46 protein-coding genes and 2 pseudogenes (1 of these 48 running past the window's edge) are annotated in these 57,671 nt (G+C 52.6%); 15 read left to right on the top strand and 33 right to left on the bottom strand.

Features of this window, described 5'->3' with window-relative positions; all coding sequences use genetic code 11:
• The 20 genes from wcaM to ACLJR2_RS13650 form a co-directional block, all read right to left on the bottom strand.
• Positions 1-142 carry the 5' end (the start) of a colanic acid biosynthesis protein WcaM gene (wcaM, locus tag ACLJR2_RS13745; RefSeq protein ID WP_001111837.1) on the bottom strand. The gene continues 1,262 nt to the left of window position 1, outside the view, so 142 of the gene's 1,404 nt are visible here — the first part of the coding sequence; the start codon lies at positions 140-142; its stop codon lies off the left edge, out of view.
• Between the two features lie 10 nt (positions 143-152).
• Positions 153-1,373 (bottom strand): colanic acid biosynthesis glycosyltransferase WcaL, encoded by a 1,221-nt coding sequence (gene wcaL / locus ACLJR2_RS13740; RefSeq protein ID WP_000868519.1) that lies wholly within the window; start codon positions 1,371-1,373, stop codon positions 153-155.
• A complete protein-coding gene (gene wcaK / locus ACLJR2_RS13735) occupies positions 1,370-2,650 on the bottom strand; it encodes a colanic acid biosynthesis pyruvyl transferase WcaK (RefSeq protein WP_000770895.1) in 1,281 nt (426 codons plus the stop codon). Before wcaK ends, wcaL begins: the two co-directional genes overlap by 4 nt.
• A 21-nt stretch (positions 2,651-2,671) precedes the next feature.
• Positions 2,672-4,150, bottom strand: coding sequence for a colanic acid undecaprenyl disphosphate flippase WzxC (gene wzxC, locus ACLJR2_RS13730; RefSeq protein WP_000058680.1), 1,479 nt, complete (start codon positions 4,148-4,150; stop codon positions 2,672-2,674).
• A 101-nt stretch (positions 4,151-4,251) separates the two neighbouring features.
• Positions 4,252-5,646, bottom strand: coding sequence for an undecaprenyl-phosphate glucose phosphotransferase (wcaJ, locus tag ACLJR2_RS13725; RefSeq protein WP_000183163.1), 1,395 nt, complete (start codon positions 5,644-5,646; stop codon positions 4,252-4,254).
• A gap of 53 nt (positions 5,647-5,699) precedes the next feature.
• Entirely contained in the window at positions 5,700-7,070 is a 1,371-nt protein-coding gene (gene cpsG / locus ACLJR2_RS13720) for a colanic acid biosynthesis phosphomannomutase CpsG (protein WP_000164200.1), read from the bottom strand.
• A gap of 110 nt (positions 7,071-7,180) precedes the next feature.
• Positions 7,181-8,623, bottom strand: coding sequence for a mannose-1-phosphate guanyltransferase (gene cpsB / locus ACLJR2_RS13715; protein ID WP_000605946.1), 1,443 nt, complete (start codon positions 8,621-8,623; stop codon positions 7,181-7,183).
• The gene (gene wcaI / locus ACLJR2_RS13710; RefSeq protein WP_000699634.1) at positions 8,620-9,843 is read right to left on the bottom strand and encodes a colanic acid biosynthesis fucosyltransferase WcaI; all 1,224 of its coding nucleotides are present in this window, start codon (positions 9,841-9,843) and stop codon (positions 8,620-8,622) included. The genes cpsB and wcaI overlap by 4 nt, the downstream gene beginning before the upstream one ends.
• Complete coding sequence (locus ACLJR2_RS13705; RefSeq protein ID WP_001533808.1) at positions 9,840-10,313, bottom strand: GDP-mannose mannosyl hydrolase; 474 nt, start codon at positions 10,311-10,313, stop codon at positions 9,840-9,842. Before ACLJR2_RS13705 ends, wcaI begins: the two co-directional genes overlap by 4 nt.
• 2 nt (positions 10,314-10,315) lie before the next feature.
• The gene (locus tag ACLJR2_RS13700; protein ID WP_001041701.1) at positions 10,316-11,281 is read right to left on the bottom strand and encodes a GDP-L-fucose synthase family protein; all 966 of its coding nucleotides are present in this window, start codon (positions 11,279-11,281) and stop codon (positions 10,316-10,318) included.
• A gap of 2 nt (positions 11,282-11,283) precedes the next feature.
• The gene (gene gmd / locus ACLJR2_RS13695; protein WP_000048160.1) at positions 11,284-12,405 is read right to left on the bottom strand and encodes a GDP-mannose 4,6-dehydratase; all 1,122 of its coding nucleotides are present in this window, start codon (positions 12,403-12,405) and stop codon (positions 11,284-11,286) included.
• A 23-nt stretch (positions 12,406-12,428) separates the two neighbouring features.
• Complete coding sequence (wcaF, locus tag ACLJR2_RS13690) at positions 12,429-12,983, bottom strand: colanic acid biosynthesis acetyltransferase WcaF (RefSeq protein ID WP_001153595.1); 555 nt, start codon at positions 12,981-12,983, stop codon at positions 12,429-12,431.
• Between the two features lie 15 nt (positions 12,984-12,998).
• Entirely contained in the window at positions 12,999-13,745 is a 747-nt protein-coding gene (gene wcaE, locus ACLJR2_RS13685) for a colanic acid biosynthesis glycosyltransferase WcaE (RefSeq protein WP_000480132.1), read from the bottom strand.
• A 12-nt stretch (positions 13,746-13,757) separates the two neighbouring features.
• Positions 13,758-14,972 carry a colanic acid polymerase WcaD gene (gene wcaD / locus ACLJR2_RS13680; protein WP_000091393.1) on the bottom strand — a complete coding sequence of 405 codons (1,215 nt, stop codon included), beginning with the start codon at positions 14,970-14,972 and terminating at the stop codon, positions 13,758-13,760.
• Positions 14,947-16,164 (bottom strand): colanic acid biosynthesis glycosyltransferase WcaC, encoded by a 1,218-nt coding sequence (gene wcaC, locus ACLJR2_RS13675; RefSeq protein WP_001533688.1) that lies wholly within the window; start codon positions 16,162-16,164, stop codon positions 14,947-14,949. The genes wcaD and wcaC overlap by 26 nt, the downstream gene beginning before the upstream one ends.
• Positions 16,161-16,649 (bottom strand): colanic acid biosynthesis acetyltransferase WcaB, encoded by a 489-nt coding sequence (gene wcaB, locus ACLJR2_RS13670; RefSeq protein WP_000888725.1) that lies wholly within the window; start codon positions 16,647-16,649, stop codon positions 16,161-16,163. Before wcaB ends, wcaC begins: the two co-directional genes overlap by 4 nt.
• Positions 16,650-16,651: 2 nt before the next feature.
• Positions 16,652-17,494 carry a colanic acid biosynthesis glycosyltransferase WcaA gene (gene wcaA / locus ACLJR2_RS13665; protein ID WP_000205692.1) on the bottom strand — a complete coding sequence of 281 codons (843 nt, stop codon included), beginning with the start codon at positions 17,492-17,494 and terminating at the stop codon, positions 16,652-16,654.
• 86 nt (positions 17,495-17,580) lie between these two features.
• Positions 17,581-19,740, bottom strand: coding sequence for a tyrosine-protein kinase Wzc (wzc, locus tag ACLJR2_RS13660; RefSeq protein ID WP_000137221.1), 2,160 nt, complete (start codon positions 19,738-19,740; stop codon positions 17,581-17,583).
• On the bottom strand, positions 19,737-20,186 hold the full coding sequence (gene wzb, locus ACLJR2_RS13655) for a low molecular weight protein-tyrosine-phosphatase Wzb (protein ID WP_000482224.1): 450 nt from the start codon (positions 20,184-20,186) through the stop codon (positions 19,737-19,739). The genes wzc and wzb overlap by 4 nt, the downstream gene beginning before the upstream one ends.
• Before the next feature lie 5 nt (positions 20,187-20,191).
• Positions 20,192-21,331, bottom strand: coding sequence for a polysaccharide export protein (locus ACLJR2_RS13650; protein WP_000978077.1), 1,140 nt, complete (start codon positions 21,329-21,331; stop codon positions 20,192-20,194).
• A gap of 674 nt (positions 21,332-22,005) precedes the next feature.
• Between ACLJR2_RS13650 and ACLJR2_RS13645 the strand changes: the two genes are divergently transcribed.
• Positions 22,006-23,586 carry a TerC family protein gene (locus tag ACLJR2_RS13645; RefSeq protein WP_000454714.1) on the top strand — a complete coding sequence of 527 codons (1,581 nt, stop codon included), beginning with the start codon at positions 22,006-22,008 and terminating at the stop codon, positions 23,584-23,586.
• An 85-nt stretch (positions 23,587-23,671) separates the two neighbouring features.
• Here the strand turns inward: ACLJR2_RS13645 and asmA are convergent, their stop codons facing one another.
• From asmA to udk, 3 genes are all read right to left on the bottom strand, one after another.
• Positions 23,672-25,528, bottom strand: a complete 1,857-nt coding sequence (asmA, locus tag ACLJR2_RS13640; RefSeq protein ID WP_001252263.1) for an outer membrane assembly protein AsmA — start codon at positions 25,526-25,528, stop codon at positions 23,672-23,674.
• A 38-nt stretch (positions 25,529-25,566) separates the two neighbouring features.
• Complete coding sequence (dcd, locus tag ACLJR2_RS13635) at positions 25,567-26,148, bottom strand: dCTP deaminase (protein WP_001234783.1); 582 nt, start codon at positions 26,146-26,148, stop codon at positions 25,567-25,569.
• A gap of 90 nt (positions 26,149-26,238) precedes the next feature.
• Positions 26,239-26,880, bottom strand: coding sequence for a uridine kinase (gene udk, locus ACLJR2_RS13630; RefSeq protein ID WP_000132082.1), 642 nt, complete (start codon positions 26,878-26,880; stop codon positions 26,239-26,241).
• A gap of 330 nt (positions 26,881-27,210) precedes the next feature.
• On the opposite strand from udk, the gene ACLJR2_RS13625 reads away from it, so the two are divergent.
• Positions 27,211-30,201 (top strand): MASE1 domain-containing protein, encoded by a 2,991-nt coding sequence (locus ACLJR2_RS13625; protein ID WP_000042926.1) that lies wholly within the window; start codon positions 27,211-27,213, stop codon positions 30,199-30,201.
• Here the strand turns inward: ACLJR2_RS13625 and alkA are convergent.
• Entirely contained in the window at positions 30,169-31,038 is an 870-nt protein-coding gene (gene alkA / locus ACLJR2_RS13620) for a DNA-3-methyladenine glycosylase 2 (protein WP_000494713.1), read from the bottom strand. The two genes, ACLJR2_RS13625 and alkA, sit on opposite strands and share 33 nt — an antisense overlap.
• Before the next feature lie 133 nt (positions 31,039-31,171).
• Between alkA and yegD the strand changes: the two genes are divergently transcribed.
• On the top strand, positions 31,172-32,524 hold the full coding sequence (yegD, locus tag ACLJR2_RS13615) for a molecular chaperone (protein ID WP_000469629.1): 1,353 nt from the start codon (positions 31,172-31,174) through the stop codon (positions 32,522-32,524).
• Between the two features lie 98 nt (positions 32,525-32,622).
• On the opposite strand, the gene ibsA is transcribed toward yegD, so the two are convergent.
• Positions 32,623-32,682: a type I toxin-antitoxin system Ibs family toxin gene (gene ibsA, locus ACLJR2_RS13610; protein ID WP_001805500.1), complete on the bottom strand. Its 60-nt coding sequence runs from the start codon at positions 32,680-32,682 to the stop codon at positions 32,623-32,625.
• A 282-nt stretch (positions 32,683-32,964) separates the two neighbouring features.
• Here ibsA and mdtA point away from each other — a divergent pair, with 282 nt between their 5' ends.
• The 10 genes from mdtA (at position 32,965) to ACLJR2_RS13560 (ending at position 48,973) form a co-directional block, all read left to right on the top strand.
• Positions 32,965-34,206 (top strand): multidrug efflux RND transporter subunit MdtA, encoded by a 1,242-nt coding sequence (gene mdtA / locus ACLJR2_RS13605; protein WP_000678823.1) that lies wholly within the window; start codon positions 32,965-32,967, stop codon positions 34,204-34,206.
• Positions 34,206-37,328 carry a multidrug efflux RND transporter permease subunit MdtB gene (gene mdtB, locus ACLJR2_RS13600; protein ID WP_001533689.1) on the top strand — a complete coding sequence of 1,041 codons (3,123 nt, stop codon included), beginning with the start codon at positions 34,206-34,208 and terminating at the stop codon, positions 37,326-37,328. Before mdtA ends, mdtB begins: the two co-directional genes overlap by 1 nt.
• Complete coding sequence (gene mdtC / locus ACLJR2_RS13595; RefSeq protein ID WP_001533816.1) at positions 37,329-40,409, top strand: multidrug efflux RND transporter permease subunit MdtC; 3,081 nt, start codon at positions 37,329-37,331, stop codon at positions 40,407-40,409. It begins immediately after the preceding gene.
• Complete coding sequence (locus tag ACLJR2_RS13590) at positions 40,406-41,818, top strand: MFS transporter (protein WP_000137818.1); 1,413 nt, start codon at positions 40,406-40,408, stop codon at positions 41,816-41,818. Before mdtC ends, ACLJR2_RS13590 begins: the two co-directional genes overlap by 4 nt.
• The gene (gene baeS, locus ACLJR2_RS13585; RefSeq protein WP_000870073.1) at positions 41,818-43,221 is read left to right on the top strand and encodes a two-component system sensor histidine kinase BaeS; all 1,404 of its coding nucleotides are present in this window, start codon (positions 41,818-41,820) and stop codon (positions 43,219-43,221) included. The genes ACLJR2_RS13590 and baeS overlap by 1 nt, the downstream gene beginning before the upstream one ends.
• Complete coding sequence (baeR, locus tag ACLJR2_RS13580; protein ID WP_000137852.1) at positions 43,218-43,940, top strand: two-component system response regulator BaeR; 723 nt, start codon at positions 43,218-43,220, stop codon at positions 43,938-43,940. The genes baeS and baeR overlap by 4 nt, the downstream gene beginning before the upstream one ends.
• A 268-nt stretch (positions 43,941-44,208) precedes the next feature.
• A complete protein-coding gene (locus ACLJR2_RS13575) occupies positions 44,209-45,411 on the top strand; it encodes a hypothetical protein (RefSeq protein WP_000141078.1) in 1,203 nt (400 codons plus the stop codon).
• On the top strand, positions 45,411-46,127 hold the full coding sequence (locus tag ACLJR2_RS13570; RefSeq protein WP_000498586.1) for a DUF1266 domain-containing protein: 717 nt from the start codon (positions 45,411-45,413) through the stop codon (positions 46,125-46,127). Before ACLJR2_RS13575 ends, ACLJR2_RS13570 begins: the two co-directional genes overlap by 1 nt.
• A gap of 10 nt (positions 46,128-46,137) precedes the next feature.
• Entirely contained in the window at positions 46,138-48,249 is a 2,112-nt protein-coding gene (locus ACLJR2_RS13565) for a DUF4034 domain-containing protein (protein ID WP_000434238.1), read from the top strand.
• Between the two features lie 4 nt (positions 48,250-48,253).
• A complete protein-coding gene (locus ACLJR2_RS13560) occupies positions 48,254-48,973 on the top strand; it encodes a tetratricopeptide repeat protein (protein ID WP_000586680.1) in 720 nt (239 codons plus the stop codon).
• 130 nt (positions 48,974-49,103) lie between these two features.
• On the opposite strand, the gene ACLJR2_RS13555 is transcribed toward ACLJR2_RS13560, so the two are convergent.
• The 6 genes and pseudogenes from ACLJR2_RS13555 to ACLJR2_RS13530 form a co-directional block, all read right to left on the bottom strand.
• Positions 49,104-49,841 (bottom strand): hypothetical protein, encoded by a 738-nt coding sequence (locus tag ACLJR2_RS13555; protein ID WP_001122105.1) that lies wholly within the window; start codon positions 49,839-49,841, stop codon positions 49,104-49,106.
• A 38-nt stretch (positions 49,842-49,879) separates the two neighbouring features.
• A complete protein-coding gene (locus ACLJR2_RS13550) occupies positions 49,880-50,812 on the bottom strand; it encodes a hypothetical protein (RefSeq protein ID WP_000092680.1) in 933 nt (310 codons plus the stop codon).
• A gap of 195 nt (positions 50,813-51,007) precedes the next feature.
• Positions 51,008-51,294, bottom strand: a pseudogene (locus ACLJR2_RS13545) (ISAs1 family transposase); the annotation flags it as partial.
• Between the two features lie 390 nt (positions 51,295-51,684).
• On the bottom strand, positions 51,685-52,128 hold the full coding sequence (locus ACLJR2_RS13540; protein ID WP_000646714.1) for a hypothetical protein: 444 nt from the start codon (positions 52,126-52,128) through the stop codon (positions 51,685-51,687).
• A 552-nt stretch (positions 52,129-52,680) separates the two neighbouring features.
• Complete coding sequence (locus tag ACLJR2_RS13535; protein ID WP_000502178.1) at positions 52,681-53,100, bottom strand: hypothetical protein; 420 nt, start codon at positions 53,098-53,100, stop codon at positions 52,681-52,683.
• Positions 53,101-53,755: 655 nt separating this feature from the next.
• Complete coding sequence (locus ACLJR2_RS13530; RefSeq protein WP_000977172.1) at positions 53,756-54,373, bottom strand: hypothetical protein; 618 nt, start codon at positions 54,371-54,373, stop codon at positions 53,756-53,758.
• Positions 54,374-54,536: 163 nt separating this feature from the next.
• On the opposite strand from ACLJR2_RS13530, the gene yegQ reads away from it, so the two are divergent.
• Together yegQ and ACLJR2_RS13520 are read left to right on the top strand one after the other, a co-directional pair.
• The gene (yegQ, locus tag ACLJR2_RS13525) at positions 54,537-55,898 is read left to right on the top strand and encodes a tRNA 5-hydroxyuridine modification protein YegQ (protein ID WP_001517981.1); all 1,362 of its coding nucleotides are present in this window, start codon (positions 54,537-54,539) and stop codon (positions 55,896-55,898) included.
• 451 nt (positions 55,899-56,349) lie between these two features.
• Positions 56,350-56,529 (top strand): annotated as a pseudogene (locus ACLJR2_RS13520) (non-LEE encoded effector protein NleB); the annotation flags it as partial.
• Between the two features lie 9 nt (positions 56,530-56,538).
• Here the strand turns inward: ACLJR2_RS13520 and ACLJR2_RS13515 are convergent.
• Both ACLJR2_RS13515 and steD read right to left on the bottom strand, forming a co-directional pair.
• Positions 56,539-56,955 carry a CesT family type III secretion system chaperone gene (locus ACLJR2_RS13515; RefSeq protein WP_001540404.1) on the bottom strand — a complete coding sequence of 139 codons (417 nt, stop codon included), beginning with the start codon at positions 56,953-56,955 and terminating at the stop codon, positions 56,539-56,541.
• Positions 56,956-57,076: 121 nt separating this feature from the next.
• Positions 57,077-57,412: a type III secretion system effector SteD gene (gene steD / locus ACLJR2_RS13510; protein ID WP_001533113.1), complete on the bottom strand. Its 336-nt coding sequence runs from the start codon at positions 57,410-57,412 to the stop codon at positions 57,077-57,079.
• Between the last annotated feature and the right edge of the window lie 259 nt (positions 57,413-57,671).

Raw genomic sequence — 57,671 nt, 5'->3', positions numbered from 1 at the left:
CGTCATCCGCCGGATAATCCTTAATATCGACGGTCTCGCGAGGTTCACGCGCCTGTACCGGCAAGGCGCGCAGAAAAGGAAGAACAGCAAGCGCAGAACCTGCCGTCAGGAGGGTACGTCGGGAGAATTTAGTCGCGGGCATACCACCTCGTTTATATCGTTTGTAGCAGGCTGGCTAACTGGCGATTAATCGCCTGCTGATTAAAATCTTGCGCCACTTTTTCACGGGCGCGCGTGATCACCGACTCCAGCGTGTCGTGGTCAATCCGGCTGAACTCAGCGAGTCGGGCCGCCAGCGCCTGCGCATCGTTTTCCGGCACCAGCCAGCCGGATTTGCCGGCCTCCACCAGTTCCGGAATACCGCTATGCACGGTAGATACCACGGGAATCCCTACCGCCATCGCCTCCATCAGCGCTACCGGAATACCTTCCATATCGCCATCCGTACCGGTAATCGACGGCAGCAAAAAAACATCGGCGTCATCCAGCATCGCCTTCACTTCATGGCTCGGTTTAAACCCCGGCATCTCAATGACATCCTCTAGCTGATACTGCTCGATGAGCGTGCGCAGCCGACGTTCCCACGGGCCAATGCCCAGAATGCGGTAGCGAAACGCCACGCCCTGCGCTTTCAGTTGCCGACAGGCTTCAATCGCCACATGCAGGCCTTTTTTCTCAGTCAGGCGCGCGACGGAAATCATCTCCAGCGGCATCCCTGGCGCTTTCACCGGACGATGGGTAAAACGCGTCATGTCGACGCCCATGCGCGAAACGGCAATCTTTTCCGGCGGACAGCCCATACTTTTCAGGCGACCGGCCCACAGATCGCTGATGGGCAGCATCAGATCGCCACGACGAAACAACTGCTGATACTCCGGCGTGTAATGACTGAGCACTTCGCGGCTGGAAATATCAATCCCGTGGAAAATAGTCGCTATTTTGCCGCGAAGCACGCCCAGTTCGCGTAGTTTGGCCGCCGTCACGCCCGCCGGACCAAAGTGTGCGATAAACACATCCGCCACAAAAGGCTGGCTCACCTGCGCGCAAATCGCGGAAAGGATCAAATTGCGTGATTCATCGCCATAGCGGGTAAAATTGAGCGCTTTCCAGGTCGCCGCCCGATGCAGCCCCGGCAGCGTTTTACATGCCCGGTAGCGCAGTTTCGCCAGCCGTCCCTGGGGCTCATCCTGTAACCAGCGGGTTTTCGCCGCCAGGCCATACTTCTCCCAGGCGGCGTGAGTATGTTGGGTATCGCCTTTTTGTAACGCGACAATCTCCACCTCATGGCCCATATCAATAAACGCAGTAATCTGATTCAGCACAAAGGTTTCCGATGAGAGTGGAAATTTCAGCAGAAAAAAGCTGACTTTCATTGCGCCTCCCGAATTCTGTCGAGAACAGATTTGATCATCGTGAACCCTTTCGCCCGCTCCTCGGTGACGGCGTTAGCCACTTTTGCCTTTAGCGCAGGCAATTGATTGAGCGTATCGGCCACCACGCTTTGTAATGAACCGTTCAGCAAGTGACGGATATCAATAGCCAATTCCGCCAGGCCTAGCTGCTGCATAATCCCGGCGGATTTATGTTCATAATTAATGGCGATGGCGGGTGTGCCAAAATTCATGGAGATAATGGCGGAATGCAGGCGCGTCCCGATGGTCAGTACGCAGGAGGCGAGGATCTTTCCGATTTCCACGTCATTGAGTTCGTCCATCGCGATATGGAAATGCTCTGAGTCGTTTACATACTTCGCCATCCGTAACGCAACCATCCGGTCATCGCGGTTATAGCGATCGATACTGGTGCAGGTTGACAGCGCCAGTACCTGATAACCGTCCGCAATCAGGCGATTCACGACCTGGGCAAATGCCTGCTCATAGGCCTGCTGAGTGGTGCCCAGGCGTTTATCAAACGGCTCCAGATCGCGCAACGTAATCGCGACGGTTTTGCGGCGCGCGGTGACGTCCAGCCAGTGCTGGACAGCATAACTGGCGACAAACTCGTCGTGACGGCGTTCGACTAACCAGGCAGTATCCACCCCCTGCTCCACTTTCCGGGTATCGATCTGCGCGGCGGTCATTAGATCGCGGCTGACGGTTTCACGCAGGATCAGCGCACTGGTGCGTCCAAAAACATAATTGGCGAGCTGGTTAAAGTCAGGGTTCTGGAAAGGGCCGACGCTATGTCCCACCATATAAATTGGTTTGTTCGCCATAAACGCGCACAGCGGATATTCAAAGTGAGTCAAACCATATAAGTCGACATAGTTTGAACCACCCACCTGAATGACGGCGTCATACTGCGCAATAAATTGCGCGAATTCGGCAAATTCCGGCGCGATAGCAAAATTACGCAGCGATCCTTCCTGGGCGACTTTAGACAATAAAATTTTATGCTGAAAACGACGGCGTAATATTTTTTTCACCCGACCGTTAAGCCCTGCCGCCGCCTGCTGTTTCTGGCTTAACTGATACAGCGGGTCGGCAATAATCGGGCGCCCCTGCAACCAGGCGGAACTCACCGGGAAACGGCTCATCACATCCATCTCCGCCTCTGGCGCCTGTTGACGGATGGCATCAAGCAAACCGCGCATAATGGCGCTATCACCACGGTTGCCGCATGTGTGGTTGCCTAAAATTAATAATTTCATAAATAGCCTCTTATATCCCCGTCATCCGACATGTAATAACTTTTTCAGTTTTGCACTGCCAACAAGCTGATTTTTAATTTCCATCACCAGCGCATTGCGTGAAAAAATAATCATTAAAATAAAACTCAAAATACCGACCATAACCTGTAGTGCGAATACCCCCGACAACGGTAAATAACCGTCGACCAGCTTTCCTGCGCCGTAGCTGGTAATAAATGTTGGCAATGAGAGATAAAACGGTAGCCACAGGCTGAGAATATACTGACGATAGCTGGAGCCGAGTACTGGCTTAATCATCACGAAATAGCTCAGAATGGTGTTGATGATTTGCACCACCAGGAACCCCAGCGTCACGCCAATCGCCCCCGCCAAATGGCCGCCAATGAGAATTGCCGGGATAAACAGAAACGTTTTAAAGACGTTGAACTTAAAGCTGATATCCACGCGCGCTTTCGCCATCAGCAGCGAACCAATCGGGTTGCCGACCGAACGCAGCAGCCCCACCACGCACAGCAATTGCAGGATCGGGATAATACTGTTCCACTTCTCGCCAAACACTAACGGCACAAAATTGTTCGCCACTACCATCAGGCCCAACAGCGCGGGAAAATTGATAATTCCCACCACGGAAAGCAACTTATAGAAGTTGACGCGCAGCTTCTCGGTATCGTCCTGGATTTTGGCGAATGCCGGAAATAGCACGCGAGTAATGATGGGGTTAAGCTTCGCCGGCGGCACAACCGCCACGTTGTACGCGAGGTTATATCCCCCGGCGACGCTTGCGCCGAGAATTCTCGCCAGTACCAGCGTCGATAAATTCGTGTTGATGTAATTGACGATACTGTCCGCCGTCAGCCACGCGCCAAAACGCAGGTTCGTGGACACCGATGCCAGCGAAAAATGCAGCCCCGGACGGTAAATCTTGCGGCCAAAGTAACCAAACAGCAGCGTTCGCACCGCGCTGTTCACCAGATAGCCGAGAATCGCGGTTAACGCCAGCGGCCAGTAATGGGCGCTAATCACCGTAAAGGTGAACCCCGCCAGCACGGAGGTCGTTTCGATCATGCCGATCTTATTGAACTCCAGCTCTTTTTGCATCAGCGCGCGGAACTGCTGCCCGTGAGGGATCACGATAAACGCCAGCGACAACGTTTTGATTAACGGCGCAAGATCCGGATTATGCAAAACATGGGCAATCGCATCGCTCAGCCAAAAGACCACCGCAAATACCACAATCCCAAGCCCAACGTTTAGCCAGTAGAGCGTGGTCAGCTCCAGATGCCCAATCGTTTTACGCTGGATAATCGAGTTCGCGATGCCAAAGTCCGAGATCGTGTCGGCCAGCGCGATAATCACCAGCGAGACGGTCAACAGGCCAAACTGGTGGTTGTCGATGATCCGCGCCAGCACCGTCATCTGAATTAACCCCAGACCGATAATCACTATCGTGGCGATAGCCGACCATTTAGCGCCGCTGATCGTTTTTTGTCGTAAACTCATTCTTTTCTCCAGAACCTGCTCACAAGGCGTCATTGGCGCAGCCAGATTGAGCACTGCCCTGGTGCAATATGGCAAGTAAAATAGCCTTGTGGGTCAGGTTCTTAATACGCCGCTTTATTAACAAACCCTTTAAAAATCGTCAGAAAAACGATTTTGATATCGAACCAAATACTCCATTCGCGGATGTATTCCAGGTCGAACTCCACGCGTTTTTCCATTTTCTCCAGCGTATCGGTCTCACCGCGCCAGCCATTAATTTGCGCCCAGCCGGTGATGCCCGGCTTCATCTTGTGGCGTAGCATGTAACCTTCAATCAACTGACGATACTGTTCGTTATGCGCCACCGCGTGCGGGCGAGGACCGACGATGGACATCCCGCCGGTTAACACGTTGATAAACTGCGGTAATTCATCCAGCGAGGTACGACGCAAAAAGTTACCTACCCGGGTGACGCGCGGATCGTTTTGCGTCGCCTGGGTAACGACCTTATCGTTCTCCATCACCTTCATTGAGCGGAACTTCCAGACCTTGATCGGCTTGCCGTCCATCCCGTAGCGCGTCTGACGGAAAATCACCGGCCCGGGCGAGCTCAATTTGACCGCCAGCGCAATGCAGCACAGTACCGGTGAGATGAGCAGCAGAATCAGCGACGCCAGCACGATATCCTCTGCCCGTTTAAGCAGACGGTTAATCCCTGACAGCGGCGTGTCATACAGCGGAACGACCGGAACGCCGCTCATCTCCTCCACGCGCGAGTGGAGAATATTAAAGGTGAACACATCGGGAATAAGGATCACCGAGCAGGTGGTGTCGGCCAGCTCGCGCACCAGTTTTTTCACCATGGCGCCGTCGCTCATTGACATGGCGATATAAACATTGTGAATTCGCGAGGCTTTCGCATCGTCAATTAACTGCTCGAAGTTCCCGGCCCAGTCAGCAGAGACGCCGCCCGGTTTGGGATCGTGATAGACGCCCACCACCTCAAAACCCAGCCACGGCTCATTACGGAAGCTATCCAGCAACGCCTGGCCCGCAGGCAAATCTCCGGCGACGGCGACCCGGCGAGTGTTATAACCACGATTGCGTAGCCAGCCCGCGCCGAAACGAATAAATGAACGGCATAACACTAAGCCCAGGCTGGACAGCGCATACCAGGCCAGCCAGGTGGCGAGGCGGTTGTCAAAGTCATCATTAAACGCCACCAGACCGGCGCTGAAGATCAGGCTCAGCGTCCAGTTTTGCAGTAACAGCGTTAACTCTGTCGACATTTTGACGCCGCGCCAGGAGCGATAAAAATCGGTCATCCCGCCCAGCATTTGAAAAACAACCAGCGTAATCAGCGCCACCAACAGGTGCATGTACAGGAATGGCAGTCCACTGACTTCACAGATGAACCACAGCCCGCCAAACATGATGGTGATATCTGAAAAGCGTTGCACCATAGAGATTAACGATGCATTGGTTTTGGCTCGTTCGCGCTTTTTTAGATTTGTCATCGTTGTTCCTGTGATTGGCCCCTTACCCGCAGGCGGTAAGGGGAGATCTGACGTTACTGATTCAGCAGCGCCAGCAGAGTGCGTGTTCGCGCTTCCATCAGCGGTATATCGCCGCGTGATTCCACATTCAGGCGCACCACCGGTTCGGTGTTCGACGAGCGCAGGTTGAAACGCCAGTCCGGGAATGACATGCTGAGACCGTCCGTGCGATCCACCGCCTGCGCCTCTTCCGCGAAGTGCGCTTCCACCCGCGCAATGGCTGCCGCCGGCTCCGCCAGCCTGCTGTTGATTTCCCCGCTCGCCGGGAACGCCGCCATCCGGTCGCGGACCAGTTCACCCAGCGACTGCCCCTTCAGGCACACCAGCTCCGCCACCAGCAGCCACGGGATCATCCCGCTGTCGCAGTAGGCAAAATCACGGAAATAGTGATGCGCGCTCATTTCCCCACCATAAATGGCATCCTCCGTACGCATCCGCTCCTTGATAAAGGCGTGCCCGGTTTTTGACATCACCGGCGTCCCGCCCGCCGCCGTCACCACTGCCTCCGTGTTCCAGGTCAGGCGCGGGTCGTGGATAATCTTCGCCCCCGGGTGTTTTTCCAGAAACGCTTCCGCCAGCAGCCCGACGATGTAGTACCCCTCGATAAACTGCCCTTTCTCATCGAACAGGAAGCAGCGGTCGAAGTCGCCGTCAAAGGCGATACCCATGTCCGCCCCGTGTTCAATAACGGCGTTGCGGGTGTCGTCGCGACACTCCGGCAGCAACGGGTTGGGAATGCCGTTCGGGAAGGTGCCGTCCGGGGTGTTATGGATTTTGATGAACTCCACCGGCGCACCCAGCGCCTTCAGGCGCGCTTCGATGGCGTCAATGACCGGCCCCGCCGCGCCGTTGCCGGCGTTAAACACCAGCTTCAGCGGGGTGAGATTGTTAACACTGATATAGCCGAGCAGGTGGCCGATGTAGGCGTCGCGCAGGCTGATTTGTCTGTAGCTGCCGCGCGCGGCCTCGTTCACCGGCGGGAAGTCGCCCGCTTCCGCCAGACGCTGAACGTCGCGCAGACCGGTGTCGCCGCTTATCGGGCGGGCGCCCTCGCGCACCAGCTTCATACCGTTGTAGTCCATCGGATTATGGCTGGCGGTCACTTCAATACCGCCGTCCACGCCGAGGTGGAAGGTGGCGAAGTAAATCTCTTCGGTGCCGGACATACCGATATCCAGCACGTCGACGCCCGCGTCCTGTAACCCTTTCGCCAGCGCCAGCTTCAGCGCCTCGCTGGTCAGGCGCACGTCGCCGCCCAGCACGATGGTTTTCGGTTTTAAATATTCGCCGTAGGCGCGGCCAATCCGCCACGCGATATCTTCATTGAGCTCTTCGCCCAGCCTGCCGCGAATGTCGTAGGCCTTGAAACAGGTTAATTTTGTCATGTTCTTACCCTTCTTCAGGCAACAGTTAGCCCTGACCGTAAATGGCCAGCATCGTTATTGTTATTCATTGCCGGATGGCGCGTTGCGCTTACCGGGCACCGTTGCAGGCGTCAGACCCGCCCGTAACGGTCCTCGAACCGCACCACGTCGTCCTCTTCGAGATACGAGCCGGAACGAACTTCAATTAAATCGAGCGGTATTTTTCCCGGATTTTCCAGGCAGTGGGTCGCCCCCAGCGGAATATAGATGGACTCGTTTTCACCGAGCAGCTTAACCTCGCCGTTGATGGTGACTCTGGCGGTCCCCGCCACCACCACCCAGTGCTCGGCGCGGTGATGGTGCATCTGCACCGACAGTCCTTCCCCCGGCTTGACGGTAATACGCTTCACCTGATAGCGCTCGCCCGCGTCGATGGAGTCGTATTTGCCCCACGGACGGTAAACCTCGCGGTGCATGTGGTGCTCATGGCGTCCGTCGGCCTTGATCTTCTCCACCACCTTTTTCACGTCCTGCACCGCGTGGCGATCGGCAATCAGCACGGCGTCTTTGGTCTGCACCACCACCAGATCCTTCACGCCGACGGTGGTCACCAGACCGGATTCGGCGTAAACGTAGCTGTTTTCCGTTTTATGGCTGATGACGTCGCCGTGGTGGACGTTTCCCTCCGGGGTGTGGGCGCTGATTTCCCACAGCGAGGACCACGAGCCGACATCGCTCCAGCCCGCGTCCATTGGCATCACCACCGCGTCCGCCGTCCGCTCCATCACCGCGTAGTCAATGGACTCTTCCGGACAGGCGAGGAAGGCCTCTTCATCCACGCGAATGAAGTCAAGATCCGGATCGACGCCGCGCATCGCCTGTTCACAGGCGGCCAGAATATCGGGGCGGAACTTTTTCAGCTCTTCCAGATAGCGTCCGGCGCGGAACAGAAACATGCCGCTGTTCCAGTAGTAATCGCCGCTGGCGACGTAGGCCTGGGCGGTTTCCAGCCCCGGCTTCTCAACGAACTGCGCCACCTCAAAAGCCACCGCATCCGTCGCGCCCGGCACGACATCACCGCGCCGGATATAGCCATAGCCGGTTTCCGGCAGATCCGGCACGATACCGAAGGTCACCAGTTTGCCCGCGTCGGCATAGGGCATGGCGCCGCGCACCGCGTCGCGGAAGGCCTCTTCATTGGCGATTGCATGATCCGCCGCCAGTACCAGCATCAGCGGATCGCAGTCCGTATGCTGGCGCGTCGCCGCCAGCGCCGCCAACGCAATCGCCGGCGCGGTATTGCGCCCGGCGGGCTCAAGAATAATGTTCTCCGTCAGTTTATTGAGCTGGCGGAGCTGTTCAGCAACGATAAAACGGTGCTGTTCGTTGCAGATAACCACCGGGCTTTCGCACTCCACGCCGTTCAGACGGCAAATGGTGGTTTGCAGCATGGTGAGATCGCCTTTCAGGCACAGAAACTGTTTTGGATAAAGCACGCGAGAAAGCGGCCACAATCGGCTACCGGAGCCACCGGCCATCACAACCGGGTAAAGTTTTGTCTGACGCATTATCATCCCCGAATATCTGCAATAAATTGGCGTAGCACGTTCTCTTTATTGAGCGTGCGTTCGGCGTATTCACGTGCCGTCGTGTTGTTTTTCGGCATGGCGAGCGCCTGGCTAATCCCGTTGACCAGCGCGTCGGTCGACTCCGGCTCCACGCAAACGGCGATGCCCGGATAGCGCGCGCAAAGTTGTCCTAATTCGGTGTGCGGCTCAGCGGTAATCACCGCATTACCGCCGACCGCCAGAATGTTAGTCAGCTTGGAGGGCAGTACCGCATCCGCCGCGCCGCGCTTTTGCACCACCAGATGGCAGTCGCCCATTTTCAGCAGCGCGGGTAAGACGTCGTAAGGCTGCAGCGGGAGGAATTTAATATTTGGCAGGCCGCGTTCGCGGGCCATGTTCTCCAGCCGCGCCTTGCCGCCCCCCTGGCCGACAATCGCGAAAATCAGCGGTCGATCGCGTAATCGTTCCGCGGCGTCAATTACCTTTTCCAGCCCTTGTTTTTCGCCGATATTGCCGGAATAGAGCACAATTTTTTTGCCCTCTGGCAAGCCAAGCTGCTGACGCAAAGCCGTCACGTCAGCGTCATTAACGTCCTGAAAGCGCGCCACTTCCGACCAGTTCGGAAAAAAGAGGATTTTTTCCGCCGCGACGCCCTTTTCCCGCGCTTTATTCATCATGGAGCGAGAGATGGTCGAAACATTATCAACGTTACGCAGCGCGCTGCGTTCAAAGGCCGTCGCTAACCGCGCTACGCTGCCGCGCTTGCCTTTTCCCGCCATTCCTAAGCCGAGCATGGCGTCCACTTCGTAATCCTGAATATGCAGAACGGTACGCGCGCCGGAGAGTGTCGCCAGCAGGCGCATTCCCGGCGTACAAAAGAGCGTCGGTACAACGCCGATAATCCGATCCGGCTTCCAGCGACGCTGCGCCATCAGTGGGAAAAAACTGCTCAATGCAAAGCTCCCCAGATGAAGCAGTCGTTTTAGGGTGGAGGGCTGTTTCGGCACATACAGCGGGCAGCGCCAGACGGTAGCCTCGCCCTCTTCCCGGCGATAGCGCCAGGCGGAATAGCGCTCACCGACCTTCCACTGCGGGTAGTACGGCGGCGCAGTAATGACCCGCACCTCATGGCCTTCCTGCGCCATCCACGCCACCATTTCGCCGGTATATTTGCCGATACCGGTCAGTTCCGGTGAATAGTTAATGCCATAGACCAGGATCTTCATAGGCCCACCGCCGGCGCGTCAGGAGAGAAGTAGGCCCGACTGTTCTCATGAACATTATCGCTTGCCAGCAGCTGTTCCGGTGTCAGCCAGCGGTAACTGCCATGCTGGGTATCAGGCAGGCGTAAATCGCTCTCCGCCACGCGCAGACGAAAGCCGAGCACGATGTAGTGAGTTGAAAAATCCTCACCGGAAAAGTTGTCGTCATAGAAGTGCTGCCAGACGCCATAAAACGTCCCTGCCGCCAGCGGCAGACGCACGCCCAGTTCCGCCTGCGTCAGCCGTGCAAAGGCGGCCTCCAGCGTTTCGTCTTTGCACACCCGCCCCCCCGGCACAAACCAGTAGCCCTGCGCCGGACGGTTGAGACGCTGGCCCAGTAAAATTTCCCCCAGGCCGTTTTCCACGATGAAATCGAGGGAGATGAGGGGCGTCGCCCGCACCACGGCGGCGAAATCTTCCTGACGTAAAAACATTGTCACCCCCGGAACCGTTGCTGATTCTCAAGGAACCACTGGTAAGTACCGGCAAGCCCTGCCTCCAGTGAAATTTCGTGATACCAGCCAAGCTGATGCAGGCGCGTGACGTCGAGCAATTTACGCGGCGTGCCGTCCGGCTTCGCGGCGTCGAACACCACCCGGCCCTGGTAACCCACCACCTTTGCGATAGTCTGCGCCAGCTCGCGGATGGTGCAGTCCACGCCGGTGCCGACGTTAATGTGCGACAGCATCGGGGCGGTGTTCTCCTGCCACACTTCGCGCGCCAGCTCCATCACGTGAATACTGGCCGCCGCCATATCGTCAACGTGCAGAAATTCGCGCATCGGCGTGCCGCTGCCCCACACTACCACCTCCGGCGCGTGGCTCTGCGCGGCCTCATGAAAGCGGCGCAGCAGCGCCGGGATCACATGTGAATTGTCCGGATGGAAATTGTCATGCGGGCCGTACAGGTTGGTCGGCATCACCGAACGGTAGTCGCGACCGTACTGGCGGTTGTAGGACTCGCACAGTTTAATCCCGGCGATCTTGGCGATGGCATACGGCTCGTTGGTCGGCTCCAGCGTTCCCTGCAGCAGCTCGCTTTCCGCCATCGGCTGCCTTGCCAGTTTCGGATAGATACAGGACGAACCGAGAAACAGCAGTTTGTTCACGTTGTGCAGGTGCGCGGCGTGAATAATGTTGCTCTCTATCATCATGTTTTCATAGATAAAATCCGCCGGATACGTGTTGTTGGCGACAATGCCGCCCACTTTCGCCGCCGCCAGATAAACCTGGTCGATACCCGCCCCGGCAAAGAACGCCTGTACCGCACGCCCGTCGAGCAGATCCAGCTCATCGCGGGTGCGAAGTACCAGTTCCACGTCGCCGCGCTGCGCAAGCTGCCGTACAATGGCGGAACCCACCATCCCGCGATGGCCCGCCACAAAAATTCGTTGCTTGTTCATTCTCAGGACTCCAGCGCGATGGCCACCTCGTAACCGTGAGATTTCAGCAGTGAGTGTTTTTTCGCGGCCTCCAGATCGTTCGCCACCATCTCGGAGACCATCTCCGACAGGGTGATTTCCGGTTTCCAGCCCAGTTTCTCATGCGCTTTGGACGGGTCGCCCAGCAGGGTTTCCACTTCCGCCGGACGGAAATAACGCGGATCAACGGCCACAATCACATCCCCCGGTTTCACGCCCGGAGCATCGTGTCCGGTAACGGATACCACGATCCCTTTCTCATTAATGCCTTCGCCTTCAAAGCGCAGTTTTATCCCCAGTTGCGCCGCCGCCAGCTCCACAAACTGGCGTACGGAATACTGCACGCCGGTGGCAATCACGAAATCTTCCGGCTGCTCCTGCTGTAACATCATCCACTGCATCCGCACGTAATCTTTCGCATGACCCCAGTCGCGCAGCGAGTCCATGTTGCCGAGATACAGGCAGGACTCCAGTCCCTGGGCGATATTGGCGATGGCGCGGGTGATCTTACGGGTGACGAAGGTTTCGCCGCGACGCGGGGACTCGTGGTTAAACAGAATGCCGTTACAGGCGTAAATACCGTAGGATTCACGGTAGTTGACGGTGATCCAGTAGGCGTATAGTTTCGCCACCGCATAGGGGGAACGCGGGTAGAACGGCGTGGTCTCTTTCTGCGGAATTTCCTGCACCAGACCGTACAGTTCAGAGGTGGAGGCCTGGTAGAACCGCGTTTTCTTTTCAAGACCGAGGAAGCGGATCGCCTCCAGCAGGCGCAGCGTGCCCATCGCATCCACATCGGCGGTATATTCCGGCGACTCAAACGACACCGCCACGTGGCTCATCGCGCCCAGGTTGTAGACCTCATCCGGCTGCACTTCCTGTAAAATGCGGGTCAGGTTGGAGGCATCGGTCAGGTCGCCATAATGCAGATGAAATTTCGGGTTGCAGCTGTGCGGGTCCTGATAAATATGGTCCACGCGCTCGGTATTAAACGATGACGCGCGGCGCTTGATACCATGCACCTCGTACCCTTTTTCCAGCAGAAATTCTGCCAGGTAAGACCCATCCTGTCCGGTTACGCCAGTAATGAGAGCGACTTTTGACATTTTCATTTCCTCAAATAGTCCCGTTAGGGAGTAACTTTCTGAACGCGCTGGCGCGTTACCACTGCGGGATTGCCCCGACAAATCGCATTTGCCGGTAATGATTTAAATACGCTGCTGCGCGCGCCGACGACGGTGCCATGACCTATCGTCACGCCGGGCGCGACAAAAACATCGGTTGCCAGCCAACATTTTTCGCCAATAACAATCGGCGCGGCGTTAATATCGAAATGGGCGCTGGTATAATCATGGCTACCGGTACACAAATACCCTTTTTGTGAAATGACCGCATGTGCGCCAATATTAATTTCACCCAACGTATATAACACAGCGTCGTCGCCTACCCAGGCATAATCGCCGATGGTTAATTTCCACGGATAGGTAATTTTTACTGACGGTCGGATAACCACATTCTTTCCAATTTTGGCGCCAAACAGACGCAGCAAAAAGGCTCGCCAGCGATACAATATTTGCGGCGACCCGGCGAATAATGTCGCCTGTACCGCCCACCATAATTGTACTTTTAGCGCATTAGCGCCGCGGAACCCCTTCGGCACCGTAAAGCCGCTAAGATCCTGCATAATAACTCCCGGTGATTAGACTTTGTTATACCGCGCTTTTGTTTTACCCGTCGTTTTCAGACGTAATAAATAGGATAATTGCGCCCAAAATCCTGGCACACGTAATATTTTTCGCTGTACGTTTTTTGCATCCTGACATAATTCCAGATTATTCGAGGTTGACACGCCGCCCATCGAAAACTCAGATACCAGTCCATTAATTCGCCGAAAAGGATAGCCTGCTTTATAGAGACGGGCCGCCAGCGCATAATCTGAAGAGACATGATATTGCAGATCATAAGGATACTTTTTTAACGCTGCCGTCGGGAAAAATATCGCCTGATGGCTGGCTGGCAAACTATGGTAGATATAATACCCGGGTTTAGCCTTCCGGCGTATTTTATGCCCGCCGCCGAAATCCAGCAGCGCGTCGCCAATATACATCGCCTCGCCCTTTTGTCGCGCCAGTTGGCGGACAAACAGCGCGGCATCATCATGGAACGCATCACCGGAATTAAGAAACAGGGTATAGCGCCCCTGCGCCAGCGCAATGCCTTTGTTCATGGCATCATAAATACCGCGATCCTTTTCACTGATAAAACGCAGGTTAAACTCACCGTGACGTTTTTGCAGAAATTCGCGCGTGCCGTCCTCCGAACCGCCGTCCACTACGATCCATTCAAATGACAGACCCGGATCGCGTGCCAGATTGCGCAGCGAGCGCCAGGTTTTTACCACCCCTTCGTAATTGCGAAAGGCGACGGTAACGACGCTTAAAAACATGCCACCACCCCGTTATGAAATTTTTAACGCCTTGCGCAAAATGAACGGACAGACGATTAAAAAAGCATATTCCGGGCTAAATATTGAACCGGTAAAAAACAGCGACACCGGCGTAAAAAGATAGAGCTGTACCCGAAAATTGCGATTATCGCCAAACGCATTTAGCGCCATTTTTAAAACTTTCCCCATATACCACAGCGTCATTAGCACTGCGAACCAGGAAAAATAAATAATCAGTAGATACAATCCATTGTCTATGGTTTTCCCGACATCCGCACCGTTAAAGATTCCGAATGATGCGACATATTCATAAAGTGAGCCAAATCTGACTACACCATCAATATGGGTCAAGGAATATCCGACCATGACTAACGGTCCCACAATACGATAATAAGAAGATGAGCCTTCCGTCCCTAAATCGCCAAGTCGTGTCGCGATATAAGGAAATGCAATAATTACCCCAACCAAAAACAGGGTTAATGAGACCAGCGCCAGTGGAAGTTTTTTCTTTATCGCATCCTTATTCAAATATTGGAACGCCCACTCCAGAAGATAAAACAGGATAAAGGTCATTACCCCTGAAAATGATCCTGATAATATTATCCCTGCCAGAATCATAGCATCGCTTTTCGGTGTTTTGATACCAAACTGTTTGATGCTCAGCCAAATTGAGATTAGTGCCAAAGCGAAAAATGCCGGTTCAAAATAAAGCGCAGTGGTACGCTTACCGCCAAATTTTATGAAGTTCAGTACATAGCTATTACTGTAAATGAGATATTTCGAAATTCCTTCCATAATACTGCTGCCGCCGGTAAGGATAATTTGCGCCATCTCAACCGCGGCGAGCGCGAACACCATACCCACCACCAGATAAAAAAAACGCAAAATCTTTCGGTGGTTATGCGCGGAAATGGTTTTGAATCGGATACTCCAGACCATCCCGATAATGACCACAATATAGACAAACAGCATCGTGGACGTGACATATTTACCGGCATTCAGCGACTGGCCGAACAGGAAGTTAAATGCCGTAAGCCCCGCGCCGATGCCTAAGGCGATCATCAATTTTTTTACGCTAATGCGTTCCACAAATAACAGCAGCAACAGAGGTAAAAAAGTGACGATGGTAATGGGAAAGCTTTCCCCCAGTTGGGCAATCTTGACATTGACCAGTAGGTAGATCAGCGGCAGCAGCAGATAGCTACAGATTCTGATAGAACGAGACATACTCCTCCAGCATCTGTTGACCGCTGTACGCGACGCGGCTACGCATACGAAAGGCGTCCAGTGTTGTGCCAAATACCGCCTGAGCAATCTCTGGCTTACGCCGCTGCGCCAGGCGCAGTACATCTGTAGCGGCAAAGGTCTGGCCGCCGGATTTCGCCAGCACCTCCTGCGCCGCCTCGCTGTGGGTAGCGAGCACCGGTACGCCGATCGAGAGCGCTTCACACAAGATCAGCGGATAGTTATCGACCCGCGAGCTAAAGACCAGCGCATCCATCTCATTGAGCGCGCTCATTAATTTACGCTTATCGGTTTCAAAACCGTGATTAACAACGTTTTGGCCGGTAAAAGGCGAAAATTTACCAAAGGTGTGCAGTTCAATTTTTTCGCCCAGCGCCATCATGTCGTGTACCAGACGCTGGTCAGTTTTGCCGTCGTAACGCAAGTCATGCGCCACAATGGCAATTCGCGGTTTGCCCGGATTCAGCGGCACAGGTGATAGCTGCGCGAGAATCGCCTCGGTCGCCAGATCGATACCGTTGTTAATAATCTGGCAGCGCCCCGCGCCATAAACGCTGTTAAAGGCCTCGGCCACGTGCTGGCTCGGTGAAATAAACCGGCAGCCCAGCCGCAGCATGTCCCGAAAGCGCTGACGTTTGCCGCCAATAAGCTGGTGCGCCCGATCCACCCTGACCGGCGGATAATTGCTTAGGGTCGGACATTTTTGGCAGCCGCTTTTCCAGCCCTCGCAACCGTCGGTGAAGGCGCAACGCCCGGTGACGCTCCAGTGATCGTGCAACGTCCAGACCAGCGTGACGTCCGGTTTTTGCGCTTTGACTTTTTCGCAAAACATCACGATGTCCGCCAGGTTTAGCCAGTAACTGTGGAGAACATGAAAATGCAGCACCAGCGGGCCGGATGTCTGGATAACCGTGCGGTAAAGATTGTCGAGATTGCCAAACAGATCGCGATTCAGGAAACGAAACAGCGCGATATTAGCGATTGCCGTGCCGCGCGGCGTCTGTTTTATCACCTGCGGATAGCGGTGGTGACTGACGCTTTTTTTTCCGCCTTTGCCATAACCATAGACAAAACGTGACGTCAGCCCTTTTTGCAATGCCCGCAGATGGAGATCCAACGCCACTCCCGCCGCGCCGCCTTCCGCCAGCCGTACATTAAATTGCAGAATATTCATGTGCTGACCTTCACCCGTGCTTTTTCTCCCACCACCAGCGCATGGTCCGGAATACTGTCAAGCACCACGCTACCCGCGCCAATCGTGACGTGATTACCGATAGTAATATCGCCAAGCAGGATGACATTCGCCCCCAGCTCAACGCCGTTACCGATCACCGGACAAGCCAGGCTGTCCGCGCCGCGATTGCCAATGGTGACGCCGTGGCGAATGGTAAAATCGTCGCCGGCGACGACATGTTTGTTGATCACTACCGCGTAACCATGATGGATAGTGAACCGCCGACCAATGGTCGCGGCGGCCTGGATTTCATACCCGAACAGGCATTCCGTGATCACGCGATACAGCACCAGCACCGGCGCAGCCCACAGATTATTCAGCACATTCTTTTTGCGCCAGACGGAACAAAAATGAGCGATACGGTAGGCCAGCACCATGCAACAGGGGCGTAAGCTCCAGCTATTCGCGCGTAAGTCTTCCAGCATCGTTATCGCCCCCGCAGCCCGGCCGCCAGACGTTTGCTATTACGCACGGAGAGCAACGTCAGCAACGTGCGCCAGGTCATTCGCTTATTGCGAATTTGGTACAGCGTAAAAAGCTGGTATTTTTTGCTGGCGCGATCGAATTTATCTTTGTGCTTACGATAAAAATGGAAATAGCCGGAGAACTTTTTCGGCGAAGAGGTAATCTGCATCTCGCCGTGGTTGATATGTAAAATTTGCGTCGCCTCTTCGACTTTCCACGGTTCGCCATACTCCACCACCATGCGCAGAAAAATGTCGTAGTCCTGCGCCGCCTTGAGTTCGGTATCGAACAAACACGCTTTAAAACGCCAGGCCCAGGTAAAAACCTGATTGCCAATAATATTGCGCTTGTAGAATAAGCGGCGCGAATAAGGGGATTTCGGATACAGCGGCAGGCTGGCAGGCTGAGAGTAGACCTCGCCCTCGCACACATAGTCGTTGGCATACAAAAAGGCGTGTGTAGTTAACTGGTGTTTATGGGCCAGAAACACGCTCAGACGGTTGGGCGTCCATTCATCGTCATCATCAATACCGGTAATATAGTGTCCTTGCGCCTGCATAATGGCCTGATTGCGTACCGCGCAGGCGCCAGTATTCATGGCGTTATGAGTATAACGAACGCGCGGGTCGTTCAGCTCCTCAACAAATTGTTGTAGCTGCTGATAAGACGAGGAGCAATCATCCACGATGATCATCTCCCAGTGACGGTAGTCCTGACGTAGTACTGATTTAATCGCCCGGATAGCCAACTGCTGCCTGTTCCAGGTTGGCATATAAATTGAGATCAGCGGATTGTCTGTTGTCATGCTTATTCCCCAGATAGTTTTGCCGCATGGCGCTACGCTTGTCCGGCCTACAGTCACAGGCCGCGCCATCCGGCACGCCTTATTTTTTATTTGGAATCTGACTGGTATTCATACTCGTAATAGCCATAATCCTGGTAGCCCGTCGCCCGGCGGAAAATGGAGTTGAGAATGACGCCTTTGACCTGAATGCCATTCTGGTCAAAACGGCTCAGACTGGTTTCCACCTCTTTTAAAGTGTTGACGGCATAACGCGCCACCATCAGCGTCGTCCCGACGTGACGACCCACAATCGCGGCGTCCGTCACGGCCAGAATCGGCGGCGTGTCGATTAATACCAGATCGTAGCGGCTGCTTGCCCAGGCGATCAGCTCGCCGAAGCGCTCGCTCATCAGCAGTTCCGATGGATTAGGCGGCACCTGACCGCGCGGAATAAGATCAAAATTAGCGATCGCCGTGGGTTTCGCGCAGGAGGCTATCTCGCCTTTGCCCGCCAGAATGTCAGATAAGCCGTCCACGTTATTGGTGCCGAGCAGTTCATGGGTGTAGCCCTTACGCATATCGCAGTCGATCAGTAATACCCGTTTATGCGTCTGGCTGATGACGGCCGCCAGGTTGGCGCAAACAAAGGTTTTGCCGATAGAGGGGCTGACGCCTGTGAGCATGAGTACATTATTTTGCGCCTGCATCATGGCGAAATGCAGGCTGGTGCGCAGGCTGCGAATCGCCTCAATCGCCAGATCGGTCGGATTGCCCACCGCCAGCAGTTGGCTCTGCTTGTAACGCTTAATTCCTTTAATGGTTTTGACGCTATCGCGCGCTTTTTGCCATTCCGACAGCGGAATACTGGCATAGACGCTGATCCCGTGCTCCTCCAGCACCTGCGGGCTTTCAATACCGCGATTAAACAGCGAGCGCAGCAGCACGCCGACAATCGATAACATTAATCCCAGAATAATGCTGCCGAGAATAATCAACGCCTTTTTCGGCTTTAGCACGCCCGGCTGGGTAATCGCCGGGTCAACGATGCGCACGTCGCCAACGGTGCTGGCTTCGGTGATTTTCAGCTCCTGCTGTTTATTAAGCAGTTGCATATAAACCTGCTGGCCGGACTCCACATCGCGGGTCAAACGCACAATCTCCTGCTGGGTTTTCGGCATCGCCGTCACCCGCCCGTTCAGTTTGGCTTTTTCATCTTCCAGCGCTTTACGTTTTTCCAGCAGGGTGCGGTAAGCCGGATGCGCTTTGGTAAAGAGCTTGGAAATTTCCGCCTCTTTAAACGTCAACTCATTCAACTGGGCGTCGATATTAACCATCGAATCGAGCACCGCCTTCGCCTCCAGCGGTAAATCCACCGAGTCTTTATCCTGGCGGAAAGCGTTTAGCTTGTTTTCCGCCACATCCAGACGGCTGCGGACTTCCGGCAGTTGTTTTGCCAGAAACGCCAGGCTCTTCCCCGCCTCTTCAGATTTCCGCGCAATATCCTGTTGCAGATAGTTACGGGTAATACTGTTGAGAATTTCGCGGATCTGGTCGCGATCCTCTCCCGTGAACGTCAGGCTCAGAACGCCGGTATCTTTGCCGGTTTCCGTTACGGTGAGGTTATTTTGCAGGTTATTAATCATGCCAAGCGTTGAGAATTTACTCACCGTAAATTCTGTATCAGGACGGGCGTCAATCGCCTCTACCTGCATCGTCACGCCGTCTTTATTGAGTGGCTGGCCCACAACGCCCTGCGCGCTAAATCCGCCGTCGCTAACCAACTGATAACGTTTGTCGCCCAGCACTTTGAGGGTGAAGATCTGTCCGCTCATCGTCTCTGGTCGGGTGAATGTCGTGACTTTCACCATTTCATTGTGACGCCCCATCAGCCGTTCCCACCCGGCGCCGAAGAGCGGAAAGGTGTTTTTGGTGACGGCAATATCCAGATCCAGATCGTCAACGGTCTTCCCCAGCACCAGACGCGATCGAATGAGCTGAATTTCCGCATCGGAAGCCGGCGGCTTATTCGCTAATGCGCTGTTGATATCCTGTACCAGCGAATTACCGGCGTTTTGTTCAATCTGCACCAGCGCATCGGCGCTATAGATGGGCGTGGCGAAGAACGTATAAATTACCGCGCACAGCGCAAATATGGCCGTCGTCCCCAACACCCACCAACGCGCTTCAATCACCGTTCCGACCAGACGCCCGATATCGATTTCATCGCTACCCGTAACCGCCGCAGATTGTTTTACTTTTTCTGTCATGGTTTTCCCTGCTCTGCATTCAGTGCCTGCGCCCACTGGCGGGCAGACCTTTCCAGTAATGTGTACACCGCCTCAAACGCATCGCGGCTTTTGCGATACGGGTCCGGTATTTCACGCTCGCTGTCCCAGTGACCAAACAGCATTACCTTGCCGCGCATTTCCGGCGCAATGTCGCACAGGGCGGCGATGTGACGTTTCTCCATCGTCAGAATCAGGTCATATTCCCGGCACAGACGCGCGGAAATTTGCCTTGCGCAGTGATTTTCCAAAGACAGATCGTGGGCGCTCGCCACGCTCGCCGCCGCAGGATCGGCGCCTTTGCCGACCAGCGCGCCTAATCCGGCGGACGCAACCGTCAGCGAGGGATGAAAGCGCTTTAGCAAACGTTCCGCCGTCGGAGAACGGCAAACATTCCCCACACAGACCACTAATATTTTGTTAAACATAACGATTACCAGGAATGAATGTCGCTGGCCGTATCCGTCATATAACGGACACCGCTAATGGTCGGCAGCAACTGATTGATCAGACGGTTCCAGCGAGCAACCGGCGCGGTCGTGACGTACACCACATCGTAAGGCTGAAGTCGGAATTCCGTCGCCATCACCAATGACGTGGCGTCAGACATATCAAGCTGGTAGATATTGGCGATCTTGCCGCCGCGTCCCCCCTCGCCTTTCAACGGACGAATCACAAAAATGCCGCTGGCGTTGGAGGTGGTCAGATCGATGCCTTCCGCATTGCCTAATGCTTCGGTGAGCGTCATGCCGCTGAAATCCATTTTGAGGGTGCTCTGTTTTTTCACTTCGCCCATGACAAAGACTTTCAGATCGTCATTGCGCGGCACATACAGAATGTCGCCAGGGTAGAGCAAGCGGTTCTGGCTAAGATCGCCATTTTGCATCAGCGCCTGTAGCGAAATGCGCTGTTCTTTGCCGTTGTGCGTCAGCACGACGTTGCGCCAGTCCGCCATATCGGTCAGGCCGCCCGCAGCGTTAATCGCATCCAGGACGGTTAGCGGTACGTTAGTAATGGCCTGCTGACCGGATTTATTCACCTGGCCGGAGATGTACGCTTTTTGCGAGCGGAAAGCGGCGATATTGACATCCACCTGCGGGTCCGCGATGTACTTCGCTAAACGCCCGGTAATATCGCTGCGAATCTCTGACAAAGTTTTACCGACGACGCTAACCTTGCCAATGTAGGGATAAAACATGGTGCCGTCCGGCTGAACCCAGTTGCCGGTATCGCTTGAGCTACGGTACTGGCCCGCTGGCGTGGTCAATTCCGGGTGATCCCAGACGGTGACATTCAGCACATCGCCAGGCCCGACGCGATACTGATAGCTGGCGATCTCCTGGTCCAGCGACATATTCGGTTGCGCGACATTGGGCCGCGGGCGTAATTGCTCAACCAGCCGTGGCGTCAGCGGATACACATTGACCATCCGGTCGAGATCAAAGTCAGCGTCTTGCTGTTTGATCACATCTTTCCCCATCGTAGACATATTGCTGCCCGGAAGTACTGTGCAACCACTTATCAAGCTGAGCGACGCCAATAATGGCATCAATTTCATTTTGGATTTCATCATTGATTATTTATCACTTTGGCAGAGTCATTATCCTGTGCAATTTAAATAGCGGCTTCGTCCGTGCACATTTACCTTGCAGTTAATGGCAGAGAAAATTAACTGGCATCATTCTGAAAAAAAATCAATTCATCCGCAGGCTATTGACAGAATAATAAAGGCTTATATTCAGGCTTTCAGGCACGCTACCGCCCCTGGCTTCTTAGCTACCAATACACTGATTATTCTAAATTTTCGCATTCCCCTCCGATTTCATCCTCGTTCAGATAAAAATCTTCAGCGAAATAAAGGTTACGTATTAATAGTTTTCTCGATGTCGTGACAGGATATTTAAGAGCGCTATCTTAATCCTGCAAGAATTGTTGCAGCTAACCTAATGACAGGCAAGGTAACAAACCCGCCATTCTATATTTTTAAGATTAATATTAAATGAATTAACAGATGATTTTAGGATTTTATTGATGTTGACAATATTTATTTACTCCACTCCACCTGCGATATTTCCTAAATATATTCTTGACATTATTTAGTTTCCGACAGAAACATTACGGCTATTTTAAAGTTATTTTATAGCCGCGTAACAAAGATAAATTGCTCTGCGGCATTGCATTTTTCCGCCGTATTATCCATGATCGAATTGTGACAATTGTCATATTACAGAAGGTATTGCTCTTACTATGGAATGGATTGCCGATCCGTCAATCTGGGCCGGACTGGTAACGTTAATCGTTATCGAACTTGTTCTCGGCATTGATAACCTGGTCTTTATTGCCATCCTCGCTGAAAAACTACCGCCGGGGCAGCGCGACCGCGCGCGCATTACCGGCCTGATACTGGCGATGATCATGCGCCTGCTGCTGCTGGCGTCAATCTCGTGGCTGGTCACCTTGACTAAGCCGCTCTTTAGCGTACAGGCGTTAAGCTTCAGCGCCCGCGATCTGATTATGCTGTTCGGCGGCTTCTTCCTGCTCTTTAAAGCCACCATGGAGCTCAACGAACGGCTGGAAGGGAAAGATAGCGCCAACCCTACCCAGCGTAAGGGGGCGAAATTCTGGGCGGTGGTCGCGCAAATCGTGGTGCTGGACGCTATCTTTTCTCTCGACTCCGTGATTACCGCCGTGGGGATGGTCGATCACCTGGCGGTCATGATGGCGGCAGTGATAATCGCCATTAGCCTGATGCTGCTCGCCAGCAAGTCCCTGACCCGATTTGTGAACAACCATCCCACCATTGTCATTTTGTGCCTTAGCTTCCTGCTAATGATCGGCTTTAGCCTGGTGGCGGAAGGGTTTGGTTTCCACATTCCGAAAGGGTATCTGTACGCGGCTATCGGCTTCTCGGTGATGATCGAGGCGCTCAACCAACTGGCTATTTTTAACCGCCGCCGTTTTCTTTCCGCTAACCATACGCTGCGCCAGCGCACAACGGAGGCCGTGATGCGGCTGATTAGCGGTAAAAAAGAGGATGCCGAACTGGATGCGGAAACCGCCGCGATGCTGGCAGACCATGACGACAGCCAGATTTTTAATCCGCAGGAGCGCAGGATGATTGAGCGGGTGCTGAATCTCAACCAGCGCACCGTAAGTAGCATCATGACGTCGCGTCACGATATCGAGCATATCGATCTCAACGCGCCGGAAGCGGAAATCCGCGCTCTGCTGGAAAAGAACCAGCATACGCGTCTGGTCGTGACGGGTGAAAATGAACAGGAAGATTTACTCGGCGTCGTCCACGTCATCGATCTGTTGCAACAATCGCTGCGCGGCGAACCGCTCAACCTGCGGGCGCTGATTCGCCAACCGCTGGTTTTCCCGGAAACATTGCCGCTGCTGCCTGCGCTGGAGCAGTTCCGTAACGCCAGAACCCATTTTGCCTTTGTCGTAGATGAGTTTGGCTCGGTTGAAGGCATTGTGACATTAAGCGATGTCATGGAGACTATTGCCGGTAATCTGCCGAATGAAGTCGAGGAAATTGACGCCCGCCACGATATTCAGAAGAACCCGGACGGTTCCTGGACAGCAAACGGCCATATGCCGCTGGAGGATTTGGTGCAGTACGTGCCGCTACCGCTGGATGAAAAACGGGAATACCATACGATTGCCGGATTATTGATGGAATATTTGCAACGCATACCGCAAACCGGTGAAGAGGTTCAGGTGGGCGATTATTTGCTGAAAACATTGCAGGTAGAAAGCCATCGAGTGCAGAAAGTGCAGTTAATTCCGCTGCATAACGGCGAGCCAGACTCGGAGATGTAACGTCTGTTCGCCTGCCCCGGCCTGCTTACCAGGCAGGCCGGAAGCGCGTTAGCCTCGCCATCCGGCTCTGCCCTTTGGCCAAAAACTACAGCTTATTCAGCAGTTTCTTCACATCTTTACCGTTGCGGGTATCTTTATTGCGATCCGCCCAGTCATTGAGCCGACGCTTTGCCTCATCCTGTAAATGCTTACGCAATAACTGATCCACTTGCAGGGTATAGTTCAGCTCCTGCCACTTGCCATAGACGCGCAGCGGCACCGGCGTCTCTTTCAGGAAGGTGATCAGGTTGCTATCGCCGTTCCAGCCGCCCAGCACACGCAGATTAAATTGCGTATCACAGCTCTGCTTAACCAGATCCAGCGTTCCGCTGCCGGTTAACGCCAGCATAGAAGATTGCCCGACCATGTCGTCGAGCGTCAGCGTGCCCTTATTTAGCGTCAGATCGGTCGTGAAGCGATCCAGTCGGGTCGCGTTGTCCATATTTTCCTGCGACTGCTGCGCGTCGCCGCCGCTTCGCTCTACGGCCTGCTGCACCAGTTGCTGGAAATTCATTCCTTCAAGGCGCGTATTGCTCATGTCAACATGCGCTTTTCCTTTCCAGCTATGGCGAAATGCCTCTGCGTCAATATCCGCCCCGGAGAAATCGCCAACCAGCGACATCTTACCGGTCAGGCTAATCGGATAATTGAAGGCTTTCAGGATAGTCCCAATCTCAACATGGTTGAGGCGAGGGTGGAATTCGATGCGCGGACTGGCGGTGCGGGCGTCCAGCGTGCCGGGCAGCGACATCTCTCCGTCGGCCAGTTTCCCCTGCAACTCGGTGATATCCAGCAATCCGGCCTGATTAGACATCTTCGTCGAAACCTGGGTAAAGTCCATTCCCCGCCAGCGAACTGAATCCGCCTGTAAAGCAATCTCCGCCGTAAAGCTTTGCAGCCCCTGATAAGGCGGCGCACCAACACGCGACGCGATAACTGGCCTGGTCAGGGGGAGCGTATTTTGCCCCTGCGACACCGCGCCGCCCGTCTGAGCCACGGTGCTATGATGCGGCAACAGGTTGTCCAGATTAAGCTTGCTGGACTGGAGGTCAATTTGCCATTCCGGCTGCTCCGCCAGCGTTACCTGAACGTGTCCGGTCAGAGAACTGTCATTCGCCGTTAAATTTAAATGGTTAAATGAAAGACGTTTTTGCGCTTCCTGCCACTGCGCCTGTAATTGTCCCTGCCCCTCAATCCCCTGCGCCGGTAAATCCGCGCCCTGCAATTGCCAGCGCAGTTGCTCAATACCCGCGGTTAAATTATGCGGGTAATCGGAAGCATCCACCGTTCCGCTGAACGATAAAGCAAGATCCCGCTGATCGCGGTTCACGCGTCCCGAAAAATCAAACGTGCCGCGATGCTCGGCATCTTGTTCCATATTCAGACGAATATCGCGCACCGTGACCTGGTCATCATTTTCATGCTGGAAAACCAGCACACTATCGGCAACGCGCAGGCTACGAATATCAAACGACCAGCCGCGATCTTCCGCTACGTCCGGCAAGGTATTATCTTTCGGCGCGACCGGCGCATCATCACTGCGTACCGCTTCCGTTTGCGGCGTCAATTGAATCACCCCGCCTTTCAGCATCACCTGCTTAACATGAAGCTGATGACTCAACAGCGGCCATAAAGCGACATCCAGGCGCATATTGTCAGCCCGCACCAGCGGTTCGCTGGCGCCTCGCGCCGTTAGCGTCATTCGCCCGGAAAGGATGCTGAGTTGCGGCCATACGTGCCAGCGCAGCGGCCCGTCCAGTTGCAACTGATATTCACTACGCGCGGCAACCTGCTGCACCATATAGGCGCGGAAATCATTCGGATTGACCAACAATACCAACGCAGAGAATCCGGCCACCAGCACGACCAGGAGAATCATCAGCGTCGTCAGAAATCGTCTCATGCTACCCTCAATGGACCGGCAGTATTGCGCCGAATGGCTCAGTCTTTATCAATCCGGCTGGCGACAGCGCCCTGCTGATCGCGATATTTGGCATCCTGACGGCGGTTATAAGGCCGCGCCGCCGGGCCTGACAGCGGCTCAAAGCTCAGCGCGCCGATGAGCATACCCGGACGCAACGCCAGCGGCAGCTTCCCGGAGTTGTAAAACTCAAGCACAATGCAGCCCGACCAGCCGGGATCGATACGGTGCGCCGTCACATGCACCATCAGTCCCAGACGCGCCAGCGAGGAACGACCATCCAGCCAGCCCACTAAATCCGGCGGCAGGGTAACGGATTCAAAGGTGACTGCCAGCGCCAACTCGCCCGGGTGCAGATAAAATGCCTCGCCGTCCGGCAAAACGATTTCATCGCTCATCACGCGATCCAGCGCCGCGCTGACCTCATCTTTCGGCCCGCTCAGATCGATAAACGCCGCCGTATGGCCACGGAAGGTTCGAAATTTATTGCCAAGACGTACATCGACCGTCGCGCCGTTAATGCGCTCTACGGGAGGTCGCGGGGTGATAGACAAACGGCCTTCATCCAGCCAGGCTTCAATATCTCGGTCGCATAAACGCATGGCACTTTCTCCTTTCGCGCATCAAGCCCTTAAATCAAGCACATCAAGGGCTAACCAGGTTATCACTGAACGGTACACAATTCGCCAGATTTATTCAAAGAACTGGCTGATTTTCGCTTTCAGAATATCAATAGCGATGCGGTTTTTACCGCCGCGCGGCACGATAATATCCGCATATTGTTTGGAAGGCTCAATAAATTGCAGGAACATCGGACGCACCGTTTTCTGATATTGCGCCATCACCGAATCCATTGAGCGACCACGCTCGTTCACATCGCGTTTGATACGGCGCATCAAACAGATATCCAGCGGCGTATCGACAAAAATAGAGAAGTTCATCTCTTCACGCAAACGCGCGTCGGTCAGTAACAGAATACCTTCAAGAATAATCACTTTCTTCGGTTCTACGCGAACCGTTTCCTGCATACGGGTATGCTCAACATAACTGTATACCGGTAATTCAATCGCCGAACCGCGCTTGAGCGCCTGAAGATGCTGAAATAGCAGGCTGTGATCCATCGCATTCGGATGGTCATAGTTAGTTTTTACGCGTTCTTCCATCGACAGATGGCTTTGATCTTTGTAATAACTGTCTTCGGGAATAACGCCAATATGTTCGTCACCCACTTGTTCACGCAATTCGCGGTAAAGGGTACTGGCAATAAGACTCTTGCCGGAAGCCGATGCGCCAGCGATACCGATAATGACGCACTGATGAGACTGATCAGTCATAAATTTAGCGACCTGATTAACCTGGATGTAAGGAAGGGGGGCGCCGAAACGCCAAACGCGGCAATTATAGGGATTTCAGCAGCGCGATACCAGTCCGGCGCTATGCCACGGTGAATTTGTTAGCGGCGCATTCGACGTCGCGACGTAAAAGCGTTCAGTTTTAACGCGGACAGCGGATTTATCGACCCGTCTGGAGGAGGAATACGCCGGGAGCCACAATTTATATTCAGCCAGCGTATAAATCATTACGCGTTTATACTAGCATAATCACAGAGTAAACTGACGCGTCCGGTATTCCGCGACGTTACCGGCGATTCGGATAGAGTGGTAATGAGTAAACCATCCCAACATGTTTTCGTTACCGTCCACCACCCGCTATTGCGTCTGGTCAGTTTAGGCCTGGTTGCGTTTGTCTTTACGCTCTTTTCGCTCGTATTATCGCGTGTCGGCACCCAACTCGCGCCGCTGTGGTTCCCCACCTCCATTATGATGGTCGCGTTTTACCGCCATGCGGGCCGTCTGTGGCCTGGGATCGCGGTCGCCTGCTCGCTCGGCAGCATCGGCGCCTCACTGACTTTATTTCCGGCCGCCTCGCTTAACTTTAGCTGGACGGCAATAAATATTATCGAGGCGGCCACCGGCGCGATACTGCTGCGAAAACTGCTCCCCAGCTACAACCCCTTACAAAATTTGAATGACTGGTTTCGTCTGGCTATCGGCAGCGCCGTGATTCCGCCGCTACTCGGCGGCCTGTTATTTTGGCTGATAGCGCCGGAAGCGGTCGCCTCGAAAGCGTTTCTGATTTGGGTATTATCGGAAGCCATCGGCGCGCTGACGCTGGTGCCGTTAGGTTTACTGTTTAAACCACACTATCTGTTGCGTCATCGCGACCCGCATCTGTTGCTGGAAACGCTATTGACGCTGGTCATTACGCTGGCGCTAAGCTGGCTCGCTATGCGCTATATTCCGTGGCCGTTTACGTGCGTTATCGTCCTGTTGATGTGGAGTGCGGTGCGCCTGCCGCGAATGGAGGCGTTTTTAATTTTTTTATCTACCGTTATCGTGGTCTCGCTCATGCTGGCCAATGACCCCACGCTACTCGCCACGCCGAAAACCGACGTGATGGTTAATATGCCGTGGCTGCCTTTTTTAATGATCCTGCTGCCTGCCAATATGATGACGATGGTGATGTACGCGTTTCGCACGGAGCGTAAACATATCACCGAGAGCGAATCCCGCTTTCGCAACGCGATGGAGTATTCCGCCATTGGTATGGCGCTGGTCGGTACGGAGGGTCAGTGGCTACAGGTCAATAAATCTCTGAGCCATTTTCTTGGCTATAGCCAGGATGAATTACGCACGATGACATTTCAGCAATTGACCTGGCCGGAAGACCTGAATAATGACCTTGAACAGCTAAACATGCTGGTGCGCGGCGACATCAATAGCTATTCCATGGAAAAACGCTACTACACCCGCAACGGCGATGTCGTCTGGGCGCTACTAGCCGTCTCGCTGGTTCGTCATAAAGACAATAAACCTCTCTATTTTATTGCTCAGATCGAAGATATTAACGATCTCAAGCAAAGCGAGCAGGAAAACCAGCGGTTGATGGAGCGTATTACACAGGCAAACGACGCGCTGTTTCAGGAAAAAGAACGGTTGCACATCACGCTTGACTCTATCGGAGAAGCGGTGGTGTGTATTGATGTCGCGATGAATATCACCTTTATGAACCCGATCGCCGAGAAGATGAGCGGCTGGCGGCAAGAGGATGCTTTAGGCACGCCATTATTAACGGTTCTGCGCATTACGTCAGGTGATAAGGGGCCGCTGCTGGAGGATATTTATCGCGCCGACAGGTCGCGATCGGACATGGAACAGGAGATAGTGCTTCATTGTCATAACGGCGGCAGCTACGATATTCATTACAGTATCACGCCGCTCAGTACACTTGATGGCGATAAGATTGGTTCGGTTCTGGTTATCCAGGACGTTACCGAATCACGAAAAATGTTACGCCAGCTCAGCTACAGCGCAACGCATGACGCCCTCACCCATCTTGCCAACCGTGCCAGTTTTGAAAAACAGCTTCAACAGCGCCTGCAAACAATACAGGAATCGCCTCAACATCATGCGCTGGTGTTTATCGATCTGGACCGTTTTAAAGCGGTTAACGACAGCGCGGGACATGCCGCCGGCGATGCCTTATTGCGCGAGCTCGCGTCACTGATGCTCAGTATGCTTCGATCCGGCGATCTTCTGGCCCGTCTGGGTGGCGATGAGTTTGGCCTGTTGCTGCCGGATTGTAATAGTGACAGCGCGCGTTTTATCGTGACGCGGCTTATCAACGCCGTTAATGAATATCACTTTATGTGGGAAGGACGCCTGCATCGGATCGGCGCCAGCGCCGGGATCACAATGATAAATGAACATAACTGCCAGCTCACAGAGGTCGTGTCTCAGGCCGATATTGCCTGCTACGCCGCGAAAAATAGCGGTCGAGGCCGTCTGACCGTGTACGAACCGCAGCACGCATTAACCTCCTCAAAGGGAATGATGCCGCTGGAAGAACAGTGGCATATGATTAAAAATAACCACCTGCTGATGCTTGCCAGAAACGTCGCGCCGCCGCGTACGCCGGAGGCCACCAGCTTTTGGCTGGTCTCACTCAGGCTGTGGACCAGCGAAGGGGAAGTGATGGAAGAGCGCGCGTTCCGGGCAGGGTTAGCCGACTCCGCGCTGCATCACGCGCTTGACCGACGGGTATTCCATGAGTTTTTCCACCATGCGGCGACCGCCGTCGCCAGCAAGGGATTAAGCGTTGCGCTGCCGCTGTCCGCCGCGGGATTATACAGCGCGACCCTTATTGATGAGCTGCTGGAACAACTGGAGCATAGCCCACTACCGCCACGGTTATTACATCTGATTATCCCGGCTGACGTTATCGTTAAGCAGGCGCAGACCGCCGCTGCGACTCTGCGAAAACTGCGGCAACGCGGCTGCCAGGTGATTCTCAGCCATGTCGGGCGCGATTTACAGCTGTTTAATTTACTGCCCCCGCATATCGCCGATTATTTACTGCTGGATAGCGACCTTATCGCCAACGTTCATGAAAGTTTAATGGATGAAATGCTGACCTCGATCATCCAGGGACACGCCCAACATCTGGACATCAAAACGCTCGCCGGGCCGGTACAAAACCCACAGGTGCTGGATACGCTCTCCCGTATTGGCGTGGATCTGATTTATGGCGACACTATCGCTGAAGCGCAACCGCTGGATTTGTTACTGAATACCAGTTACTTCGCTATCCATTGACGGTTGCCAGCCGTGGGTATACCAGATATGCAGTAGCGCGTAGGAACGCCACGGTTTCCAGCGCTCCGCGTAGCGACGGATCTGCGCGGCCGTCATCCCGGCAAAGCGCTGCTTAATTAAGTAATCATCGGGTAAAAAGATATCTTTTGCCTGCCAACCGCGCAGGGCGAAATAGTTCGCCGTCCAGCGGCCAATTCCCGGAAACGTTTGTAAATTTTTAACGCTCTGCTCAATATCCGGCGGCGCGGCGAGCGCCAGTTTTCCCGCCAGCGTCGCCTGCGCCAGATGAATCAGCGCTTCGGCGCGCCGCAGCGGCATCCCCAGAGCTTTCAGCGCCAGCGGATCGGCCAACGCCAGCGTTTCCGGACCGGGAAAACAGACATAATCGGGCGCATCCGGCAACGCCTCGCCATAGCGGCGCGCCACTTTCGCCGTCAACCTTGCCGCCATCGCGACACTCACCAGTTGCCCCAGTATCGCCCGCACGCCTTGTTCAAACGTATCAACCGATCCCGGTAAACGCAGCCCCGGTCTGTCCTCGCCCAGTGGCCCCAGCACGGCGGCAACCTGCGCGGGCTGGCAGTCAAGATCAAACAGACGCGAAACCTTCGCCAGACACGCCGGCGCGACGGGAAGTAATCCGGCGCTCACGCTAACCTGCACAGTGTGGGTGGGCAGATGGGGCCTCACGCTGACCAGTCCGCGATGCTCGCCCACCACCAGGCTGCGCGCATAAAAGCCCTCGCCTACTGTTTCCACGCCGTCCACCGCACGCGCGGCAAGAAAGCCCAACATCCACGACCAGTCGTAAGGCGGCTGCCAGCTCAGGGTAAACATACTTTTCTCCTTTATTTGACCTTTCAGCATAAACGCTAATCGCACGTAACGCCTTGCTTTCATATTCCAGTTGTCGCCGCGACGACATTTCGCTAAAGTCACGCCCCTTCTTCACTGGCATGGGGATTTTAAGGTGTTTATCGGATTTGATTACGGTACGGCAAACTGCTCGGTCGCCATTATGCGCGACGGGCATCCACAGTTGCTGACAATGGAGAATAACAGCGCATTACTGCCGTCTATGCTGTGCGCGCCGACGCGCGAAGCGGTGAGCGAGTGGCTGTATCGCCATCATGATGTGCCGGCAACGGACGAAGAAACCCAGGCGCTGCTACGCCGCGCGATACGCTACAACCGCGAGGAAGATATTGAGGTTGGCGCGCAAAGCGTACAGTTTGGTCTGGCGTCGCTGGCGCACTATATTGACGATCCCCAGGAGGTCTGGTTTGTCAAATCGCCGAAATCCTTTTTAGGCGCCAGCGGCCTGAAACCGCAGCAGGTCGCGCTGTTTGAAGATTTGGTCTGCGCCATGATGGTACATATTCGTCATACGGCGCACAGCCAATTGCCGGAGGCCATTACCCAGGCGGTAATCGGTCGCCCGATCAACTTTCAGGGACTGGGCGGCGATGACGCGAACCGCCAGGCGCAGGGTATTCTGGAGCGGGCGGCAAAACGCGCCGGTTTTCAGGAGGTGGTATTCCAGTATGAACCGGTTGCGGCGGGCCTGGACTACGAGGCTACGCTGCGGGAAGAGAAGCGTGTGCTTGTCGTGGATATTGGCGGCGGCACCACCGACTGTTCCATGCTGCTGATGGGGCCGCAGTGGCGTCAGCGCGCCGATCGTGAAAACAGCCTGTTGGGGCACAGCGGTTGCCGCGTGGGCGGAAACGATCTGGATATCGCGCTGGCCTTTAAAAATCTGATGCCTTTGCTGGGCATGGGCGGCGAAACCGAAAAAGGTATCGCCCTGCCGGTGCTGCCATGGTGGAACGCCGTCGCGATTAACGACGTCCCGGCGCAAAGCGATTTTTACAGTAGCGCGAATGGTCGTCTGTTGAACGATTTGGTTCGCAACGCGCGTGAAGCAGACAAGGTCGCGTTGCTGCTCAAGGTCTGGCGTCAGCGGCTTAGTTACCGCCTGGTACGCTGCGCGGAAGAGAGCAAAATCGCCCTTTCCGGCCAGGCGGATGTTACGGCGAGGCTGCCATTTATCAGCGACGACCTGGCGGTCGCTATCAGCCAGCAAGGACTGGAAGCGGCGCTGGATCAACCGCTGACGCGTATTCTGGAACAGGTGCAACTGGCGCTGGACAGCGCGCAGGAAAAACCGGATGTCATCTATCTGACCGGCGGCAGCGCCCGTTCGCCATTGATTAAAAAAGCGCTTTCCGAACAGTTACCGGGCATACCCGTCGCTGGCGGCGATGATTTCGGCTCCGTCACCGCAGGACTGGCTCGCTGGGCAGAGGTCGTTTTCCGCTAAGCGCCTCGCAAGCCCAGCGCTGATGGATTGACATTATTCTTGATGTGGCTTAACGTCAGGAGTGAGGGTTAGGGAGGATTCCTCCTCCCCCTGGTGTCTTAGTAAGCCTGGAAGCTAATCACTAAGAGTATCACCAGTATGATGACTACCTTCATCATAACCCTTTCCTTATTTTGGCCCCTTCCTCGGGAGGGGCTTTCCCGTTTCAGCGTCCTGCTGAAATCGGTGGCTTATCTTCATTGCCGTGCCGCCACTTTACCGCACTCCGGCGCGTTAACGATTTTCACCGATGAGAGTTGCGTAGCGCCTCGCAAAGCGGGCCGCCATTCAGAATAATCCCGACCGTGTTCCATAATTCCTCCATTTTTCTCCCTTCCCTGCTGACTACAATAGAGGGAGCAACATTCCGCAAAACGTTTCAGGATGAGAAACTTATACCGATGAAAGGCAGTAATACTTTCCGCTGGGCAATAGCGATTGGGGTTGTAGTGGCCGCCGCCGCATTCTGGTTCTGGCATAGCCGTAGCGAAAGCCCGACCGCCGCGCCGGGCGTCGCCGCGCAAGCGCCGTATACCGCCGCCGCAGGTCGCCGCGGTATGCGCGACGGCCCTCTGGCGCCGGTACAGGCCGCGACCGCGACCACGCAAGCCGTACCGCGCTATCTGAGCGGGCTGGGTACCGTGACCGCCGCGAATACCGTTACGGTGCGTAGCCGCGTGGACGGTCAACTCATCGCCCTGCACTTTCAGGAAGGTCAGCAGGTCAACGCAGGCGATCTGCTGGCGCAAATCGATCCCAGCCAGTTTAAGGTCGCCCTGGCGCAGGCTCAGGGACAGTTGGCGAAAGATAACGCTACGCTGGCGAATGCGCGTCGTGATCTGGCGCGCTATCAACAACTGGCAAAAACCAATCTGGTTTCCCGTCAGGAACTGGATGCGCAACAGGCGCTGGTCAACGAAACCCAGGGAACCATTAAAGCGGATGAAGCCAATGTCGCCAGCGCGCAGTTACAGCTCGACTGGAGTCGTATCACGGCCCCGGTCTCGGGACGCGTGGGTCTGAAACAGGTGGATGTCGGCAACCAGATTTCCAGCAGCGATACCGCAGGTATTGTCGTCATTACGCAAACGCACCCGATTGATCTCATTTTTACTCTGCCGGAAAGCGATATCGCGACCGTAGTTCAGGCGCAGAAAGCGGGGAAAACGCTGGTCGTAGAAGCCTGGGATCGGACTAACTCGCACAAATTGAGCGAAGGTGTGTTGCTCAGTCTGGACAACCAGATTGATCCCACGACGGGAACGATCAAAATTAAAGCGCGCTTTACCAATCAGGACGATACGCTGTTCCCCAATCAATTTGTGAACGCCCGGATGCTGGTCGATACCGAACAAAATGCCGTTGTGGTGCCTGCCGCGGCGGTGCAAATGGGCAATGAGGGCCACTTTGTGTGGGTGCTGAACGACGAAAATAACGTCAGCAAGAAGCGGGTAAAAATCGGTATTCAGGATAACCAAAACGTGGTGATCAGCGCAGGCTTGTCGGCAGGCGATCGCGTCGTTACCGATGGTATTGATCGGCTGACGGAAGGCGCAAAAGTCGAGGTTGTTGAGCCGCAAACCACCATGGCGGATGAAAAATCCCCTTCCCGCCATGAAGGTCAAAAAGGAGCGCGCGCCTGATGCAGGTATTACCTCCGGGCAGCACGGGCGGCCCCTCGCGTCTGTTTATTCTGCGCCCCGTGGCCACCACTCTGCTGATGGCGGCGATTTTACTCGCCGGGATTATCGGCTATCGCTTCCTGCCCGTCGCCGCTTTGCCGGAGGTCGACTACCCCACTATTCAGGTTGTTACGCTCTACCCTGGCGCCAGCCCGGATGTCATGACCTCCGCCGTCACCGCGCCGCTTGAGCGCCAGTTCGGCCAGATGTCAGGACTGAAGCAGATGTCGTCGCAAAGTTCCGGCGGCGCATCGGTGGTGACGCTACAGTTTCAGTTGACGCTGCCGCTGGACGTTGCCGAGCAGGAAGTACAGGCGGCGATTAACGCAGCCACCAATTTATTGCCTTCCGACCTGCCGAATCCGCCGATTTATAGCAAAGTCAATCCGGCGGACCCGCCGATTATGACGCTTGCAGTCACCTCAAACGCAATGCCGATGACCCAGGTAGAGGACATGGTAGAAACCCGCGTGGCGCAGAAGATCTCGCAGGTCTCCGGCGTCGGACTGGTGACGCTTGCCGGCGGGCAGCGCCCTGCGGTACGCGTAAAACTGAATGCTCAGGCTGTCGCCGCGCTCGGTCTGACCAGCGAAACGGTCCGTACCGCAATTACCGGCGCCAACGTCAACTCGGCGAAAGGCAGTCTGGATGGCCCCGAACGGGCGGTGACGCTTTCTGCTAACGATCAGATGCAGTCTGCCGACGAATACCGCAGGCTTATCATCGCGTATCAAAACGGCGCGCCGGTACGGCTGGGCGATGTCGCCACCGTCGAACAGGGGGCGGAAAATAGCTGGCTCGGCGCATGGGCGAATCAAGCGCCGGCTATCGTGATGAATGTTCAACGCCAGCCTGGCGCCAATATCATTGCGACAGCGGACAGCATTCGCCAGATGCTGCCCCAACTTACCGAAAGCCTGCCGAAATCGGTGAAGGTCACGGTCCTGTCCGATCGCACCACCAATATTCGCGCTTCCGTGCGCGATACCCAGTTTGAACTGATGCTGGCGATCGCGCTGGTCGTCATGATTATCTATCTGTTTTTACGTAATATTCCTGCCACAATTATTCCCGGCGTCGCCGTACCGCTGTCGCTTATCGGCACCTTTGCGGTGATGGTATTTTTGGATTTTTCCATTAATAACCTGACGCTGATGGCGCTCACTATCGCCACGGGTTTCGTGGTGGACGATGCGATTGTGGTGATCGAGAACATCTCGCGCTACATCGAAAAAGGAGAAAAACCGCTGGCGGCGGCGCTCAAAGGCGCGGGCGAAATCGGCTTTACCATTATTTCCCTCACCTTTTCACTGATTGCGGTGCTGATCCCGTTGCTCTTTATGGGCGATATTGTTGGTCGACTGTTCCGCGAATTTGCGGTGACGTTGGCGGTAGCGATTTTAATCTCCGCCGTCGTCTCTTTGACGCTCACGCCCATGATGTGCGCGCGTATGCTCAGCCAGCAATCTCTGCGTAAACAAAACCGCTTTTCCCGCGCCTGCGAGCGGATGTTTGACCGCGTGATCGCCAGCTACGGACGCGGATTAGCGAAAGTGCTCAACCATCCGTGGCTTACATTGAGCGTGGCATTCGCCACGCTCCTGCTCAGCGTTATGCTGTGGATAGTCATTCCGAAAGGATTCTTTCCGGTACAGGATAACGGCATTATCCAGGGGACGCTGCAGGCGCCGCAAGCGTCATCGTATGCCAGTATGGCGCAACGTCAGCGCCAGGTGGCGGAGCGGATATTACAGGACCCGGCGGTGCAAAGCCTGACGACTTTTGTTGGCGTAGACGGCGCTAACCCCACGCTCAATAGCGCGCGCCTGCAAATTAACCTCAAGCCGCTGGATGCGCGTGATGACCGCGTGCAGCAGGTGATCTCCCGGCTGCAAACCGCCGTGGCGACGATTCCCGGCGTGGCGCTGTATCTCCAGCCGACGCAGGATTTAACCATCGACACGCAGGTCAGCCGCACGCAGTATCAGTTTACCCTGCAGGCCACGACGCTCGATGCGCTCAGCCACTGGGTGCCAAAACTGCAGAACGCGCTACAGTCGTTACCACAGCTTTCCGAGGTAAGCAGCGACTGGCAAGATCGGGGATTAGCGGCCTGGGTGAATGTCGACCGCGACAGCGCCAGCCGTTTGGGTATCAGCATGGCGGATGTGGATAACGCGCTCTACAACGCGTTCGGACAACGCCTGATTTCAACGATTTATACCCAGGCGAACCAGTACCGCGTCGTACTGGAACATAATACCGCCAGCACGCCGGGCCTGGCGGCGCTGGAGACGATTCGCCTGACGAGCCGCGACGGCGGCACCGTACCGCTCAGCGCGATTGCCCGCATTGAGCAGCGCTTCGCTCCGCTCTCCATCAATCATTTAGATCAGTTCCCGGTTACGACATTTTCGTTTAACGTGCCGGAGGGCTATTCGCTCGGCGATGCGGTGCAGGCGATTCTCGATACGGAAAAAACGCTCGCCCTGCCAGCGGATATTACAACGCAGTTTCAGGGCAGTACGCTCGCCTTCCAGGCGGCTCTGGGCAGCACCGTCTGGCTTATTGTCGCCGCCGTGGTGGCGATGTATATCGTGCTCGGCGTGCTGTATGAGAGTTTTATCCATCCGATCACGATTCTCTCAACGCTGCCTACGGCGGGCGTCGGCGCGCTGCTGGCGCTGATCATCGCTGGTAGCGAGCTCGATATTATCGCCATTATCGGCATTATTTTGCTGATCGGCATCGTGAAGAAAAACGCCATCATGATGATTGACTTCGCCCTCGCCGCCGAACGCGAACAGGGGATGAGTCCGCGCGACGCTATCTTCCAGGCCTGTCTGCTGCGTTTTCGACCGATTCTGATGACCACGCTGGCGGCGTTGCTCGGGGCATTGCCATTAATGTTGAGTACCGGCGTTGGCGCGGAATTACGTCGCCCGTTGGGGATCGCGATGGTAGGCGGCTTACTGGTCAGCCAGGTATTAACTCTGTTTACCACACCGGTGATTTATCTCCTGTTTGACCGCCTGTCGCTGTACGTGAAAAGTCGCTTTCCGCGCCATAAAGAGGAGGCGTAGATGCGCTTTTTCGCCCTTTTCATCTACCGCCCGGTCGCCACCATTTTGATTGCCGCCGCCATTACGCTGTGCGGCATTCTGGGCTTTCGTCTGCTGCCGGTCGCCCCGCTGCCGCAGGTCGATTTCCCGGTGATTATGGTTAGCGCCTCGCTACCGGGCGCCTCGCCGGAAACCATGGCTTCGTCGGTGGCGACGCCGTTGGAACGTTCTTTGGGACGCATTGCAGGCGTCAATGAAATGACCTCCAGCAGCTCGCTCGGTAGTACGCGCATTATTCTCGAATTTAATTTCGATCGTGATATTAACGGCGCGGCGCGCGACGTGCAGGCCGCCATTAACGCCGCGCAAAGCTTGTTGCCAGGCGGAATGCCCAGCCGCCCGACTTATCGCAAGGCCAACCCGTCCGACGCGCCGATTATGATTTTAACGCTCACCTCGGAGAGCTGGTCACAGGGCAAACTGTATGATTTCGCCTCTACCCAACTGGCGCAAACCATCGCGCAAATTAACGGCGTCGGCGATGTTGACGTCGGCGGCAGCTCCCTGCCCGCGGTACGTGTAGGCTTAAACCCGCAGGCGCTCTTTAACCAGGGCGTCTCGCTGGATGAGGTCCGCGAAGCGATCGACAGCGCCAACGTACGCCAACCGCAAGGCGCAATTGAAGATAGCGTCCACCGCTGGCAAATCCAGACCAACGACGAACTGAAAACCGCCGCCGAATACCAGCCGCTGATTATTCACTATAACAACGGCGCGGCGGTACGCCTGGGCGACGTCGCCAGCGTCACCGACTCGGTGCAGGATGTCCGTAACGCCGGGATGACGAACGCTAAACCCGCTATTTTGTTGATGATACGCAAGCTGCCGGAGGCCAACATTATTCAGACGGTCGACGGCATCCGGGCAAAACTGCCGGAACTGCGGGCAATGATCCCCGCCGCTATCGATTTACAAATCGCCCAGGATCGTTCGCCGACGATTCGCGCGTCGCTGCAAGAGGTAGAAGAGACGCTGGCTATCTCTGTCGCGCTGGTGATCCTGGTGGTGTTTTTATTCCTGCGTTCCGGGCGCGCCACGCTAATCCCCGCTGTCGCCGTTCCCGTTTCGCTCATCGGCACCTTCGCCGCCATGTATCTGTGCGGCTTCAGCCTCAACAATCTGTCGCTGATGGCGCTGACTATCGCGACCGGATTTGTCGTTGATGATGCCATTGTGGTGCTGGAAAATATCGCCCGCCATCTGGAGGCGGGAATGAAACCTTTGCAGGCGGCATTACAGGGTACGCGAGAAGTCGGGTTTACGGTCATCTCCATGAGTCTGTCGCTGGTGGCGGTATTTCTGCCGCTGCTGTTAATGGGCGGTCTGCCAGGGCGATTATTACGGGAATTCGCCGTTACCCTCTCGGTGGCGATTGGCATTTCGCTGGTGGTTTCGCTCACGCTGACGCCGATGATGTGCGGCTGGATGCTTAAATCAAGCAAACCGCGCACCCAACCGCGTAAACGGGGCGTTGGCCGTTTGCTGGTAGCTTTGCAACAGGGTTACGGCACGTCGTTAAAATGGGTGCTTAACCATACGCGTCTTGTCGGGGTGGTTTTTCTTGGCACCGTTGCGCTGAACATCTGGCTTTATATCGCCATCCCTAAAACATTCTTTCCGGAGCAGGACACCGGCGTGTTGATGGGCGGTATTCAGGCTGACCAGAGCATCTCTTTCCAGGCCATGCGCGGCAAACTGCAGGATTTTATGAAAATTATTCGCGACGATCCGGCGGTGAATAATGTCACTGGTTTTACCGGCGGCTCGCGGGTGAATAGCGGCATGATGTTTATCACGCTGAAGCCGCGCGGCGAGCGCAAAGAGACGGCGCAGCAAATCATTGACCGACTGCGGGTCAAACTGGCAAAAGAACCCGGCGCCAGGCTGTTTCTGATGGCGGTACAGGATATTCGCGTCGGCGGGCGGCAGGCTAACGCCAGTTACCAATATACATTGTTGTCTGACTCTCTGGCGGCGCTGCGCGAGTGGGAGCCGAAAATACGCAAAGCGCTCTCGGCCCTGCCGCAACTGGCGGACGTAAACTCCGACCAGCAAGATAACGGCGCGGAGATGAACCTTATCTACGACCGCGACACCATGTCACGACTGGGCATTGATGTTCAGGCCGCAAACAGTCTGTTAAATAATGCTTTCGGCCAGCGGCAAATTTCCACCATTTATCAGCCGATGAACCAGTATAAAGTGGTGATGGAAGTCGATCCGCGCTATAGCCAGGATATCAGCGCGCTGGAGAAAATGTTTGTTATCAACCGCGACGGAAAAGCGATCCCCCTCTCTTATTTCGCCCAATGGCGGCCCGCCAATGCGCCGCTGTCGGTGAACCATCAGGGACTTTCCGCGGCGTCCACGATTGCCTTTAACCTGCCGACCGACACATCGTTATCGCAGGCGACGGAGGCCATTAATCGCACCATGACGCAGCTTGGCGTCCCCCCGACGGTACGCGGCAGTTTTTCCGGAACGGCGCAAGTCTTCCAGCAGACCATGAATTCACAGCTTATTTTGATAGTGGCGGCGATCGCTACCGTCTACATTGTGCTGGGGATACTGTACGAAAGCTACGTCCATCCGCTGACCATTCTCTCTACTCTGCCATCGGCGGGCGTTGGGGCGCTTCTGGCGCTGGAACTCTTCAATGCCCCTTTCAGCCTAATCGCCCTGATAGGGATCATGCTATTAATTGGCATTGTGAAGAAAAACGCCATTATGATGGTCGATTTTGCGCTTGAAGCGCAACGAAGCGGCGGCCTGACGCCGGAACAAGCCATTTTCCAGGCCTGCTCGTTACGCTTCCGTCCAATAATGATGACCACGCTGGCGGCGCTGTTCGGCGCACTGCCATTGGTGTTATCTGGCGGAGACGGTTCGGAATTACGGCAGCCGCTGGGGATAACCATTGTCGGCGGTTTGGTCATGAGCCAGCTCCTGACGCTCTATACCACGCCGGTGGTGTACCTCTTTTTCGACCGTCTGCGGCTGCGTTTTTCGCGTAAAAATAGCAAACCGATAGTAGAGATATGACAGAACTTCCTGACAACACCCGCTGGCAACTCTGGATTGTGGCATTCGGCTTTTTTATGCAGTCGCTGGATACCACCATCGTCAACACTGCGCTGCCCTCCATGGCGAAAAGCCTGGGGGAAAGCCCGCTGCATATGCACATGGTAGTGGTGTCATATGTTCTTACCGTCGCCGTGATGCTCCCCGCCAGCGGCTGGCTGGCAGATAAAATCGGCGTGCGTAATATCTTCTTTGCCGCCATTGTGCTGTTCACGCTGGGTTCGCTGTTTTGCGCCCTTTCCGGCACGCTTAATCAACTGGTATTAGCGCGGGTTTTACAAGGCGTAGGCGGCGCGATGATGGTGCCGGTCGGACGCCTGACGGTCATGAAAATCGTGCCGCGCGCGCAATATATGGCGGCGATGACCTTCGTCACCCTACCGGGACAGATCGGGCCGTTACTCGGCCCCGCGCTGGGCGGGGTGCTGGTGGAATATGCTTCATGGCACTGGATCTTTCTGATCAATATCCCGGTGGGAATTGTCGGCGCTATGGCGACCTTTATGCTGATGCCAAACTACACCATAGAGACCCGGCGCTTTGATCTGCCGGGGTTCCTGCTGTTAGCTATCGGCATGGCGGTACTCACGCTGGCGCTGGACGGTAGTAAAAGCATGGGGATTTCGCCCTGGACATTAGCCGGACTTGCTGCGGGCGGCGCGGCAGCCATTCTGCTCTATCTCTTCCATGCCAAAAAAAACTCAGGCGCGTTATTCAGCCTGCGATTGTTCCGCACGCCCACGTTTTCACTGGGGTTGCTGGGCAGTTTTGCCGGGCGTATCGGCAGCGGTATGCTGCCGTTTATGACGCCGGTCTTTTTACAAATTGGTCTTGGTTTTTCACCGTTTCATGCCGGTTTGATGATGATTCCCATGGTGCTGGGCAGCATGGGAATGAAGCGGATTGTGGTGCAGATAGTTAACCGTTTTGGCTATCGTCGGGTTCTGGTGGCGACCACGCTCGGACTGGCATTGGTTAGCCTGTTGTTTATGTCGGTCGCGCTGCTCGGCTGGTATTATCTCCTGCCGCTGGTACTGCTTTTGCAGGGAATGGTGAACTCGGCGCGCTTTTCTTCCATGAATACCTTAACGCTAAAAGACCTTCCCGATACGCTGGCCAGCAGCGGCAATAGCTTATTATCGATGATTATGCAGCTCTCGATGAGTATCGGCGTCACTATTGCCGGAATGCTGCTGGGTATGTTTGGCCAACAGCATATCGGGATAGACAGTAGCGCCACACATCACGTCTTTATGTACACCTGGTTATGTATGGCGGTTATTATCGCGCTACCGGCGATAATTTTTGCCCGCGTGCCGAACGATACACAGCAAAACATGGTCATTTCACGGCGTAAAAGGAGCCTGTAATGAAAGTCTGGCGGCCCGGAATCACCGGCAAGCTGTTTCTGGCGATCTTCGCCACCTGCATCGTGCTGCTGATCAGTATGCATTGGGCCGTGCGCGTCAGTTTTGAACGCGGATTTATTGACTATATCAAACACGGCAACGAGCAGCGGCTACAAATGCTGGGCGATGCGCTGGGCGACCAGTACCAGCAACACGGCAACTGGCGTTTTTTACGCAACAACGATCGCTTCGTTTTCCAGATTCTGCGTTCATTTGAGCATGACAACGACCGCGATAAACCCGGCCCCGGTATGCCGCCGCACGGTTGGCGCACCCAGTTCTGGGTCGTCGATCAAAATGGCCGGGTGCTGGTCGGCCCACGCGGTCCGGTGCCGCATGACGGTACTCGCCGCCCCATTCTGGTCAATGGCGCCGAAGTCGGCGCGATTATCGCCTCTCCTGTCGAGCGGCTGACGCGCAATACGGATATTAATTTTGATATGCAGCAGCGGCGCGCCAGTTGGATGATCGTGGCGTTATCAACGTTGCTGGCCGCGCTGGCGACGTTTTTGCTGGCGCGTGGCCTGCTCGCCCCGGTCAAACGGTTGGTCGAGGGTACGCACAGACTGGCGGCGGGGGATTTTACCACGCGCGTGACCCCAACCAGCGCCGATGAGCTGGGAAAACTGGCGCAAGACTTTAACCAGCTTGCCAGCACGCTGGAAAAAAACCAGCAGATGCGCCGCGACTTTATGGCGGATATTTCCCACGAACTGCGCACGCCGCTGGCGGTATTGCGCGGCGAACTTGAAGCCATTCAGGATGGCGTTCGCCAGTTCACGCCAGAATCGGTTACCTCGCTACAGGCGGAAGTCGGTACGCTTACCAAACTGGTTGACGACCTGCATCAGCTGTCGTTGTCTGACGAGGGCGCGCTGGCTTACCAAAAAACGACCGTCGATCTTGTTCCCCTGTTGGAAGTCGCTGGCGGCGCGTTCAGAGAGCGCTTTACCAGCCGGGGGCTAACGTTACATTACGCGTTGCCGGATAGCATGACCGTCTTCGGCGACCCGGATCGCCTGATGCAACTGTTTAATAATCTACTGGAAAACAGTCTGCGCTACACCGACAGCGGCGGCGGCCTGCATATTTCCGCCGAACAACGCGACAAATCATTATTCCTGACCTTTGCCGATTCTGCACCGGGCGTCAGCGATGAGCAGTTACAAAAGCTTTTTGACCGTTTTTACCGCACGGAAGTGTCCCGTAACCGCGCCAGCGGCGGTTCTGGACTGGGGCTGGCGATATGCGTCAATATTGTACACGCGCATAACGGTCATCTTCACGCCGCTCATTCGCCTTTTGGCGGGGTTAGCATTACAGTAGAGTTACCGCTGGATCGCGATTTACAGAGAGAAGTATGACTGAATTACCCATTGATGAAAACACGCCACGCATTTTGATTGTTGAAGATGAACCCAAGCTGGGTCAGCTGCTTATTGACTACTTACGCGCGGCGAGTTACGCCCCCACGCTCATCAATCATGGCGACAAGGTACTGCCGTATGTGCGTCAAACGCCGCCGGATCTAATCCTGCTGGATCTGATGCTGCCGGGTACCGATGGTCTGACGCTATGCCGGGAGATTCGCCGTTTTTCCGACATCCCCATTGTGATGGTCACAGCCAAAATTGAAGAGATCGACCGGCTGCTGGGGCTGGAGATCGGCGCCGATGATTATATCTGTAAACCTTACAGCCCGCGCGAAGTCGTGGCCCGCGTGAAAACCATTTTGCGCCGCTGTAAACCGCAGCGCGAACTCCAGCAGCAGGATGCCGAAAGCCCGTTAATGATTGATGAAAGCCGCTTTCAGGCCTCCTGGTGTGGTAAAGCGCTGGATTTAACCCCCGCTGAATTCCGCCTGCTAAAAACCTTATCGCTTGAACCGGGTAAAGTTTTTTCCCGCGAGCAGTTGTTAAACCACCTCTACGACGACTACCGTGTGGTGACCGATCGTACTATCGACAGCCACATTAAAAACCTGCGCCGCAAGCTGGAATCGCTGGATGCCGAACAGTCATTTATCCGCGCGGTCTACGGGGTGGGATATCGCTGGGAAGCGGATGCGTGTCACCTGGTATAATGATTATTGGCATAACAATAACAAGGTCGTAAGACGATATTTTCCGCCAACGCTATTCTGGCGGAATTAACACACAGTCCTCTTTCCTTTGGCCGAGCGGTATCCCGAAAACCATGACGAACGCGATCGGGGACAATAAATTATTTGGCCGCTCTTTTTAGTTTACCGATATACTGTGAGTAGTTTTTTAAACTTATTGCGCATTAATTCATTAAGTGAATCTAAAAATACATAAACATAACACCAGCTTAATTATACATAGATTTTTATGACAGAAACGTCATCTCACCGCTATAAACCACGCAATATAATAAATGCGCCAAATGTAAAATCGTCTATTTTTTCCCGGAGCCAACAACGCGGCGACAGCGAAAATATCCAGCGCTGGTTAAGCAACCATTTTTATCGTTGGATCATTGGTGACTTTCCTCACGTTTATCCTGTGCGCTCCGTCGCCGATTATGCCGTTTATTTTAGCCCTGATGCAGAAATCCCCGCCTGGCTGGTGCCAAAGCTGGGTGGCGATGAGCGCTTTTACTACCTTAACGTTCAGCACCCGCAACTCGTGGCAATGGAAAGAGATTTAGTGGAATTTCTTTCGCGTCAGGAAGGAACGCGGCTGGAAACTAAACTGCAGCGCATCAACTGCTTTACCGTGCTGGCAATGCGCGAAGCGGAGCATCAAAAAATGCAGCGCCTGCGTGAACAAGGTTGGTATCCCTCCAACAGCGAGGCGCTAAAACCGGTGATGACGGTGAATAACGGTGTGCTGGTTGAACTTGATGCAACAAACCCCGGCCTGCGCAGTGAGATGGCGTATGAATCCTGGCATATGCAACACTGCGTCGGAGATTTTGATAATAAAGGCGCGCTTTCCGGCGGCTACGGCGATTACTACGCCCGGCAAATTGAACAACAAAAACTTCGCCTGTTCAGCCTGCGCGACGGCAATAATATTCCCCACGTCACAATAAGCCTGGTGGTTGGTAATAACGGCCTGAGCATTGATCAGATTAAAGGTAAGCAAAATCGCCACCCTATTAAGAAATATGCTAACGATGTTTTATCTCTGTTACGCCATCTGCAACCACTTCCTGAGCGCCACGCCGATTGCGAAGGGATGGGAATAGTTTATGAAGCAACGCCGGAATATTCAGGTTGGAAATTTATTACTCATATTCATGACCTCAATTTTCTGCTCAATGTGCTGCATGACAATTTTCATTTAATGGAGCACTTCCCTACGCCTCCGGTGGCTTTACAGTGGCTGCTGCTGCACAGCGCCCCGGAGGCACTGCGCTACCTTCAGGTTGTTGATCCTAACGTGGCGACGGCTGCGGAAATGCTGTTTCCGCAGCATGAATGGCATCCTACGCTTGCTGGGAAAAACACCAGTAGCGAACCTTTCGAAATTGAAAGCCTGACGCTACAAACCACGCGTTACCTCCCTGTCATCAAGGAGGTGCAATAATGTTCTGGATTGTTCTTATTATTGCCGCCCTATTTTTTAGCTGGCGCAACTACAAAAAAAACAAACCGCTGATTGCGGCCCGTATCGCCGAGGAGAAAGAAAAAGATCGCCTGAAAGACCTGCGTCGCGATACCCGACGGCGGCAATGGGCGCTGGCGCTAGCCGATATCCTCGCCCGGCGCAACGGGCTACCGATCAAAGGCGTTGAGCTGGTCTTCAAACTTGACGATGACAAACGCCGCTATCTGGCGCAGCAGGTAAAAAAAGAGCTGGGCTTGAGCGAAAACCTCGACGGCGCGGCGTTACGCCACAAGGTCGAGGATATCTTACGCCGCTGGCCTGCGGGCATCGGCAGCTCGCCGCGCACGTTTTATCATCATCTGGCGGCCCAGGGCCAGGTCCGCGACGCGCTGGCTTTCGACTGCATGCGCACCGCCTTTCTGACCCGCTGTATCGCCGGGCTCGGCTGGTGCGACGTACATCAGGCCTGGCTGGTGTTATTACTTAACGCCCAGCGCGCTCAGGACTGTTTTGATTCCTGGGAGGATTACGCCACCGCCTACGTTCGCGCCCGCCGGGTATGGCTCACGCTACGTGACACGCCAACAGCGCTTGCCGGACGGGATTTACAGGAAGCCACCCATTATTTGCAAGACCCGGTCAGCCGCTGGCGACAACTGCCGTGGAATGAATTCAAAATTTTCGAGCCGATTTAAAGGACGCTTTATGGAACAGGATGATCGTCTGCTCAACGCTATGTTTGAGATGTGCAACCACAAAAATCCCCTCAATGACGGGCAACGCGAATGGCATATCGCCGATATTCCCGGCCTGCTGCGCGAAGAACGCTATGACGAACTGGACGAACGCTACAACCAGGCGCTGACGGAGAGCTTTACCAGCCGCGAAGCGGAAAAGCGCTATTTCTTCGCCTGGAATCAAATGGACAACCCTTTTTACGATATGGACACGCTGGTTGAGGCTGGGCCGCAAGGATTAGCGCTGATCAAAAACTGGCAGCGCGCTCGTCCCCGCTCCACTCACGCCTGGCTTGCCGAGGCGCAATACTGGAATCACCGTGCGTGGCTTTACCGCAGCTATGGCTGGGCGAGAGAAACCACCCGAGCGATGTGGATCTGCGCCGCCGCCTGCAACGAACGGATGGTCATCGCCGCGCTCAATGCTATCGACTGTGAACCGCGCCAGTGGATGGCGGCGGCCCTGACCAGCACCAACTCAAAAGTCTTCGGCCAGCCCGACTGGCTGGTTGAGTTCCTCGTGGGCGCGGATGTTGCCGGGCAGCCATTAATGGAAGATCTGGCTGAATATCATCGCCATTCACCGCAGGAGGTGGACGCGCTGATGGCCCATTCCGGGCTATCGTTTGCCGACGCGGTTTGCCCAAATTTGCCGCGCCCGTCCGTGCTACCGGAGTTCAATGACGATGCCGGGCAAAAATACTGGCTCGCCGTCTGCCTGGCTATTTTCCCGACGGTATTTTACGTACTGGATGAATATATCCCGTTTCGTATGCCGCGCTGGGGAGGGTTTCACGAGGAAATCCGCGAATTTCTGGAATCAAGCGTATGCGATCACCTTTCTGCCGCAGAACGTGAACATCTGGAGCTATTAATCTGGTGGGACGATCACCGCGATCTGCGCATTAAAGAGGTTGACTCCCCGGCAGAACAGAAACGCATTATCGCCGAAGCCGAAGAGATTAGCATGCGAGCGCATATCCAGGAATCCCGCCACAACGCGCTGAAGTGGCTGCGGGTCTGCTATAGCGATCTGGACGATAATGACGCGCTCTGGCGAACCCTTCAGCGTTCGATCGTGGAAAAAGTTAAGCTCAACAATTATTTCTCTGATGACACGATAAAGTTCGCCCTGCGCGATTTTCCTGACACCTGGTGGATGTATAATTTTCTCTGCCAGAATGCGCAGCAAACGGAATTCGCAGTGCCGAAAATCCGTCGTGGCTACTTTCAGTACGCCGGGCTATTGGGTTTCGAAAAGGATGAGGCGCAAGGCCTCGCCTGGCTCGATAGCGTCGCCGACATTCAATATAACCATCACTGGCGGGCGGCGATTAAAAATTTCAACTGGTTCGGGCTCCCGGAACATTTCGTGCCGCTGGCAGAGCTGGGCGCACAAAGAAATATACCCGCCGCGCTAAACCTGCTGGGCCTTGAACACAATAATAAAGAGAACAACGGCCTACTACCTTACGATCCTGCCATCGCGTTAGGGTATTTTCAGCGCGCGGCGGAGATTTTGCACCGGCAGTTAGCGCTGCGCGAGAGTACCCCGTACAAATTAATAGATAACGGAGGCTATACCGACTATGAAAATGACCTGCAAAATATTCATTTCAGCATTGGCATCTGCAACCAGCGTCTGAGTAAACAAGAACTTGATACCGAAAAACGTTCCGCTTATGAAAAAGAACTACTCGATAATCTCTGGCTGGCGCATCAGTTCGGGCATAAAGAGGCCTGGGGCTTGTTCCTGCTGAATATTTTTGAAGTGAAGGATATTACGCTGGCGCATAAGCATCTGGAACTGGTGCAACAAGAGGCCAACAAAGGCACGCTACACGCTATGGTGACCCTATCGCGCCTGCACGGTAATAAACACGATCGAACGCTGTTTAATATGAAGCTAAGCGCACGCTGGGCGCATTTTGCCTTCACACTTTACCCGGATAATGAAATCGTTATGGACTGCCTGGACCACCTGCATTTCGATTCTTTCTGGAAACGCTTTCGTTTCGCCTGGTATACCGTCCGTATCCCGAATTCAGAGCTGCCGGGACAGGTCAACTCAATGGTGTAATGGAGTGATAATACAAAGAAAATCTCTATTTCTTTGCGCCCTGCTTCTACTCTGCACCACCGCCAGGGCTGAAATTACGGAGCAGCAGATCGAGGCCGACTGCGCAAAAATTCCAGTTTTTGCCAGCCAGGGCGAACAGCTTTACAAGACCCAAAAGTATGCCAAAGCGCGCGACGCTTTTGAACAGCAGGCCGCATGGAGCGAAAGCTGCGCCCTTGACGACAGCGCCATCGCGACGGCCTACAACAACGTGGCGCTAACCTGGATACGCGAAGGCGAGTGGCGTAAAGCCCGCGCCTGGCTGATGCTAAGGCCGAATGATAGCAAGTCGATCTACAACCTGAAACTTATCAAAGATAAGCTATCGGCCCTGCCGCCACCGGTTTTTGCGGCGGGGGAATACTGGCGCTATGCCGGACGCGCCTCCTGGAATGTGCTTAGCGTGAAGGCATTACCCACCCCATCGCGCTATCAGGTTAATTTTCAGGGTTACTGGTTCGGTTTAATGGGGATCTACTTCGGCCCCAATATCGGCGAGTTCTCCGCAACGGTAACGCTGGAAAACGATAAAACCATCGTGGCGCTTCGGGAAGGCGATGATATTCACTGCGACATTTCGCTGGCTTTTTCTTCTGAAACCATTGATGCCAGCACCGATACGTTTGTGGACTGCGGTTTTGGCGCAAATGTCCGCGCCGACGGGCACTATCTGCGCGTTGAATAAATCTGGCGTGGAAACTGAAATTTTATGATTAACCTGAGATCGGTTGAAATTAACAATCTATTTATAATTCTCATAACGTTCCTCATTCTTTCCTGCTATCCATATTACCTCAACACCTCCATTACAATTATTAATGTCGTAAGCATGGTATATTTAACGCTCGCTTCTTTTCTTTACCCTGTGATACTTCATTTCTGGATATCAATTTGAACCGACCATTTTCCATTTGATATTGTTCCTTTATATAAATCTGAGGCGCCTGATCTTTAAACTTTATAGTTACAAGATGACCATCTTTGCTGTCCTCATACCACCTATATATAACATAACTATCAATGCTTATTGTGTAATTCTGGCGGATGACAAAATCAGAAAAACGCACGATATCTTCATAAGCAAAAAAGCTACTAAGTAATAAAGCATCCACCAGGTTTCCTTTTGCATCATAACTATTTATTTGTACATTAAGTAATAACGTATCAGACTCTCCAATTTTATTATAAATTATCAATTTGTAAGTATTACCATCATGTTCAAAGTACCCTAATTCATAATAACGGACACCATCACCAATATACGGAGAAAGAAAATTCTCACCTTTTACCGGCACCTTAATTTCCTGTTGATTAAATAAGTTAGTTTTCTCTTTATATTCACCTGGTAATTTTAACTCCATTACATTATCATCGGAATTAATATCTTTATAATAACAAGCCAATTGTGCAAACTGCGTAGAATCAACAGGTAGAAGCAACGCCTTACTCTTTTGATTATTACAACCAACACTTGTTAAAATGATGCCAAACAATATGGCCGAACGCAATAAACTTAAAGAAAAAGTTAATCTATAATTATTCATAATCGGCATTAACTTTCGTAATACACATCACCCTGTCTCATCTCTCATTATTTAAAGAGTTCTCTGGTAAAAGCCAGTTCAGTATTTGCTGATATCAACCTGTCAACCAGTGGACAGAACCACTCTGGCGCATCCCATTTACTGAAATCAGCCTGATGTTCTATGGCTAATGGCGTCTTTAATAATGGATGATCAATTTCTGGCGTGGTAAGACCATGTGCTGCACGAAATTTTTTCACTGCCTGATATTCAAAAGGCCAGAGCAAAAGTTCCTGTGGCTCTATTTCATAACCGTTAAGAGCATATTCATTTTCTGTAGTCTCTGTACGCGCAGACCATTTCAGATGGCAGTCACAAAGCTCAGCCAACCACTCTTTTAGTACCGCTTCATCCTGTGAGTAAAGAGCCTCTTTCACAAAATCATAATAGAAACGCTCAACTGGAATACCATGCGACTGCCAGTCAACCGTCTGCTTATGTTCACTGGCTAGCATTTCAATTGCCAGAACAATGGTCTTTTGAGGCAATAGATTTCTCGCTCGTTCTGCTTCAAAGTTCTTTAATCCTTTAATAAAAAGAGGATAGAAGCGACGGGCAACATCAATTTTATTGGTAGCAATCTGAAGAAGTAAGGGAATTCCCTGATTATATAGCAGTTCATCAGAAACAAATACTTTATCTGGTTGTTCAAAATAACCACAAAACAATCCCATCGCATCAAATGCAACAGAAGCACATAGTAAATTATTTTTTATTTTATTTTTAAAATAGACATTCCAAGCGTAAAGGTACAGAAAAGACCTTGAATTATTAAGGAAAAATAGATTGAAAGAGGATAATATTTCTTCCTCACCATACTTATCTATTATTTTAAGGTCAGTGGAAATAGTTCTTTCTGTAATATGAGTATATCGTTCCACATCCATACTTGCAGAGTTATCACTATTAAAATACTGAGATATCTCATTATATCTGCTCATGTAGCGCCCTTATTTTTTCACATCTGGATGGACTGGAATATCCACACCAAAAATTTTTTTAACTGTTTGCCCCACTCTTTCATCACTAAAAAAACGAAAGTGAGGACATTCCTTCAGGACAGGCATCATTCGAGACTAATCTGTAGTTTTCATCAATATCCTGCCCGGACACAACCCCCTCCTTACAGGGCAAGATTACGAAACCCCGCCCCCCGCAAGGACTGACGCGAGGTACTCTCTGTCCATCGCCACATCCAAACGCCAGTGCAATTTATTTTCCACATCCCAATGACTTCTCATCGCATTAGCAATTTTTCTGATGTTAAATCCGATGAACTTATATAATATCTCACCCAACATTTCCGGTTCTTTCTTTCTGCTATGATTCTCTGAACGAAAAGATACCGCCACACATAGTTTTTTTAACCCTTCCATTCAAATGTAAAATCAATTAGCTCATCCGAAACATCACTGACAATATGAGTTATATGTTATTTAACATTAAATGAGAAATATATCTCTTTGTAATCTTTAAATAAGGGTAAATCCCCTACGCCCATAAAAATGAACATTATTTTTGTTGGTGGTAATGCCACCTCTGCCTGAAGGCACTGATCTATCAGGGAAAGATCATAACAACCATAACTCAAACATTAATTTATGAATTTAGTAATAACGCAACATTGATCTGTAAAATCCAGCACTGACTTGTATTTAAAAAGTTGTATTTAACGTGATAAATATACGACCCTTGGTTATTTTATTCTTTATCCCGGTGTGTACAAAAATATACTTTCATACTCTCGTCATGATGCTGAAGGTTAAATTTAATTCATTTTAAAAGGCTAAAACCAGGATGAAGATCTACCTCGTCACCAAATCAATTTGCCACCACCACCTATATAACTCCGGCCTGGATATGGAAGTATAAACATGTCATCACATTTTTCCCTGGAACACCCCCAGTATATCGTTTCCTTACCATCGGACCATTCTGCCGTGGCAGCAGCATTAATAGAAAAATGCCACTTTTTCTTATTATAAATCAACTCACCCGTTATTTCACAGGGAAACCAGAGCCAAAATCCAGTCATGGTATCACTCATTTCCTTATATTTATCACTTAACAAAAATATTTTTTCTATCTGACTTGCATTTAAAACCCATTTATTGCATAAGTTTCTATCCCCAGGCTCTTTATTATAAGGACTCATATAATGAGACTGATTTATTTTTAATATCTTCATATCAGCAAAACAATAACTCACAGAGGATAAAAATAGAATCACAAAAATAATCACATTATTCGCTTTCATATTAACACTCTATCCAGAGTCGAACGCATACCTTTGTCGTTTAGTCGAGCGGCGGCGGGCATATAGTTTTCCTCATTATATATTGATGTGATTTTGTATCATTGCAATTATAATATTAAAGTTACCTTACTCAGTTTAGTAAAAAAAGGCAGAACATGTTTGACGTCAATATTATTCAACACTTCTATGAAGAAATACAAATTCAAACTAACAGTTTGCACTTGCTTTTTGAATAAATAATGAGAAATTTTTTTATCTGACTTGTTCTTTGCCCTAATTACTACAAATCCGTGAGTTTGTACTCGATTTTACATTATTGTCGATAGTCAGGAATTATTGATATATAATTCAGTAAATTTGACAAATTCGTTTCAGAATGACCTTGCTTTTATGTGAACTTCATTCATTTTTCAAACCGTCTCATATAATCTTTTCATGCAAATTTTCTTGTCATACACATTGAAAACATATAACAAAAATATGTTCACGACATATCCAATTAATATTTCATACCATCATTAACTTCATCATCATAATTTATGAAATATAGAATTATTTTAGTGTGATATGTTTGAGTGGCAACCACTCACCAGGCTGAGAATATGAAAACATTTTTCCTTTTATATAATATGCTTTACCTTTATTGCTTATCTCAAATTGCGGTGATGGATATGGACATGCATTTTCCTCGTCGCCGTTATAGTATAATGCCAAAACACCAGAATTGATTTTTAAAGAGTAGTCACCAATGCATGTTATCCCCGCATGCCAGGTTGTCATGGATAAAGAAGCACGATTATTTTTACTATCTATCTTTAAATTATATTGTAAAAAAACCTGACTCCCATCATTTAACTGCTCGCCAAGTTCCTCGACTCTAAAGTTACCATCCCATTGAGTTTGAGTAATCGCAAAAGAATTTGCGCTCCATAAGCAAGAAAAAATAAATAGATACTTTATAAAATCGCCCATACAACTAACCCCTGATTTAATATGTAGAAGGTATCAATTCAGTATTCAGCATTGTCACACTATACACAAAATCACTCAAGTTGCATCAAGGCGGCAAGGATTTGCTATTGCGCAATGCGTAAAAGACATCAAGAAAAATATATTTTTCATAATAAAATCTACTAATAAGTAGATTCAATGGAGTCCATCTTATCAATACGTATTTATCATTTTCTGTTCAACTTCAACCTGATTTCCTCTTAGTACTGAGTATCGTCTGCGATCGTTAATTCTACCTCTGATGATATCTCGTTAAAAAATAACGCTACCGCCATACCCTGGTTTACAAACCTGCACCCCCTAAGATTACTCTCTTATCTGCATTAAGAATATCATTGTGTTTTTTTTCGGAATATATAAAGATTCCCCATAGTGGATACATAACGTGAGCCAAATTAGTTAAAGACGTAATCACTGACGCTATAATAAGTCAAATGACCTTTAGTATTTTCTTTAATGCATGTTGCCGAGGTAATTTCAACTTTATTTTTAGTGAATTAGTTTCATATTCAGGAAATGCTTTATTTAAATCATGAATATTGAGGGGGTGCCATAACATCCTGATAGCAGAAAGACATAAATAAGCAGCTATTTACCCTGATTAAACATATATGCCTCACGCACTACAATCTTCCGTAACCAAATCCAGCAGTGTTAAACTCCACCCTTTGCCCAAGCCATGAAGCTCGCTCAGATGAAAAATCAGACCATCGCCCCATTTTTCCGGCACTGCCACCACTCGCTCTGATTGCAGCTCAAGCCGCCTGGCGTTTGCTATACGGGTATCAGACGCCTGATCCCCATTATCCGCTCCATTCACCATGCTAAACGTCAGCAGCGCATTATCAGAACCGGTATAGCTGACAAAAAAACCGGCGTGATCCCATCCCTTTTCACAAACGTACTCAACCTCCGTGTGGTGATCAAATTCGTTATCCACAGGAATATGCTCTGAAAACCAACCTACCTGCCCCAACAGGTAGTTAAAACCGGGTATCGGCTTATTAATATCAAAACTTTTCATCCACTCATAATCATGCCCAGCCCCAATTCGGTACAGCACATACATCCCAACTTTTTTATCAATCAGGGCATTAATTTTCGCGTTGTCTCGCTGCTGAAAAGCGATAATCACCTGTCTTGCCGTCTCTTCAAACGACGGAGCGGCACAAACGGGATGCGCGACCATTCCCAGCAGACTCAACGTGATGGCCGTGCGGCTCATTTTCATCATTGGCTCTCCATTAACATCCGGTGTTCTATTAGCGCCAATATACTCTCGCAATATTTACTCGGCCTGTCCGTAAGCGTACAATGCCCGCCCTTAAAGTGAGGACTCTCCTCAAGCCGCCTCATCAGGTGAGGCGGATCTGACCTGTCATCAGAACGAGAAAATGATGTTTAAACCAGAACTTCTTTCGCCGGCGGGAACGCTGAAAAATATGCGTTACGCTTTCGCTTACGGTGCCGATGCCGTCTATGCGGGCCAACCACGCTACTCTTTACGCGTGCGTAATAACGAATTCAATCACGAAAATTTGCAGCTTGGCATCAACGAAGCCCACGCGCTCGGAAAAAAATTCTACGTGGTGGTGAATATCGCCCCGCATAACGCCAAGCTCAAAACCTTTATCCGTGACCTGAAACCCGTCGTCGAGATGGGCCCGGATGCGCTGATCATGTCCGATCCAGGGTTGATTATGCTGGTACGCGAGCACTTCCCGGCAATGCCGATTCACCTGTCGGTACAGGCTAACGCCGTAAACTGGGCGACGGTAAAATTCTGGCAGCAGATGGGGCTGACCCGTGTGATTCTCTCCCGCGAGCTGTCGCTGGAAGAGATTGAGGAAATTCGCCAGCAGGTGCCGGATATGGAAATAGAAATTTTCGTCCACGGCGCGCTATGCATGGCCTATTCCGGCCGCTGCCTGCTTTCCGGCTACATCAATAAACGCGATCCGAATCAGGGCACCTGCACCAATGCCTGCCGTTGGGAATATAACGTGCAGGAAGGAAAAGAAGACGTTGTCGGCAACATCGTGCATAAGCACGAACCGATTCCGGTACAGAACGTTGAGCCGACGCTCGGTATCGGCGCGCCGACGGATAAAGTGTTTATGATAGAAGAGGCCCAAAGACCGGGCGAATACATGACCGCGTTCGAAGACGAGCATGGCACCTATATCATGAACTCAAAAGATTTGCGCGCTATCGCCCACGTGGAGCGCCTGACGAAAATGGGCGTCCACTCGCTGAAAATCGAAGGCCGCACCAAATCCTTTTATTACTGCGCCCGTACCGCACAGGTCTACCGTAAGGCCATCGACGACGCCGCCGCGGGTAAACCCTTCGACCCTACGCTGCTGGAAACGTTGGAAGGTCTGGCTCATCGCGGCTATACCGAAGGTTTCCTGCGTCGCCATACGCACGACGATTACCAGAATTACGAGTACGGGTACTCCGTTTCCGAACGCCAGCAATTTGTCGGCGAGTTCACCGGTGAGCGTAAAGGCCAACTGGCGGCCGTGGCGGTGAAGAATAAATTCTCCGTTGGCGATAGTCTGGAGCTGATGACACCGCAGGGAAATATCAATTTCACCCTGGAACAGATGGAGAACGCCAAAGGAGACGCTATGCCGGTGGCGCCTGGCGATGGCTATACCGTCTGGATGCCCGTCCCGCAGGACGTTACGCTGGATTACGCACTATTGATGCGTAATTTCTCAGGCGAATCAACGCGTAACCCCCATGCTAAGTAGTTAATTGCGGTTATTTTTTCATGGCGGGAAGATTCTTAGAAATTGATCACATACCGCTTCGCTCAATGCGGGTATTATTCAACGCGCTGAAAAACATAACCCATAAATGCTAGCTGTACCAGGAACCACCTCCTTGGCCTGCGTAATCTCCCTTACGCAGGCTTATTTTTTGCGTATAATCAATAAAAAAGTGGTACTTCCCGCCACATCCAAAAATTGACCACACTAACCAAAGCGCAAATGGGCGCTTAGGTTTAGAGACCTCCCCTATCCATTGCCAGCCAGCAAGTCACAATCCTCCCCGCATCCGGTCGGACTCAGGACTTAGCATTCTGACTTTTACGTTTAACATCAGTGAATTAAATCAATGACTGCTTTGTGAGAACTTACACAAAAAGTTTCCAGATTATTAAATTAAGGTTAAAAACTGATAATTTAAGCGTGTAAAAATATGGCACGTTTTAATGCCGCTTTTACAAGGATTAAAATAATGTTTTCCCAGATTAGAGGTTTGATTTCATGTCAAAGTAATACTCAAACCATCGCACCTACGCTCAGTCCACCTTCATCAGGCCATGTAAGTTTTGCTGGGGTTGATTATCCTCTATTACCACTAGATCACCAAACGCCCTTCTCACCGTCACGTATAATCGGTATCCAGAGTTATTCCTTTATCCTGTAAAATGTGATACAGATTCTCCATTGATCTAATAACTACCTCAATTTCACATTCAAGTTTCTCTACAGAACTTTCATTTAGTGAGAAGTTGAGAGCCAATAATAATGATTGTGAGTTATTATCATAACACAAATGTGGTCCATTATTCTCTGCAAACCATAAATTAGCATTGAGAAATTCAAAAGCAAGATTATTATTATCCGGAGGTCTTCCGCAAAAACCGTATATCATTATATACTCACTGTTAGTGCTTGTTAGTAAGATACGGTAACGGTTATCTATAATAAATGAGCATAATCTGTTTTCGTCAAAGACAATTGAATCGGTATTTAATTTTAGTGAAAACTGTCTTAATAAGCGATCGGCTCTTGAATACATAACACCCCATACTCTATCTAAAGCGTTTCTATATAAGTCATAAGCCTCTGGTCTGGACGATTAACACCCCGTGTCATCGTCGGAATTCGTCTTTTCCCTATGACTTGCTGTGTTTGCTCATTTATGGCCAGGCTGGCCGGGTTCTGATGCCATTTGCGCTAAGGTATAGTCCGGCGCATATTCCCATCATACCAATTCCCCCCATGCCAAACGATGCGCCTAAAACCGTCAGGGCGGTAGTATATGCAGTACCACTACTGACACTGGCGACAGCCCCTGAGCATACCCCACTGAAAACACCTGTAAACAATGCCGTGGTTCCCAGGCACATTAAACATCTGGGTTTATTGCCGTAAGCGTTAAAATCAACGATTTCAGCTACCGGTTTTTCATCATTACCCCGTTCAGAAGGAGGGAGCAATGGCGTTTGCGCATTCACGCCTGAAGTGACATTCATATAAACCTCTTCATGCACATGCCTGTTTATGTTTATGAGAAAAGCGATACATCAGGCAACGGTACGACTATAGGACACCGCGCTAAGCCATCATCTAAATAGGTTTTATTTGATATATAGTAGCGTGCTTCTAATAGTGCGCCGTGTTTCTGCTAAAGAGTCGGGAGTGTTAGAAATTCTGTGTCATTCCAGTAATATACAATCAAAAAGGAATGACACATGTCCCAGCCCTTCGATTTCGATAAAGCGCTTAAGGCAC

Source organism: Salmonella sp. SAL03688, assembly GCF_046551895.1.
GTDB classification, from domain to species: Bacteria; Pseudomonadota; Gammaproteobacteria; order Enterobacterales; family Enterobacteriaceae; genus Salmonella; species Salmonella enterica.
The sequence above is the reverse complement of the archived record's forward strand: the minus strand, read 5'-3'. Positions and strand labels throughout refer to the sequence as shown.

What these genes read in the sequence shown, in the direction of transcription:
- wcaB (WP_000888725.1), bottom strand. Translation starts at nt 16,649, where the DNA reads ATGCTGGAAGACTTACGCGCGAATAGCTGGAGCTTACGCCCCTGTTGC.
- wzb (WP_000482224.1), bottom strand. Translation starts at nt 20,186, where the DNA reads ATGTTTAACAAAATATTAGTGGTCTGTGTGGGGAATGTTTGCCGTTCT.
- wcaF (WP_001153595.1), bottom strand. Translation starts at nt 12,983, where the DNA reads ATGCAGGATCTTAGCGGCTTTACGGTGCCGAAGGGGTTCCGCGGCGCT.
- udk (WP_000132082.1), bottom strand. Translation starts at nt 26,880, where the DNA reads ATGACTGATCAGTCTCATCAGTGCGTCATTATCGGTATCGCTGGCGCA.
- ACLJR2_RS13570 (WP_000498586.1), top strand. Translation starts at nt 45,411, where the DNA reads ATGTTCTGGATTGTTCTTATTATTGCCGCCCTATTTTTTAGCTGGCGC.
- mdtA (WP_000678823.1), top strand. Translation starts at nt 32,965, where the DNA reads ATGAAAGGCAGTAATACTTTCCGCTGGGCAATAGCGATTGGGGTTGTA.
- ACLJR2_RS13530 (WP_000977172.1), bottom strand. Translation starts at nt 54,373, where the DNA reads ATGATGAAAATGAGCCGCACGGCCATCACGTTGAGTCTGCTGGGAATG.
- asmA (WP_001252263.1), bottom strand. Translation starts at nt 25,528, where the DNA reads ATGAGACGATTTCTGACGACGCTGATGATTCTCCTGGTCGTGCTGGTG.
- wcaC (WP_001533688.1), bottom strand. Translation starts at nt 16,164, where the DNA reads ATGAATATTCTGCAATTTAATGTACGGCTGGCGGAAGGCGGCGCGGCG.
- wcaL (WP_000868519.1), bottom strand. Translation starts at nt 1,373, where the DNA reads ATGAAAGTCAGCTTTTTTCTGCTGAAATTTCCACTCTCATCGGAAACC.
- baeS (WP_000870073.1), top strand. Translation starts at nt 41,818, where the DNA reads ATGAAAGTCTGGCGGCCCGGAATCACCGGCAAGCTGTTTCTGGCGATC.
- ACLJR2_RS13650 (WP_000978077.1), bottom strand. Translation starts at nt 21,331, where the DNA reads ATGATGAAATCCAAAATGAAATTGATGCCATTATTGGCGTCGCTCAGC.
- gmd (WP_000048160.1), bottom strand. Translation starts at nt 12,405, where the DNA reads ATGTCAAAAGTCGCTCTCATTACTGGCGTAACCGGACAGGATGGGTCT.
- ACLJR2_RS13555 (WP_001122105.1), bottom strand. Translation starts at nt 49,841, where the DNA reads ATGCCGATTATGAATAATTATAGATTAACTTTTTCTTTAAGTTTATTG.
- wcaE (WP_000480132.1), bottom strand. Translation starts at nt 13,745, where the DNA reads ATGTTTTTAAGCGTCGTTACCGTCGCCTTTCGCAATTACGAAGGGGTG.
- ACLJR2_RS13575 (WP_000141078.1), top strand. Translation starts at nt 44,209, where the DNA reads ATGACAGAAACGTCATCTCACCGCTATAAACCACGCAATATAATAAAT.
- steD (WP_001533113.1), bottom strand. Translation starts at nt 57,412, where the DNA reads ATGAATGTCACTTCAGGCGTGAATGCGCAAACGCCATTGCTCCCTCCT.
- ACLJR2_RS13625 (WP_000042926.1), top strand. Translation starts at nt 27,211, where the DNA reads ATGAGTAAACCATCCCAACATGTTTTCGTTACCGTCCACCACCCGCTA.
- wcaA (WP_000205692.1), bottom strand. Translation starts at nt 17,494, where the DNA reads ATGACAACAGACAATCCGCTGATCTCAATTTATATGCCAACCTGGAAC.
- mdtC (WP_001533816.1), top strand. Translation starts at nt 37,329, where the DNA reads ATGCGCTTTTTCGCCCTTTTCATCTACCGCCCGGTCGCCACCATTTTG.
- wzxC (WP_000058680.1), bottom strand. Translation starts at nt 4,150, where the DNA reads ATGAGTTTACGACAAAAAACGATCAGCGGCGCTAAATGGTCGGCTATC.
- wzc (WP_000137221.1), bottom strand. Translation starts at nt 19,740, where the DNA reads ATGACAGAAAAAGTAAAACAATCTGCGGCGGTTACGGGTAGCGATGAA.
- ACLJR2_RS13645 (WP_000454714.1), top strand. Translation starts at nt 22,006, where the DNA reads ATGGAATGGATTGCCGATCCGTCAATCTGGGCCGGACTGGTAACGTTA.
- ACLJR2_RS13590 (WP_000137818.1), top strand. Translation starts at nt 40,406, where the DNA reads ATGACAGAACTTCCTGACAACACCCGCTGGCAACTCTGGATTGTGGCA.
- cpsB (WP_000605946.1), bottom strand. Translation starts at nt 8,623, where the DNA reads ATGATAATGCGTCAGACAAAACTTTACCCGGTTGTGATGGCCGGTGGC.
- ACLJR2_RS13540 (WP_000646714.1), bottom strand. Translation starts at nt 52,128, where the DNA reads ATGAAAGCGAATAATGTGATTATTTTTGTGATTCTATTTTTATCCTCT.
- ACLJR2_RS13515 (WP_001540404.1), bottom strand. Translation starts at nt 56,955, where the DNA reads ATGTATTCAAGAGCCGATCGCTTATTAAGACAGTTTTCACTAAAATTA.
- alkA (WP_000494713.1), bottom strand. Translation starts at nt 31,038, where the DNA reads ATGTTTACCCTGAGCTGGCAGCCGCCTTACGACTGGTCGTGGATGTTG.
- cpsG (WP_000164200.1), bottom strand. Translation starts at nt 7,070, where the DNA reads ATGACAAAATTAACCTGTTTCAAGGCCTACGACATTCGCGGCAGGCTG.
- ACLJR2_RS13535 (WP_000502178.1), bottom strand. Translation starts at nt 53,100, where the DNA reads ATGGGCGATTTTATAAAGTATCTATTTATTTTTTCTTGCTTATGGAGC.
- dcd (WP_001234783.1), bottom strand. Translation starts at nt 26,148, where the DNA reads ATGCGTTTATGCGACCGAGATATTGAAGCCTGGCTGGATGAAGGCCGT.
- baeR (WP_000137852.1), top strand. Translation starts at nt 43,218, where the DNA reads ATGACTGAATTACCCATTGATGAAAACACGCCACGCATTTTGATTGTT.
- ACLJR2_RS13565 (WP_000434238.1), top strand. Translation starts at nt 46,138, where the DNA reads ATGGAACAGGATGATCGTCTGCTCAACGCTATGTTTGAGATGTGCAAC.
- ACLJR2_RS13550 (WP_000092680.1), bottom strand. Translation starts at nt 50,812, where the DNA reads ATGAGCAGATATAATGAGATATCTCAGTATTTTAATAGTGATAACTCT.
- ACLJR2_RS13700 (WP_001041701.1), bottom strand. Translation starts at nt 11,281, where the DNA reads ATGAACAAGCAACGAATTTTTGTGGCGGGCCATCGCGGGATGGTGGGT.
- wcaK (WP_000770895.1), bottom strand. Translation starts at nt 2,650, where the DNA reads ATGAAATTATTAATTTTAGGCAACCACACATGCGGCAACCGTGGTGAT.
- ACLJR2_RS13705 (WP_001533808.1), bottom strand. Translation starts at nt 10,313, where the DNA reads ATGTTTTTACGTCAGGAAGATTTCGCCGCCGTGGTGCGGGCGACGCCC.
- wcaJ (WP_000183163.1), bottom strand. Translation starts at nt 5,646, where the DNA reads ATGACAAATCTAAAAAAGCGCGAACGAGCCAAAACCAATGCATCGTTA.
- wcaD (WP_000091393.1), bottom strand. Translation starts at nt 14,972, where the DNA reads ATGTCTCGTTCTATCAGAATCTGTAGCTATCTGCTGCTGCCGCTGATC.
- mdtB (WP_001533689.1), top strand. Translation starts at nt 34,206, where the DNA reads ATGCAGGTATTACCTCCGGGCAGCACGGGCGGCCCCTCGCGTCTGTTT.
- yegQ (WP_001517981.1), top strand. Translation starts at nt 54,537, where the DNA reads ATGTTTAAACCAGAACTTCTTTCGCCGGCGGGAACGCTGAAAAATATG.
- wcaI (WP_000699634.1), bottom strand. Translation starts at nt 9,843, where the DNA reads ATGAAGATCCTGGTCTATGGCATTAACTATTCACCGGAACTGACCGGT.